Source organism: Ruminococcus sp. RTP21484sp1_RTP21281st1_A8_RTP21281_210402, assembly GCF_040914025.1.
GTDB classification, from domain to species: Bacteria; Bacillota; Clostridia; order Lachnospirales; family Lachnospiraceae; genus Blautia_A; species Blautia_A faecis.
Genome location: NZ_JBCPGE010000013.1, coordinates 57,672 through 98,285, shown reverse-complemented (window position 1 = coordinate 98,285; position 40,614 = coordinate 57,672). Strand labels below are relative to the sequence as shown.

Genomic DNA, 40,614 nt, shown 5'->3' with positions numbered 1-40,614 from the left:
CGTTGCGCCGGCGAGTGAGCAATCACCATTGTCCGAATGCGTCCGCCTTGAACAACTTTCAACACACTAAATAGCAAAACGGTGTTTCAATACCTATGCATTGAAACACCGTATTTTCTATAGTGATTTATGAATTATGAGAGAACCTCGTTCTTCAGCTCATCTCCATTGATATAAGCCTGCGCATTCTCCATAGTTGTCTCTGCAATGTTAGTGAGCGCTTCTTCTGTAAAGAATCCCTGATGGGAGGTCATGGTTACGTTCGGGAAGGAGAGAAGCCTCTGGATCAAGGAAGTCTGCATGATGCTCTCAGACAGATCCTCGAATACGTAATCAGATTCCTCCTCATAAACATCCAGACCAACTGCGAAGAACTTGTGGTCACGGATACCGGAAATCAGATCCTCCGTCTTGATAAGACCGCCACGGGAAGTGTTTACAAGGATAACTCCGTCCTTCATCTGGGCAATTGTCTTTTCGTTGATAATATGTTTGGTTTCGTCAGTAAGCGGGCAGTGCAGGCTGATCAGATCACTGGTAGCCAGCAACTCATCAAGAGAAACGTATTCCAGGAAGTCAAGATTCTTGTTTGGGAAAAGATCATATGCAATGACCCGCATTCCAAATCCCTTGCAGATTCTTGCCATAGCCTGACCAATTTTACCAGTACCGATAATACCAGCTGTTTTCTTGTAAAGGTTCACGCCCATAAGACCGCTTAAAGTAAAGTTGTTCTCACGGCATTTGATGTAAGCCTTGTGAGTGTGACGGTTAGCTGTAAGCGCCAGCGCCATTGCGTGCTCTGCAACAGCCTCGGGAGAGTAACCTGGTACACGCAGAACTTTCATGCCATATTTGTGGGCTGTCTTAAGATCCACGTTATTGTAACCAGCGCAGCGCATAAGGATCAGTTTTACACCCTGCTGATGTAATTCTTCAATAACAGGAGCGCCAAGGTCTGCATTTACAAAAGCACAGATGGCTTCATAACCTTTTGCAAGAGAAGCGGTCTCCTCATGGATATTTGCTTCAATAAATTTAATCTTAATATCTGGAAATTCAGGTAAAAGTTTTTCAAAAAACTGCTCGTCATAATTTTTGGTTCCGTAAAATAAAATTTTCATTATTTCTGGCTCCTTTCTTGTGGCAGCCGCTCTTTTGTCTGGGCTGTTCACCTTCGCTTTGTTTGTTTTAGTGTTCCTCAACTTACAGTGGGATTATACGTTATTTTTTTGAAGAAAAAAAGAGGAAAACGGAAAGTTTTTTAACTTCGTCGAAATCGTTAAAAGAATATCAATATAGAAATGAGATTAAAACGAATTTTAAAATTGCACAGAAATTAATACATGGTAAAATGTGCAATATGTATATTTAAAAAGAAAATACAAGCATATAATCTGGCAAAGTATGACAGTTGCACTAAACTAACATTGACTATTATTTAACATAAAATAATAGGAATGTACATCTAAACAGGCAAAAAAACAGGAACCTAAATGGAAAAATGGTTACTGCTCACTCCGTTCACAGTAACGAAAAATGTTCTCATTTAAGTTCCTGAGGTTTAGATTATTCCCCTAACCTATACAGATCCTCATAAAATTCCGGATAAGAAATCTTCACACAGTCCCACCCCTTAATAGAGAGTGGTCCATCACAGAGCAGTCCGGCAACAGCGAAGGACATAGCCACTCTGTGATCCAGGTAAGAGTCAATCTCTGCCCCATGCAGTGGTTTTCCCCCATGAATGATCATGCCGTCATCTGTAGGTGTAATGTCCGCACCCATGCGGGAAAGATTCTCTGCCATAACCAGAATACGGTCTGATTCTTTTACTTTAAGTTCTTTTGCATCCTTGATCACAGTAGTTCCCTCTGCGAAAGCCGCCATAACTGCAATCATCGGAATCTCGTCAATAAGAGTCGGAATGATTTCCCCGCCCACTGTTGTACCATGAAGAGAACTGGCGCGGACAAGAAGGTCAGCAGTAGGTTCTCCATCCATATTAACATTTAGCAGGGTAATGTCTGCGCCCATGTCCTTACACACACGGAGCAGTCCGTCTCTTGTGGGATTGATTCCCACATTCTTCAGAAGAATCTCACTGCCTGGCACCAGAAGTCCGGCAGCGATGAAATAAGCAGCAGAAGAAATATCCCCAGGTACTGTAATTTCTCTGGCAAAAAGAGATGGTTCCGGAGCAATGGAAGCGGTAGTTCCCTCAGAAGTTACACGAGCTCCAAAATAGTTTAACATGATTTCTGTATGGTTCCTGGAAAGAACCGGTTCGGTGACGCTGGTAATTCCGTCAGAATACATTCCTGCCAGAAGTACACAGGATTTTACCTGAGCAGAAGCAACTGGGGAATCATAGTGAATGGCCTTCAGAGGATGACCTGTGATCCGAAGGGGAACACAGTTATTTCCCTTTATGCTTGCAATATCAGCGCCCATGGAAAGGAGAGGCGTCATGATCCGTTTCATGGGACGGCTCTGGATAGAGTCATCGCCGGTAAGCTCCGATACAAAATTTTGTCCTGCAAGAATACCGGAAATCAGGCGGGTAGTTGTGCCACTGTTTCCAACATCCAGAATATCAACAGGGGCAGATAATCCGTGGAGTCCTTTTCCATGAACCAGGATTTCTCCGCTGTTATTCTCAATATCAATGCCCATTTTGCGGAAACAGGAGATGGTGGAAAGGCAGTCAGCTCCTTCCAGAAAATGGGTGATCTTTGTGGTTCCTTTGGCAAGGGAACCGAACATGACGGCACGGTGGGAGATGGATTTGTCGCCTGGGACTGTAAGTTCTCCGTGGAGATTTGTAAGTTTTTTTATTTCCATAATAATCGTTCCTTAAATATAAAGTTTCATACAGCAAAAACGAGTATCGGCTATATTACTTATAAAGAATTAGACGAGTCAATATGGCGGTTACTTCATATTTGCTGTATTGATACAGAGTTTGTATGAAAAATTAATTGTGATGTATCCAATAAACAACTGCCGGTGCGCAGGTTATCGCTCATAAACAATATAATTGCGCTTTTTCAAAAGTGCAATGGCCCGTTCCATAGCGTCTTCTTCATAAAATTCGATTTTCAGAACGCCCTGCTCGAATTCGCGGTTGTGGATGATGCCGATGTTTTTAATGCTGATCTTATCCATGGCAAGGATGGTGGCAATGGTAGCGATTCCGCCGGCCTCATCTGCAATATCCAGATAAAGCACATAAGCCTTGCGGATAGGACCATTATCCACAACATCAATGGAATCACGGTAATCCCTGGAGCTTGCAAACATCTGATAAATAGCATCTGCCTCCTTCCCATCTGTAGCACAGTTGTCTACAGAACAGCGGATCTGGATCAGCATGCGGATGTAGTCGTCCAGAACATTGGAAATGTTCTCATGGTTTTCCATGCAGATCTGCTGCCACATAACGGGAGAGGAGGAGGCAATCCTTGTAATATCGCGGAAACCGCCTGCTGCGATGGTCTTCATATATTCGGCATCGTTGTCCAGAGTTTTTACCAGATTTACAAGGGCGGAAGCAATAATATGGGGCAGATGGCTTACACCTGCTGTAATAAAATCATGCTCTTCAGCTGTAAGCACCATAGGGATAGCACCAAGAGAACTGATCAGCTCTGTAAAATCTGAAATATATTCCAGTCCCACTTCCCCACCCGGGGTAAGAATATAGTATGCATTTTCCAGAATGCGCTCGTTGGAATGGTCGAAACCGGTTTTCTCAGAACCGGCCATAGGGTGACCGCCGATAAAGCAGTCTGTCATTCCCAGCTCCTCCACCTTCTGATGGATGATTCCCTTTACACTTCCCACATCTGTGATAATGCAGCCTGGCTGGCGGATCTCTTTCAGATATGCAAGGCACTCCAGGTTGATCTCTACCGGAGCACATAAAAATACATAATCACAGGATCCAAAGCGTGGATCCTTCATTTCCTCACAGACACCATCTATAATGCCGGTGCTGATGGCAGAGGCAAGTGCTTCCTTACTGCGGTTATAGGCCAGAATGTGGAAATCCGGATGGTACTTCCGGATGGCCTTGGCGATAGAGCCGCCGATCAGACCGAGACCGATAAAACCGATTGTCTTCATAATATAATGTCGTTTCCTTTCCTTCGTTAAAGTGAAAAATTATCTTATGATATTGTACGAGATTCCTCGCAAATTGTCAATTCCTACAGAAATGACAAAATAATCTAAACTTTTTTGAAAAAAGACCGTCAAAATCCCAGAAAATACTTGAAATTCTTCTGAATATTTAGTAAAATATGAACATATTAGACAAACAGGGAGGTATTACATATGGACGTTTTTAGAACTGACCGAATCAGAAATGTAGTGCTGTTAGGACACGGCGGTGCTGGAAAGACAACTCTGGCAGAAGCAATGGCATATCTTGCCGGCTTGACCAACCGTTTAGGCCGTGTAGAAGATGGCAATACAGTCAGTGATTATGATAAAGAAGAAATCAAACGACATTTCTCTATCACTACATCTCTGATTCCGGTCCCGTGGCAGAAGAACAAGGTAAACATTCTGGACACTCCCGGATATTTTGACTTCGTAGGAGAAGTTGAGGAAGCTGTCAGCGCTGCAGACGCAGCAATCATCGTAGTATCAGGTAAGGCAGGGGTACAGGTTGGTACCCAGAAGGCATGGAATCTCTGCGAGAAGTATAAACTTCCGCGAATGATTTTCGTTACCGATATGGACGTGGACGATGTAAGCTACCGTAAGGTAGTAGATCAGCTTACCGAGCTTTATGGCAAGAAGATTGCCCCGCTGCATTTCCCGATCCGTGAGGATGGCAAGTTCGTGGGATATGTTAACGTTGTGAAGCAGGCCGGAAGAAAATATATCGACAAGGGACAGAAGGAAGAGTGCGAGATTCCTTCTTATCTGGATGAGTATCTTGAGAAGTATCATGATATCCTGATGGAATCTGTAGCAGAGACCAGCGAGGAATTCATGGATCGTTATTTTGAGGGAGACGAGTTCTCCGTTACAGAAGTTTCCGCAGCACTTGCCGCCAATGTACAGGATGCAAGCATTGTTCCGGTATGCATGGGATCCCCGATCAATCTTCGCGGCGTATCCAACCTTCTGGACGACATCTGCGGATATTTCCCAAGCCCGGACAAACGTTCCTGCAACGGTATTTCCCAGAAGACCAACGAGATTTTTGAAGCAAATTACGATTTCGCCAAAGCAAAATCAGCATATGTATGGAAATCCATCGTGGATCCATTCCTTGGCAAGTATTCCCTGATCAAGGTTTGCTCCGGTGTTATTAAATCTGATGATACTCTTCTCAATGTTGAGAAAGGCACAGAAGAGCGTCTTAACAAATTATATGTTCTTCAGGGTTCCAAGCCTATCGAAGTTCCAGAGCTCCATGCAGGTGATATCGGTGCAATTGCCAAATTAGTCAGTGTTCAGACTGGTGACAGCCTTGCCACCAAGGCGAATCCGGTTCTTTATCCGAAAGCAATTCTTTCCACACCTTATACCTATAAGAGATTTAAGGCTGTGAACAAGGGCGATGAGGATAAGATTTCCCAGGCTCTTGCCAAGATCATGAGCGAAGACAGGACTGTTCGTGTTGAGAACGATGGTGCTAACCGTCAGAGTCTGATCTATGGTATGGGCGATCAGCATCTTGATGTTATTGTCAGCATGCTGAAAGAGCGTTATAAAGTTGATGTAGAGCTTTCCAAACCGAAGGTTCCATTCCGTGAGACCATCCGCAAGAATTCTGACGTAGAAGGCAAACATAAGAAACAGTCCGGCGGACATGGACAGTATGGACATGTTAAGATGCGTTTTGAGCCGTCTGGCGATATGGAGACTCCATACGTATTTGAGCAGGTTGTTGTTGGTGGTGCAGTTCCGAAGAACTACTTCCCGGCAGTTGAGAAGGGCCTTCAGGAATGCGTTCAGAAAGGACCTCTTGCAGCATATCCGGTAGTTGGTGTAAAGGCTACTCTTTATGATGGATCTTATCATCCGGTAGATTCCTCAGAGATGGCATTTAAGATGGCTACCATCCTTGCATTCAAGAAAGGCTTCATGGATGCTTCTCCGGTACTGTTAGAGCCAATCGTTTCCATGAAGGTTACAGTTCCAGATAAATATACAGGTGACGTTATGGGCGATCTGAATAAGCGCCGCGGCCGTGTTCTTGGAATGAATCCGGATCATAACGGAAATACCATTATTGAAGCTGACGTTCCTCTTCTTGAGATTTATGGATATTCCACAGATCTTCGTTCCATGACTGGTGGAAGTGGTGACTTCTCCTACGAGTTTGCCCGCTATGAGCAGGCTCCTGGTGATATCCAGCAGAAAGAGATCGAAGCAAGGGCAAGTAAGGTTGACGCTGCTGATGAATAAGTAGTATAATGAGACGGAGAATTTCTTGAAGAAGTTCTCCGTCTTTTATGATGGAAGTTCATATGAGGAAAGAAGGAGGAATATTATGAACAGAAAAACAATCAAAAAGATTATGCTGTTTTTACTTGCTTTTATGCTTGTATTTCCGGTTTATTCATTTGGAAAAGCAGAGGCAGTTCAGGCAGCAGCATTAAAAGCACCGAAGCTTTCCAAGGTGGTACGTGTAAACAAAAGTGTTAAAATTACCTGGAAAAAGAGTAAAGGCGCTTCCGGCTACTATGTTATGCGTAAGACAGAAAATAGTTCCTGGAAAAAAATCAAAACTGTGAAAGGCGGTTCCAAAACATCTTACACAGATAAAAAAGTGAAGAGTGGAACTACATACTACTACACAGTAAAAGCCTACAAAGGAAAGAAAGTAAGTTCCTATAACAAAAAAGGACTGAAAATTGTTTATGAGGTGCCAACCACAACGAAACCGGATACTGCCGGCGGAAATACCACGGCAACAGGTTCCACTGTTGCAAATACAGCTTCCGAATATACCATTGAAACGGATATGGTACTTTCTGGTTCCGGTTCCGGTTACCATGCGAAGCTGGTTGCCTGCACGGCGACCTCTGCAGTAAGCTTTGGTATCCAGTATGACAAGCATGCAAGAGCTCCCTATACAGGTAAGGCATGGTTCATGATCGAGAATGTAGCCCACAATGGTGCAGGCGGTCAGAATTATATCTGGGTTCAGAAAGCGGCCAGAGATAAGACTTACCATGTAATGCTGACTGTGAAAAAAGACGGAACCTGCAGCTGCTACATCAACGGCAAACTTGCCAAAACAGTTAAAAACAGCAGTCTTGCAAACACAACTGTCTATCTTCGCGTAGAGGGTTCTGCAAGATTAAACGGAGATTCTGTAAATGCCACATTCAGCAATATTGAATTGAAGGCTGACGGCAAATATTATGCAGATAAGATCTGGGGTACGCATGACTTCACAACCAATAAGGGAATCAAGGCAGATGCTTCCGGATATGCAGCTTCCAAGAGAGTGACGATCAAAGGAAAAGTAAAAGGACTGGCAAGTGGTCAGGACTGGGATAGTGCATACGAGCAGGTATCCGGAATCATTCAGTTTGTGAACTGATAGAATGAGATATAGTAGAATGACAAATTATTCTAAATGGACATGCTGCTGCAAGTGACATCACTATATATGAAATAAAAACAGCATTCAGACAGAATTATGAAGAAGTATATTCTGTCTGGATGCTGTTTTATTTATAAAATAATAATCTTAATATAGCATTTACAGGATCTTAGTTGTCCATTTACTGCAGTCCCACACCTGTGAAACCACATCCTGATAAAATTCCGGCTCATGGCAGATGAGAAGCACACTTCCGCGGTATTCCTTTAGTGCCTCCTTCAGAGCCTCTTTTGCATCCACATCCAGGTGGTTGGTAGGCTCGTCAAGAAGAAGGACATTTGTCTCTTTGTTTACCAGCTTGCAAAGGCGGACCTTGGCCTGCTCACCGCCGGAAAGCACACGGACCTGACTCTCAATATGTTTGGTGGTGAGACCGCATTTTGCAAGTGCGGAGCGGACTTCATACTGGGTATAAGATGGGAATTCTGCCCAGATCTCATCAATACAGGTAGTTTTGTTGTCACCTTTTACTTCCTGCTCAAAATATCCGATCTGCAGATTGTCCCCTAATTCCCTGGTTCCCTTTAATGATGGGATCAGACCAAGAATACTTTTCAGAAGTGTGGTTTTTCCAATTCCGTTGGCACCTACAAGCGCGATTTTCTGGCCTCTTTCCATGGAAAGGGTGAGAGGGCGGGAAAGGGGCTCGTTATATCCGATCACAAGATCCTTTGTCTCGAAGATGTATTTGCCTGGGGTGCGTCCCTGTTTGAAATGAAACTCCGGTTTTGGTTTCTCGGCAGCCAGTTCGATCACGTCCATTTTGTCCAGCTTTTTCTGGCGGGACATTGCCATATTTCTGGTGGAAACCCGGGCCTTGTTTCTGGCAACGAAATCCTTCAGTTCGCTGATTTCCTGCTGCTGGCGGCGGTAAGCTGCCTCTAATTGAGCCTTTTTCACTTCATAGACTTCCTGGAAGTGGTCATAATCGCCTACATAACGGTTTAGCTCCTGATTTTCCATATGATAAACGATATTGATCACATCATTGAGAAACGGAATATCGTGGGAAATAAGGATAAAAGCATTCTCATATTCCTGAAGATAGCGTTTCAGCCATGCAATGTGTTCTTCATCCAGATAGTTGGTGGGCTCATCCAGAAGAAGAATATCTGGTTTCTCCAGAAGCAGCTTGGCAAGGAGCACCTTGGTACGCTGTCCGCCGCTGAGATCTGTGACATCACGGTCAAGCCCAAGATCCAGAAGACCAAGTGCCCGGGCAACCTCTTCTACCTTGGAATCAATTACGTAGAAGTCGTGCATGGTCAGGGTATCCTGGATAGTTCCCAGTTCCTCCATAAGAACTTCCATTTCTTCCGGGGAGGCTTCACCAAGGGAATCACAGATGGTATTCATTCGTTCTTCCAGTTCAAAAAGCCAGGAAAAAGCAGATTTCAGCACGTCGCGGATAGTCATGCCAGGAGCGAGGACAGAATGCTGGTCCAGATAACCTACACGGACATTTTTTGCCCACTGGATCTTGCCCTCATCTGGCATCAGTTTATCAGTTACAATATTGAAGAAGGTGGATTTTCCCTCTCCGTTGGCGCCTACCAGGCCAATATGTTCTCCTTTTAAAAGGCGGAAGGAAACATCATGGAAAATGGCTCTGTCACCAAAGCCGTGGGTAAGGTGTTCAACATTTAAAATACTCATAGATAACTCCTGTTCTTAAATCAGAGCGTGTTTGAAACAGGCTCCGGTGTATATAGATAGCAGCTTGCGGTTTGCAGAGCAGCCGTTTTGCAAATTCAGAGCTGTATGCAAAATGCAAAGAGGGAAAAACTGTTACAATCAGGATAACTGCTGGATTCCTGCAATATCTGGTGAAGCCATCAGAGAATAGTTTGTATAATAAACTACAAATCCCGGTTTGGCTCCAGCTGGCTTTTTCACATTCTTTTTCTGGAGATAATCAATCTCTACCTTTGGTGCAGTGCGTCCCTTGGAATAAAAGGCTGCAAGATTTCCTGCTTCTTCAAAGGTGCGGTCCGGAAGTGTGCCGTCTTTTGTCTTTACCACAACATGGGAGCCCGGCATCTTTTTGGCATGGAACCACCAGTCATTTCCTGTGGCAAATTTAAAGGTCAGCTCATCATTCTGGTAGTTGTTTTTTCCTACATAAATATCGTAGCCATCACTGGAAACATAATGGAAGGGTTTGGATTTCACCTGCATTTTGGCACCTTTTTTGTTTCCGTAGTGGCGCTTCACATAGCCGTATTCCATAAGCTCTTCCTTGATCTGGGAAAGGTCGCTCTCCTCAGCGGCAATGTCCAGGGCATTGGAGATGGATTCCAGATGTTCGATCTCGCTGGTGGTATCTGCAATCTGAACCTCCAGAGCTTCCTGGGTACGCTTCAGCTTGCCGTAACGATCGAAATACTTCTTGGAATTCTCCTGGGGGGTCAGGGTAGGATCAAGAGGAATGGTGATTTCTTCTCCATTATAATAGTTCACAGCCTTAAAGGATTTACAGCCTTCTTCCAGACCGTAGCCGTAGGTGTTGATCAATTCGCCGTAAACCTTGTATTTGTCCTTTTTTTCAGTGTCTTTCATCTGCTTCTGCTGAAGGCTTAATTTTTTTCGGTTTCGGTCAAGGGCAGTCTGGACGATCTTTCGGAGGTCCGCAGATTTCTGACGGATACGGGTGATCACGTCGCGGGAGGCATAATAGGTTTCCAGCATCTCTGACACAGATTCAAAGGTCCGGGTGGTGAAGCCTTCTCCATATTGGGAAAAAGGAAGAACACCGTACTCAACCGGCTCGTCCCCTTTGAAAACAATAACCGGGGTAAATTCTTCCCTCCGGATCTGTTCCATTAAACGGGTGAATTCTGTATAAAGCTGCTCTCTGGTATTCCCATCTAATGTCTGGACATCATCATTTCCATCAATGGAAGCGCGATAGCAAAGCTCCTGAGCCATTACCGGGCTGAAACCGGTAAGCGTCTGATAGAGAGCTTTGGAGACAGCATTGGATCTGCCACATACTTTTTCCATGAAATCCTCTCTGGAAATGGTAAGAGGATCCAGCTTGTCCTGAGTGTGGGGGATGAAATAAGGACGTCCTGGCAGAACTTCACGTACAGAACTTACGTTGCAGGATACGTGCTTGATACTATCCAGGATCATATTATTATCATCACAGAAGATAATGTTGCTGTGCTTTCCCATCAGTTCCATAATGAGAACCTTATGGCATACATCACCAAGTTCGTTCAGGTGCTCCAGCTCAAATTCTACAACACGCTCCAGACCAGGCTGGCGTATCGCAGTGATCCTGGCGCTTCCGATGTGCTTGCGGAGAAGCATGCAAAAATTAGGAGCAGTCAAAGGGCTGATCCGGTTTTTGCCTGTAAAATAGATCAGAGGCAGGGAGGCGCTGGCGGAGAGAAGCAGACGCTTCTGACCATTTGCACCTTTTCCGGTGATCAGCAGTTCGTCACTTTCCGGCTGGGCAATTTTGTTAATGCGTCCCCCGGAGAGATTTTTATTTAATTCAGAAACCATTGCAGCAATGGTAATTCCGTCAAAAGCCATAAAAAACTCCTTTCTGTTGACAGGTTACCGGTCGCTCCGTGACCAGTAACCGTGACATGCAGACTTTATTATAACAGCAAAAAAAGGATTTGACTAGGGTTTTAGAATGAACTATAATAAATCTGTATGCGTAGGCAACTGTGAACGGTAACCTGCGTAGAGTTATTGCCTGAATATCAGAGACGATTCTGTTATGCGGAATGGTACTCTTTTCAGACAGTATTCGGAATAAAAATAAAGAAAGAGATTACTATGATAAAAAGTATGACCGGCTTTGGAAGGGCCGAGGTGATTACAAAAGAGCGGAAAATCACCGTTGAGTTAAAATCCGTCAATCACAGATATCTGGATCTGAGTATCAAAATGCCAAGGAAGCTGGTTTTCCTTGAGGGCGCGATCCGGAATCTTATGAAGACCTATATGCAGCGTGGTAAAGTGGATGTGTTTATCACATATGAGGACTACACCTTAAGCTGTGGCGCACTGAAGTATAATAAGGAGCTTGCAGGAGAATATCTTGCATATATCCGTCAGATGGCAGAGGAATTTGGCCTTGAGAACGATGTGAAGGCAGGAGCTCTTTCCCGTTATCCGGACGTGCTGACTATGGAGGAGCAGTCTGTAGATGAGGACGCATTATGGGCAGTTCTGGAAGCACCGCTTCGTGAGGCCTGCGAGAAATTTGCCCAGTCCCGTGCAAGAGAGGGAGAGAATCTGAAGAACGACCTGATCGCCAAGCTGGATGCTCTTGATGAGAAGGTAAGTCAGGTAGAAGCCCGCTCTCCGGAGGTTGTGGATTCTTACAGAGAGAAGCTGGAAGCCAAGGTTCATGAGCTTCTGGAGGATTCTCAGATCGAAGATTCCCGTATTGCAGCAGAAGTTGTCCTGTTCTCCGACAAGATCTGCAACGATGAGGAGACTGTTCGTCTCCACAGCCATATCCAGGGAATGAAGAAGATGCTGGAGGAGAAGGAAGGCATCGGACGCAAGCTTGATTTTATGGCACAGGAGATGAACCGTGAGGCAAATACCATTTTGTCGAAATCAAGTGATCTGATTATCTCCAATATAGCAATTGATCTGAAGACAGAGATTGAGAAGATCAGAGAACAGGTTCAGAATGTGGAGTAACCTAGTACATCGTTTTCGAAATAACTATACCACTCACTTGTCTGTGAATCCGATTGCACAGGTATAAAAGCCTCGGCGTAGCCCGCTACACCTGCGTTTTTATACCTGCACACTCGAATCCACATCCTACGTGATTGGTATAGTTATTTACGAAGCGATGTACTAGAGAATCAAAGACGTAAGCTTTCCTTATTGACAGAAGGGTGAAAACATGGCAAAATTAATCAATATCGGATTCGGCAATGTGGTGAATTCCCAGAAAATCGTAGCTGTGGTAAACCCGGATGCCGCTCCGGTGAAACGAATGGTTCAGAGTGTGAAGGGTTCCAATTCCCTTGTGGATGCCACTCAGGGAAGAAAGACCAAGTCCGTGATCGTTACTTCAGACCACATTCTGATATTATCTGCGATCCAGCCGGACACGATCGCTCGCAGATTTGCAGAAGTTATAGAAAATAAGGGAGAGGGCCATGAGTAGAGGAGTTTTGGCAGTTGTTTCCGGATTTTCCGGAGCAGGAAAAGGCACCATTATGAAAAGCCTGATGGCGAAGTACGACAATTACGCATTGTCTGTATCTGCCACCACCAGAAACCCCAGACCAGGGGAAGAAGACGGAAGAGAATACTTTTTCCGCACAAAAGAAGAATTTGAGGAAATGATCCGTCAGGATCAGCTGATCGAATATGCCCGGTACGTGGAGAATTACTACGGCACACCTAAGGCTTATGTGGAGGAGCAGTTGTCAGCAGGCCGGGATGTGATCCTGGAGATCGAGATTCAGGGAGCCCGCAAGATCAAGAAGAAATTCCCGGAAGCTGTGCTGGTATTTGTAACAGCGCCCTCCATGGAGGAACTGAAAGAGCGTCTTGTTGGAAGAGGCACTGAGACTGCGGAAGTGATCCACCAGCGTCTTGCAAGAGCTGCACAGGAGGCAGAAGGAGTTGACGAGTACGACTATCTGCTGGTGAATGACCAGCTGGAGGATGCTGTAGACAGGCTTCATAATATTATTCAGAGCGAACATTTCGCCATGAGGCGAAACCTTGGTTTTATCCATGAGATCCAGGCACAGGCAGCAAAGTTTGTGGAAGAATAATCCAAATAAAGAGCAGATGAAACTGCCATAAAATGAAATATTGATTTGCAACTTTATTCGCGAAAATACAGTTTGAAGCTGCGAATCTTTATAAAAATTATAACAATAATCACAATTTTTGAAAGGAGTATATATATGATCCATCCATCTTATTCTGAGTTAATCGAAGCAATCAATACCAACAATGAGGACGACGATGAGAGCATGGTGCTCAACAGCCGTTATTCCCTGATTCTTGCTACAAGCAAGCGTGCGCGTCAGCTGATCGGCGGTGCAAAGCCGTTGGCAGATAATGTTAAAGGCAAGAAACCTCTTTCTATCGCAATTGACGAGTTATATCACGGAAAGGTTAAGATCCTTCCAGGTAAACATGAGGAAGAGGATTTAGCAGAGATCGCAGGACATTCTGCAGAGGAGATTGCTGCTGAAGAACCTGCAGCTGCAGTTGATCCTGCTGAGTCTGAGGAGAGTGCAGAATAATATGAAATTACTGTTCATTTCCCTTGGATGTGATAAGAATCTGGTAGATTCTGAGGAAATGCTTGGAATGCTTGCTGCAGACGGACATGAGATCGTTGATGATGAGGACGAAGCAGAGGTCATTATTGTCAATACCTGCTGTTTTATCGGTGATGCCAAAGAAGAAAGTGTAAATACCATTCTTGAAATGGCAGAGAAGAAAAAGGCAGGTACCTGCAAGGTGCTGATCGTTACCGGCTGCATGGCACAGCGTTACAAGAAAGAAATTTCAGAGGAAATACCTGAAGTGGATGCTATTCTTGGTACAACCTCTTACGGCGATATCAGCAAGGCTGTAAAGGAAGCCCGGGCAGGCAGACACTTTGAAGAGTACAAGAGCATTGATTTTCTTCCGGATATTTCCGGTAAGCGTATGTTGACCACAGGTGGACATTTTGCATATCTGAAAATTGCAGAAGGCTGTGACAAGCATTGTACCTACTGTATTATCCCAAGACTCCGGGGCGGCTACAGAAGCGTGCCTATGGAGCTGCTCGTAAAAGAAGCCCGGTCTCTTGCTGAAAAAGGGGTGAAAGAGCTGATTCTGGTTGCCCAGGAGACTACTGTATATGGTAAGGACATCTATGGAAAGAAATCTCTTCATGTCCTTTTAAAGGAGCTTTGCAAAATAAAGGGAATCCGCTGGATCCGTATTTTGTACTGTTACCCGGAAGAGATTTATGATGAGCTGATTCAGACTATGAAGGAAGAGAAGAAGATCTGTCATTATCTGGATCTTCCGATCCAGCATGCAAGTGACCGTGTGCTGAAACGCATGGGCCGCCGTACCACCAAGCAGGAGCTGGTGGATATTATTGGCAGGCTGCGCCGGGAGATCCCGGATATTTTCCTTCGTACAACCTTGATCAGTGGTTTTCCTGGAGAGACACAGGAAGACCACGAAGAACTGATGGAGTTTGTGGATGAGATCGAGTTTGACCGCCTTGGTGTTTTCCCATACTCTGCTGAGGAGGATACCCCGGCAGCCACTATGGAAGATCAGATTCCGGAGGAGGTCAAGGAAGCCAGACGCGATGAGATCATGGAACTTCAGCAGGAAATTTCTCTTGAAAAGGGTGAGAGCCGCGTTGGTCAGGTGCTGACTGTTATGATCGAGGGCAAAGTATCTGGAGAGAGTGCGTACATTGGACGTACTTACGGAGATGCGCCGAAGGTCGATGGATATATTTTTGTACAGACCGGCGAACTTCTCATGACAGGAGATTTTGCGAGAGTCCGGGTTACCGGAGCTCTGGAGTACGATTTGATAGGAGAGCTGGAAGATGAATACACCGAATAAACTGACTATTGCCAGAATGATCCTGGTACCGTTTTTTGTATTATTTATTCTGACTGGCTGGGGCGGAGATGCCAACCGCTATATCTGCCTTGCTATTTTTGTAGTGGCAAGTATTACGGACTGGTTTGATGGTCATCTTGCCCGCAAGAATAATCTGGTTACCAATTTTGGTAAATTCATGGATCCTCTTGCTGACAAGCTTCTTGTTTGTTCTGCACTGATCTGCATGATCGAGCTTGACCGCCTGCCGGCATGGTTCGTGATCATTATCATTGCAAGAGAATTTATTATCAGTGGCTTCAGACTGATCGCTGCCGAGAACGGCGTTGTCATCGCTGCAAACTACTGGGGCAAATTTAAAACTGTATCCCAGATGGTCATGATCATTCTTCTGATCCTGAACTTTGGGGGAGTTTTTGAAATACTGACACAGATTTTTGTATGGGTATCACTTGCTCTGACGGTGATTTCTCTGATCACGTATATTGTGCAGAATAAGAATGTAATTTCCATGCAGGAATAAAATAGTCACTGCCCGCGGAATGCTTTTGCGTGCAGAGAGTGAGAATATCTGAATGTAAATCAGCCAGCATCTTTGTGAGCAGAGATGTTGGCTGATTTCAAACATGCTCTGGAAAAGAGGTATATATATGATTGCAGAACTTGTAGCTGTAGGAACTGAAATTTTGCTGGGAAATATTGTAAACACCAACAGCGCATATCTTTCTGAGAAATGTGCCCAGCTGGGACTTTCTGTTTACTATGAGTCTGTTGTGGGAGATAATCACGACCGAATGAAAGCTGTGATTGCCTCTGCCCTCGACAGATCTGACGTGGTAATTCTTTCGGGAGGTCTCGGACCAACTGAGGATGATCTGACTAAGGAAGTATGTGCTGAGGTAATGGGACTTCCTCTTTCTGAAGATCCTCATTCCCGTAAGCGTATTGAGCGCTATATGAAGGAATATAAGAAGAATCATCCGGACAGACGTGTGACCTCCAATAATTATAAGCAGGCGCAGGTTCCGGAAGGCGCTATTGTGCTTGATAACCACAACGGTACAGCACCTGGTCTGATCCTTGAGAAAAACGGTAAGACTGCCATTCTTCTTCCGGGACCGCCTAATGAGCTGATCCCTATGTTTGAGGAGTCTGTTTTCCCATACCTTCGCAAGAAACAGCCGGAGATCATCTGCTCCCAGGTTGTGAAGATCTGTGGAATCGGTGAGAGCCAGGTGGCTGCCGATATCCAGGATATGATCGAGGCCCAGACAAATCCAACTCTTGCCCCATATGCAAAGACAGGAGAGGTTCATCTCCGTATTACAGCCAAGGGTGAGGATGAGAAATCCTGCAAGAAGCTGATCAAACCTGTAGTAAAGGAACTTCAAAAGCGATTCGGCAAAAATGTATTTGCCCTGGATGCGGACAAAACGCTGGAAGAATCTGTTGTGGATCTGCTGAAGGAGAAAGAATTAACTCTGTCTCTTGCAGAATCCTGTACAGGTGGTGCCATTGCTGCCCGCATTGTAAATGTTCCAGGTGCTTCCCAGGTGTTTACCCATGGATTTGTTACTTACAGCAACCGTGCCAAGAGAGAATGTCTTGGAGTGAAGAAATCCACATTGAAAACAGTGGGAGCTGTTTCTGCAAAATGTGCCAAACAGATGGCAAAGGGGGGCTGCGCAGCTTCAGGAGCTGATATCTGTCTTTCTGTTACCGGCCTTGCAGGCCCGGATGGCGGAACCAGTGAGACTCCTGTTGGAACCGTGTTTATGGGTTGCTGCTGCAATGGACATACGATTACCCGGGAATATCATTTTACCGGAAACAGAACCAAGATCCGTCAGCAGGCTGTTGCCAGTGCGCTAGTACTGCTTCGCGAGTGCATGATGGGAGAAGTTGAGGAGTAAGTTTTCTTAATCGCAGAAAATGCTTTACTTCATCATCTTCATCAGGTTTACCACTTTATCAAGCTTTGCACGTTCCCGTGGGCTTTTTCCCATTTTCAAAACCTCAATGATGGTATTGATTTCATTACTGTTAAAGTTCAGACCGGCATTTCTCCCCTGGGAAGCTGCATTCATAATAAATGGCAGCAGATCAGAGGGAGATTTTCCGGCTCCTTGCCGGGCCATCTGCTGGAGCATGTCAAGCTTGTTTTTGTCGATACCTGCAAGCTTTGGATTATCCTGCCAGTTGTCATCCATATGGAATCATTCCTTTCTTATATAGTAATGCTGCCAATTGGCGACATGTCCGTTTTGAATGAAATTTTTCTGTTTTTACTGTCGTTCTTCTTCGCAATTATCTTCTGGAGATGGTTCATTCATCATCCTCAGCATTTCTGCCATGGTCATCATATTGGTGATCTGATCCAGAGTCTTTCGTATATCTCCAAAACAGTAGCGGCGCAGGTCGTTTATGACTTCAAGAGGCTGGGCAGGGGCTGCTGCAGCCTGTATCTGCATGGCTTCTGACGGCTTTGTAAAAAGAGCGACTGTATTGGAAAGTTCCCTGGCTTTTGCAAAAACGGACAGAAACTGTTGCTGCCTGGGTGGAAAATAGGGGATGAGAGCTTTTAACAGCTGTCCCTGGTCAGTTCCCACCATCTGATCCAGAGCTGTCTGGGCAATATATTCCTGATCCATAAAAATCCCTTTTCTATATCTATGTTGTTGTTATTAAAATATGACGACGTTTTGAAAACGGTGAAATCTTCTGCAAATTGTGACGCACATTCTGCAGAAAGCATTTTTCAAACACGCGCTGACATCTGTAACATATTCTATAGCAGGGGGATGTATGAATTTCCCGCAAAGTCAGGAGGGAAAGTTATGAGAAGAGAAAATGAAAAGCTTATTATAGATGGAAATGCCATATACGAGCTGGATCTGGAATGTGTGCGAAAGAAGCAAGGAAAACAGGAAGGAAATGGCAGGTGTGTGGAGCAGTCAGAAGAAAGAAGGCAGTCCGCAAACCATACCGGGGATTAAAGACAATTTGCAGGAGAGAGTTTCTACCCAGAGCGTGGTTGAAAAAGAAACAAGGAAACGTAAGAATGCTTTTAGAATATGCCTGAAAAAGGGGACAGGGGAAAATTCCCGCTGTCCCGATTTTTTTGAAAAGGACTGAGAAGACAGCCCTTTTTCATATGTGGGAAACTCAGATCAGCAGCCGCAGCCATTTCCCCATCCACCGCAGAGAAGCAGAAGGATGATAATGATCCAGCAGCAGTCACCATTTCCGTTGCCACAGCTGTTGTTGCAGCCAATACCGTTGCCGCCGCATGCGCAAAGAAGAATGATGATCCAGAGAATATTGCATCCACAGGAGCCGTTCCCAAAGGAAAGCCCACATCCATTGTCACATCCGCAGCCATTATTACAACCGCAGTTACCACATCCGCAACCGGATCTTTCCTCGCTGCAGCCACAGTTTGTAGCAGCTAAATCACTCATGCTGTTACCTCCAGAAAATGTTTACAGTTCATCATATGGAGGGGACAGGGGGTGTGTGACAAAGCAGTTGACAGAAAAGAGAAATTTGGCTATAATAAACTAAAACGTAATATTTCTGTAATCTTTGAAAAGAATTCGACATAAAATATATAAAACAAGGATTGATTTGTTAAGAATTAAGTCTGCGAAGCAAACGCTGTTTTTTGCGAACAAAGTTCACAGAAAACCCGAGAATTTCAGCGCGAAATCATGCGAATGCATGATTTCTGTGCATCGCGAAGCGTGTTACTGGTCACGGAGTAAACAGTAACTGTTTGTGAAAAGCAGAGGTGGGAAAGCTTCGGAATTAGTCAGGTCAAAGAGAGGAAAATGCTATGATAAAAGAAGAGAGAAACAGAAAGCAAAGTCTGGCTCTGGTGCTGCTTGTGATTGCCACATTATGTACGGTTTTTCTGATGACAAGGGATGTTCAGGCTGCGAAAGCCGGATTTAAGACTATAAACGGCAAGACCTACTACATAACAGCCAGCGGAGCCAAGCAGAAAGGCTGGCTGACTCTGAAAGGCAAGAAATACTATTTTAATAAAAAAACAGGCGTACAGTTAAAAGGCTGGCAAAAAGACAGTAAGGGCAGAAACATCCGGTATTTTACCAAGGGAAAAGGTGTGATGGCCACCGGTTTTCTGAAGAGCGGAACCGTAACCCGTTATTTCAGACCTTCCAATGGTAAGCTTGTCCGCGGCTGGCTGACCTTAAAGGGTAAGAAATATTATTTTACCAGCGGAACCGGCGCTATGGTAAAGGGCTGGCAGACCACAGCTAAGAAAGAGAAACGTTATTTCAAGAGCAATGGTCAGATGCTTACCGGCTGGTTTACAGATTCTAAGGGATATACCCGCTATTTTAATACCAGCACAGGTATTATGTATACCGGACTTAAGACTGTAGATGGAGATATCTATTATTTTTCCAAGACCAGCGGAGTCCGTTATCAGAAAGGCTTTGGCAAGGTCGGAAGCAAGCGGTACTATTTCAGTACCACAGATGGCAAAGCGCAGACCGGCTGGCTGAGTCTGGATGGAAACAGCTATTATTTTGGAACAACAGGCGTGATGTACGTAAACACTACAGCTTCCATTGGAGGAAAGACATACGCGTTTGATTCCAATGGTGTTGCTTCCGAGAAACAGGATACAGGAAAGGATGACAATGACAGCAGTATTACCTTTACCTGGTATGATGAGAAACGTGGCCGCAATTTTACTATTATGAAGGAGCTTAAGAGTCATCCGGGAGTTGCAGATGGAACCAAGTCTGATCTTGATATTCTGGCAGCTGTCTGCGAGGCTGAGGCAGGAGACCAGGGAATTGCAGGTATGAAGGCAGTTGCTCTCTGCCTTTTGAACAGAACTCTGGACAAGGAGTTTCCGTCCAGTGTCCGTTATGTGCTTTACCAGGGAACTACCTTCCCCCAGTATTCAGTCGTGACAAACAACCAGCTGCTGAAACGTCTGAATGGTCAGTTTATTGACCGTGCAAGCGCTTATGAAGCTGCCCAGCAGGCACTTGACAGTTTTAATGCTTATGTGCTGAATGGTACACCGCGTACAGTAAGCGGAATCAAGGCCAAAGATTTTAATTATAAGTATTTTATGATGACTTCTGCATTCTGGAAACAGCCATTGAATTTTAAAAAGGTTGTATATGAGACATACAAGGATCATACATTTTTTGTGGACTGGGTATAAAGGTAGCTATACAGATGTAGAAACAGTATAAATGATAATAGCAAACTTTACCGCGGTGAGTTGCTAAAATACAAAGCTAAAATCCTTGACAAAAACAGACAGCCTTTGTATACTTGCAAGTATTAAATGAGAAAGGCTTTGAAGGGAACAAGTAGCTTTGGAAAGAGCACACAGAGAGCTGCCGGATGGTGAGAGGCGCGTGCAGAGATCCATTGTGAATACATCCCGGAGCTTTGCACTGAACGGTTTTGAAGCGGCAGAGACAGCAGCGGACAGGCGCTTGTGATCGCTTGCAGAAATCCAGTAGGCTGTGACGGGGTGGCATACGTTATCATGCCGGGGTGATAATTCTGAAGAGTATTCGAAGATATTTATTTTTGGACAGTATTGTCTGTGTGGATAATCGTCTGGAAGAAATTTTCAGTATGGTCACTTATCGAGGCAGAAAGTGCGAGCTTTCTGTAAATTTAGGTGGTAACGCGGGACCCGGTTCTCGTCCTAAAGGGGCATGAGAACCGGGCTTTTTATATTTGCAGCGGCTTTTTTCGTGAAGAGAGAATAAGCAGCTCATATATCTATTTTACAGGAGGAAAATAAAATGACAGTTTGGGAAGAACTGAAAGCCAGAGGCCTGATCGCCCAGGTAACAGACGAAGATGAGATTAAAGAAATGGTAAATAACGGAAAGGCAACTTTCTATATTGGATTTGACCCAACCGCAGACAGCCTTCATGTAGGACATTTCATGGCACTTTGCCTGATGAAACGTCTGCAGATGGCAGGGAACAGACCAATCGCCCTTCTTGGCGGCGGAACCGGTATGATCGGTGACCCATCCGGAAGAACCGACATGCGCCAGATGCTGACGAAAGAGACCATCCAGCATAACATTGACTGTTTCAAGAAACAGATGGAGCGTTTCATCGACTTTTCTGATGGAAAGGCACTTATGGTAAACAATGCAGAATGGCTGATGAACCTGAATTATGTGGAGCTTTTACGTGAGGTTGGAGCTCACTTTTCTGTTAACCGTATGCTTACAGCAGAGTGCTACAAACAGCGTATGGAAAGAGGCTTAAGCTTCCTGGAATTTAACTACATGATCATGCAGAGCTATGACTTCTATATGCTGTACCAGAAATACGGCTGCAATATGCAGTTCGGTGGCGATGACCAGTGGAGCAACATGCTTGGCGGTACTGAGCTGATTCGCCGTAAGCTTGGAAAAGACGCATATGCTATGACAATCACCCTTCTTCTTAACTCAGAAGGTAAGAAAATGGGTAAAACACAGTCTGGTGCTGTCTGGCTGGATCCAAATAAGACATCTCCATTCGATTTCTACCAGTACTGGAGAAATGTGGACGACGCAGATGTTATCAAATGCATGAAGCTTCTTACCTTCCTTCCGCTGGAAGAAATCCAGGAGATGGAGAAATGGGAAGGCAGCCAGCTGAACAAGGCAAAAGAGATCCTTGCATTCCAGCTTACCGAGCTTGTTCATGGAACAGAGGAAGCGAAGAAGGCAGAGGCTGGTGCCAAGGCACTTTTTGCAGGCGGAGCTGATACAGAGCATATGCCGACCACTGAGCTTGCAGCAGAGGATTTTGACGAAGAAGGCAATATCGACCTGATCAGCCTTCTTGTAAAATCCGCTCTTGTAACAACCCGTTCCGAGGGAAGAAGAGCCATCGAGCAGGGCGGCGTTTCCGTTAACGGTGAGAAAGTGACGGACATCAGACATGTACTTTCCAAAGACGCTCTCACAGGTGACGGTATTGTCCTTAAGAGAGGAAAGAAGAAATTTAATAAAGTATTTGTAAAATAAGATCATAAAAGGGGACCAGATATGCTCTAAATCTGATCGTTGATGCGAAAACAGATTTTTGTACTGGTCCCCGACTTATGCAAAAAATATTTTGACCGTGATAAAGATATATGCTATCATATAAACCATGCAAGCATTCCAATAAGAGGAATGCACGTTATTGTTCACAGTAACGAAAGTACTTCTTTATTGCGTAGGAGGAGAATTGAAATGAAGAAATACGGAGTAAACGAACTTCGAAAAATGTTTCTGGATTTCATGGAGAGCAAGGGACATCTTGTTCTGAAAAGCTTTCCATTGGTTCCACAGGGCGATAAAAGTGTCCTGCTGATCAATGCAGGAATGACACCACTGAAACCATATTTCACAGGAGCAGAGAAACCACCCCGTACAAGGGTCAGCACATGCCAGAAATGTATCCGTACAGGTGATATTGAGAATGTAGGTAAGACTGCACGTCACGGTACATTCTTTGAAATGCTTGGTAATTTCTCTTTTGGAGATTACTTTAAAAGAGAGGCTATTCACTGGTCATGGGAGTTCCTGACTGAGGTGGTAGGTCTGGATGCCAGCCGTCTTTATCCGTCTGTTTATCTGGAGGATGATGAGGCTTTCGATATCTGGAATAAAGAGATTGGAATTCCGGCAGAGCGTATTTTCAAATTTGGCAAAGAGGATAACTTCTGGGAGCACGGCGCAGGTCCCTGCGGTCCATGTTCCGAGATCTACTATGACCGTGGAGAAAAATATGGCTGCGGCAAGCCGGGATGTACAGTAGGCTGTGACTGCGACCGCTACATGGAAGTATGGAACAACGTATTTACCCAGTTTGAGAATGACGGAAACGGCAATTATACAACTCTGAAACAGAAGAATATTGATACCGGTATGGGTCTCGAGCGTCTGGCGGTTATTGTCCAGGACGTAGATTCCATTTTCGATGTAGATACCATCTGTTCCCTTCGTAACCTGGTAAGCAGGATTTCCGGCAAACCGTATGGGGTACATCATGAGGACGATGTTTCCATCCGTCTGATCACAGACCATATCCGTTCTGCGACATTCATGATCTCCGATGGTATTATGCCTACCAATGAAGGACGTGGATATGTACTTCGCCGTCTGATCCGCCGTGCTGCAAGACACGGAAGACTTCTGGGAATTGAGGGCAACTTCCTTGCTACTTTAAGTGCAGAAGTAATTGACGGTTCCAAGGATGGATATCCGGAACTGGAAGAAAAGAAAGAATTTATCTTCAACGTTCTCACCAACGAGGAGAACCAGTTCGGTAAGACCATCGACCAGGGACTTCGTATCCTGGCTGATATGGAAGAGGCTATGAATGCAGCTGGAGAGAAGACTCTTTCCGGTGAAAACGCATTTAAATTATATGATACTTACGGATTCCCTCTTGATCTGACCAAGGAGATCCTTGAGGAGAAGGGCTACGAGATCGACGAGGAAGGCTTCAAGACTGCTATGGATGAGCAGAGAGAGAAAGCACGTTCCTCCCGTGAGGTAACCAACTATATGGGAGCTGACGCTACTGTATATGACCAGATTGATACTTCTGTTACCACAGAGTTTGTTGGATACGATCACCTTTCCTTTGAATCTCCGGTTACTGTTCTTACCACAGAAGCTGAGATCGTAGATTCCCTGATGGAAGGACAGAAGGGTACTGTTTTCGTAGAGAAAACACCTTTCTATGCAACTATGGGTGGTCAGGTTGGAGATACCGGTGTGATCGAGACTGCAAATGGCAAATTCATCGTAGAAGATACCATCAAGCTTCGCGGCGGCAAATTCGGTCATGTAGGATATATGGAATCTGGCATGATTTCCAAGGGAGAGACCGTTTCTCTGAAAGTAAATGTTGCTGCAAGAAAAGATATTGAGAAGAACCACAGTGCGACACATCTTCTTCAGAAAGCTCTGAAAGAAGTTCTTGGTTCTCATGTAGAGCAGAAGGGTTCTCTTGTAACTGCTGACAGACTTCGTTTCGACTTTGCCCACTTCACAGCTATGACTGCTGAGGAAATCGGTAAAGTTGAAAAAATTGTAAATGAGCAGATTCAGGCAGCACTTGATGTTCACACCGATATCATGGATGTAGAGGAAGCTAAGAAATCTGGTGCTATGGCACTGTTCGGTGAGAAATATTCCCAGAAGGTACGTGTGGTATCTATGGGTGATTTTTCCAGAGAGCTCTGTGGTGGTACCCATGTTGCAAATACAAGCTCCATCATGCTGTTTAAGATTGTTTCTGAGTCTGGTATTGCAGCAGGTGTCCGCCGTATTGAGGCACTGACCGGAAACGGGGTTCTGGAATACTATAAGAAGCAGGAAGCACTTCTTCACGAGGCTGCCAAGGCTCTGAAAACAACCCCTTCCGAGATGATTGATAAGATCACACATCTTCAGGGTGAGGTGAAGGCTCTTGCAAGTGAGAATGAATCTCTGAAGAGCAAACTGGCTCAGGGTGCTCTGGGAGATGTTATGAATCAGGTTGTAGAAGTAAAAGGGGTGAAACTCCTTGCTGCCAAGGTAGAGGGCGTTGACATGAACGGACTTCGTGATCTTGGTGACCAGCTGAAAGAGAAGCTTGGCGAGGGCGTCGTTGTCCTTGCTGCAGTAAATGAGGGCAAGGTGAACCTTCTTGCAATGGCTACTGATTCTGCGCAGAAAGCAGGAGCACATGCAGGAAACCTGATCAAAGCTGTTGCTGCAATCGTTGGCGGCGGCGGTGGCGGACGTCCGAATATGGCTCAGGCTGGTGGAAAGAATCCGGAGAAGGCAGGCGAGGCAATCGAAGCAGCAGCCGGAATCCTGGAAGGACAGATTCACTAAAAAACATTCAAAATTTTGTCAAAAATTTTTGTAAAATTAAACCAAAAGTTGTTGACGAACCCCGAGTGCATGATATATAATAATGTTCGTGCAAGAAAAATACCCAGACAGTTGTATTTTAGCACAATCTACAACTGGAGGGAGGTTAGGTGTGAGTCTATGTCAAACGTTATCGTAAAAGAAAACGAGACTTTAGATAGCGCTCTTCGCAGATTCAAGAGAAGCTGTGCAAAAGCAGGTATCCAGCAGGAAATCCGCAAAAGAGAGCATTACGAGAAACCAAGCGTTCGTCGTAAGAAAAAATCTGAAGCCGCAAGAAAACGTAAATATAATTAATTGTGCGCAAAAATCCCTGGCTGCATTCAGTCAGGGATTTTTAAATCCAGCAATATCTTCAAATTTGGCTCATTGTTTTCAGGGAAGAAATGACTTTTATATATGGTGATATTGCTGGCTGACCACATGTCCGTTTTGTTGCTGACCGGTGCATGAAGGAGAAAATATAAACTTATGATGATTTTGAAAAAAATAGCCAAGCTTCTGTTTAACCGGGTATTTTATGTAATATTTGCCATGGCGGTGCAGCTTGGCTGGCTGTTGACTATATTTCTGCGTCTTGCAGGATATTCCAGATATATGTCTTTTATTCTGGATGTTATCAGTATTCTGGTTGTTCTGAAAATTGTGAATCGAAAGATAAATCCCTCGTATAAACTGGCATGGACGATGTTGATCCTGTGCCTGCCAATTTTTGGCCTTGTTTTGTATCTTGTATTTGGACGTTCCAGAATTGCTGCTTATATGCAGGATCGATTTAATGAGATGCTGATGAAGTCCGGTAATCTTTTACAGACAGATCCTGAAATACATGATCTTCTGGAGGCAGAAGATATATCTGCATGCAATCAGTCGGATTATATATATCATAATGCAGGTTATCCTATTCACGGAAATACTACTGCAGAATATTTCCAGGTTGGAGATGACATGTTCCCGGTTCTTGTAAGGGAACTGGAGCAGGCACAGCATTATATTTTTATTGAGTATTTTATAATCCATGATGGAGTAATGTGGAGAACCATACTGGATATACTGGAGAGGAAGGTTCAGGAAGGTGTGGATGTCCGTCTGATTTATGATGACATGGGATGTCTTACCACGCTCCCTCATAAATATTACGAAACCATGAGATCCAAAGGAATCAAGTGTCAGGTGTTCAATCCTTTCCGTCCGATCCTGAATATTATCCAGAATAACCGTGACCATCGGAAATTCTGTATTATTGATGGATATGTGGGATTTACCGGTGGTGTAAATCTGGCAGATGAGTATATCAACCAGAAGGAGCGCTTTGGACACTGGAAGGACACTGCGGTTATGCTGAAGGGGGAAGCTGTCTGGAACATGACTGCCATGTTCCTCCATATGTGGAATGTGATTACCAATAACCGTGAGGATCATTCACTTGAGAAATATCTGCCTCATGTATGGCATCCGGAGGCATTTGAAGGGGATGGATATATTCAGCCGTTTTGTGATTCTCCGCTGGATAACGAGACTGTTGGAGAGAATGTTTATCTGAATATTATCAATCGTGCAAAAAGGTATGTGTATATCTGTACACCCTATCTTGTTATTGACAATGAGATGATGACTGCTCTTTGCCTTGCAGCAAAAAGTGGTGTGGATATCCGCCTGATGACACCTGGGATTCCTGACAAAAAACTGGTATTTCTTCTTACCCAGTCTTACTACGAGCAGCTTCTGGAAGCTGGAGTGAAAATCTATGAATATCAGCCGGGATTTTTACATGCCAAGTCCTTTGTATGTGATGACGAGATCGCTGTTGTGGGAACCATCAATCTGGATTACCGAAGCTTGTATCTTCACTTTGAGGATGGTGTATGGATTTATCGGAATCAGGTGATTTATGATATTAAAAAGGATTTCACAGATACCCTGGAATATTGTAATCCGGTATCTTTGGAATTCTGTCGTGGAAGAAATATTGCAGTGCGGGCGATGCAGAGTATTCTAAGGTTATTTGCACCGATGCTGTAGAGTGTGTTCAAAAAGGGGTTTCTGCAAGATGTGCGTCACAATTTGTGGGAGATTTTGTTCGGATGAGGGCATCGCAGTGGGCTGCGGCAACCGAATTCGGGCAAAATCTCCCGCAAATTGGGGCGTATAGATTGCGGGAATGTTTTTTTTAGCTCTAAACCTTATGCAGAATGAGTATATAGATGATGCCCCTTACATGCGGCATTGCCATATATAAATCAGGAGGTCAGATATGAGAAAAGAGATAAAGAAACAGCTTCAGACGATTATGGATCAGGCAGTAAAGGATAATCAGATTGCCGGTATGAATATGATGGTAATAAAGGACGGCCAGGAGGAAGCCTATCTTCAGTGTGGCTATGCGGATAAAGCAAATGGGAGAATGATTGAACGGGATACCATATTCCGTCTTTTTTCCATGACGAAACCGATTACAGCGGCAGCGGCCATGATTTTATTTGAAAGAGGAGTAATTGATCTGGCAGATCCGGTTTCCAGATATATTCCGGGATTTGCAGACCAGATGGTGTCTGTACCTGGCGGACTGGCACCAGTATGGCATAATGTAACGGTTTATCATTTGTTGTCTATGACCAGTGGTTTGACTTATGGCGGAAACAGCAGTGCCGCAGAGTTTGCTGTTGGAAATGTGATGGAAGAAATACATGCACGTCTGAATACAGAGCATCCCATGACAACACTGGAATTTGCAGATAAGATCGGCAGATGTCCTTTGGAGTTTCAGCCCGGAGAGCGCTGGAAGTATGGGGTATCCGCAGATATTCTGGCAGCAGTGGTGGAGAAGGCTTCCGGCATGAAATACGGTGAATTTCTTAAGAAAGAGCTTTTTGTGCCTTTGGGAATGAAAGATACAGATTTCTATGTTCCAGGTGAGAAGCTGGACAGACTGGCCATGACTTATGAGCAGACTGCCGGTGAAATGAAAGAATTCCGTGACAACAGTCTGGGAATCCGTCTTTCCATGGACGTACCGCCTGCTTATGAAGCCGGAGGGGCAGGGCTTGTTTCCACCATTGAGGATTATTCCAGATTTGCGGCTATGCTGATAAATAAAGGCAGCTTCCAGGGCAGACAGATCCTTAAGCCTGCTTCTGTGGAATATATGACCACCCACAAGCTTATAGCATGTCAGCAGGAGTGGTTTGAAAAATGGTGGGAGATGAATGGATATTCTTATGGAAATCTGATGCGTGTGATGACGGATCCGTGGAAGGCACCCTTTGCATGCTGTGAGGGCGAATATGGCTGGGATGGCTGGCTTGGCTGCTATTTCGCCAATTTTCCCAAGGAGAATATGACGATTCTTATGATGATGCAGAAGAAAGATGCAGGGACATTTGATCTTACAAGGAAGCTGAGAAATGTGCTGCTTCTTGGAATGTAATATAAAGAGGAATTTGAGTTATGCCTAGAATTTATGCGGACAATGCAGCAACCACAAAAATAAGTCAGACAGCAATGAAGGCTATGATTTCTGCAATGGAGAATAGTTATGGAAATCCGTCCAGTATTCATCAGATTGGGATGGGAGCAAATGATGCCTTACAGACGGCGAGAGAGCAGATCGCACGTTGCCTTGGCTGTATGCCGAAAGAGATTTTTTTTACATCAGGTGGGACAGAATCAGATAATCAGGCAATTGTGTCAGCGGCTATGCTTGGGGCGAAACAGAATAAGAGGCATATTATTTCTACTGCGTTTGAGCATCATGCGGTGCTTCATACTCTGAGAAGGCTGAAGGAGCAGGGATTTGAGATTCAGCTTCTGGATGTGGGAGCAGAGGGGAATATTACAGCTGCTCAGGTGGAAGAAGCAATTCGGCCGGATACCTGTCTGGTTACGGTTATGTTTGCCAATAATGAAATTGGCTCTGTTCTTCCTATAGCGGAAATTGGAGAAGCCTGCCGTGCTCACGGGGTGCTTTTTCATACAGATGCAGTGCAGGCAGCAGGACATATCCCGGTAAATGTGAAGAAACAGAATATTGATATGTTATCTCTTTCCGCACATAAATTTCATGGCCCAAGAGGAATCGGTGCATTGTATGTGAAACGGGGGATTGAACTGACTTCTCTTATGGAGGGCGGCGGCCAGGAGCGTGGAAAACGGCCAGGCACAGAGAATTTACCGGCAATTATGGGAATGGCAGCTGCTCTGAAAGAAGAGTGCACTTTGATGGAACAAAATGAAGCCAAGGTTATCGCCATGCGAGATCGTTTGATTCAGGGGCTTTCGCAGATTCCTTATAGTATACTGAATGGTTCCAGGGAGAAACGCTTGCCTGGTAATGTGAATTTCTGCTTTGAAGGTGTATCCGGTGAAAGCCTGCTGCTTCTTCTGGATAGCAGGGGAATCTGTGCTTCTTCCGGTTCTGCCTGCGCATCAGGTGCCCTGGATCCAAGCCATGTACTTCTTTCTCTTGGTCTCGCTCCTGAAATCGCCCAGGGTTCACTCAGAATCAGCCTTGACATTTCCAATACTGAGGAAGAAATCGATTATATGCTGGAAGTGATTCCCCAGGTGGTGGAACAACTCCGCGGAATGTCAGATGATTGGCGGAAAAAGCATTGCGAGGATTAAAAGAATCGTGTATGATACAAGATATGATTATTAGAATAGATTGCTATTTAGTTGATTAAAAGTTCGTCAGGAGGGACGCATTTGGACAATGTGTATTACTCACTCGCCGGCGCAACGCTCCAGCGAACTAATCGCTAACTGCGACTAATGCGTTCGGGAGAGCCCTCACGCATAAGTCTCCGTAAGCGCTGGATTTCGCTTACGCTAAGAGCGCGCCTGAAATGGCTCGCTGGAGTAATACACATTGCCCAAATGCTGTGTGTCGGCTGGGACTTAAACACATTAAATAGTAATAGTTTTCAGTTTTTATGAGGTATAAATATGGAATCAGACAATATGAAAAAAGCATTGATCGCCATGAGTGGCGGCGTAGATTCTTCAGTGGCCGCTTACCTGATGAAGGAGCATGGATATGACTGCATCGGTGTCACCATGAAGCTTTTCCAGAATGAAGATGCCGGTGTGAGCCGCAAAAAAAGCTGCTGTTCTCTGGATGATGTGGAGGATGCAAGGAGCGTAGCGCATAATCTTGGAATCCCGTATTACGTGTTTAATTTCACCGCAGATTTTAAAAAACAAGTTATGGACCGCTTCGTAGCAGCCTATGAAAACGGTGCAACTCCCAACCCCTGCATTGACTGCAACCGCTACCTGAAATTCAACAGCCTTTACCATCGTGCAGAAGAATTAGGCTGTCACTATGTAGTAACCGGACACTATGCCAGAATTGAAAAGCGGGAAGATGGCAGATATCTTCTGAAAAAAGCAGCTGACCCTGCAAAAGACCAGAGTTATGTTCTTTACTCTCTTACTCAGGAGCAGCTGGCACACACCATGTTTCCACTTGGAGACATGAATAAACATCAGACCCGCATGATCGCAGATCAGCAGAATTTCTATAACGCAGATAAGCCGGATAGCCAGGATATCTGTTTTGTCCCAGATGGGGATTATGCTGGATTTATCCGCCGGTTTAAAGGAAAAGACTATCCGGCAGGCGATTTTACAGATAAAGACGGAAATGTGCTTGGGCATCATAAAGGGATTATTGGTTACACGGTAGGTCAGCGAAAGGGGCTTGGTATTGCAGCCGGGAAGCCGGTTTACGTTACCAAAATCTGTCCGGCAGAGAACCGCGTGATTCTGGGAGATAATGAGGATTTGTTCCATCGCGAACTGGATGTGGAAGACTTTAATTTCATCTCCTTTGATACCCCGCCGGCAGAATTTCGCGCCAAAGCCAAGGTTCGTTACCGCCAGAAGGAGCAGTGGGCAACTGTAAAAGTTACTGGAGAACATAGTGTACACATCATTTTTGATGAGCCCCAGAGAGCTATCACCAAAGGGCAGGCAGCTGTGCTTTATGATGGAGACGTAGTCATTGGCGGCGGTGTGATCACGGGCTGATAAAATCCGAAATTGCATGATATCTGTTGAAAATACATTGATGTAAAACAACCGGAAGAAATATAGCTAAGTCTATATTAAATTCTGGTTGTTTTTTGTTTATGCAGTCAGTTTACAGTTACTGTTCAATGGTAACATTCCGTGAGGCGTTTTTGTGAACAAAGTTCACAGAAAAACCGAGAATTAAGTTTGCGCAGCAAACGCTACTTCTTGTGCCTGTCACAAGAAGGTTCGTCTTTCTGTGCATCGCGGAGCGGTTACTGGTCACGAAGTGAACAGTAACAGTTTACAAAAAATTAAGAATATATATTGGGTTTATAGATGACGAACCCAATGGGAAAATGTTACAATAATCCATATCAGGCATCGAAGTGGGGCGTATAGATGATAGAATGCCTTTTCAAACACGCTCCAGGCAACTACAGTGAAATATTCAGAAATGGAGGTATATGTGGAAAAAAGAAAATTAATCAGAGAACTTCAGTCCCATCAGTCCGTCTTAAAGGAAAAAGCCAGGGAGAAAGCCAGAGAATCCATCAGCGCAGTGATTTCCATTGTACTGATCGTTTTTATACTTGGTTTTACCGTGGCTGCGTTATCTCCAGGCATCCTGGTGGAATTCCTGGTAGGATCTGTGCTTGTGATCCTGGGAATGATCTTTTTTTCCATGGGAGCAGAATTATCCATGACGCCCATGGGAGAACATGTGGGAGGCAGTATGCTTCGCACGAAAAAGTTAGGCTTTATTATAATTATCGGTTTTATTCTGGGCTTTATTATCACAATATCTGAACCAGATCTGCAGGTTCTTGCAGAACAGGTTTCTTCTGTGCCCAATCTGGTGCTGATCTTATCTGTGGCACTTGGTGTTGGTGCGTTTCTTGTTGTGGCCTTATTGCGTATCCTTTTTGGAATTGCGCTGCCGCCATTGTTATTCAGTTTCTATATTTTAGTATTTGTATTAGCCATGTTTGTTCCTGAGAATTTTCTGGCAGTGGCATTTGATTCCGGTGGAGTGACCACTGGACCTATGACGGTACCCTTTATTATGGCATTGGGTGTTGGTATTGCATCCATCCGTAATGATAAACATGCTGGAGATGATAGTTTCGGACTTGTGGCTCTGTGCTCCATTGGACCTATTTTGGCAGTCCTGATTCTGGGACTTTTGTACCACACGGAAGGCAATGCTGCGCTGGAAGTGGTTTCTGAAGTGGAAAACTCGATAGAACTGGGAAAATTATTTGCAGTCGCACTGCCAAAATATTTTAAAGAGATCGCTGTATCCCTTTTCCCAATTATTGCTTTCTTCGGAATTTTCCAGATTGTTTCGCTGAAATTGAATAAAACTGTGCTGATCAAAATCTGTATCGGCTTATTTTATACATATATAGGACTTGTTCTGTTTCTTACCGGGGCAAATGTAGGCTTTATCCCAGCTGGAAATTACCTGGGGATGGTATTGGGAAATCTGCATTATAACTGGATTCTTGTGCCTCTTGGAATGGTGATCGGTTATTTTATTGTAAAAGCCGAGCCTGCGGTATATGTGCTGATGAAGCAGGTAGAGGAACTGACTGACGGTGCGATTTCCGGGAAATCCATACAGATTGGTCTGTCTGTGGGTGTGGCAGTCTCTGTTGGGATTTCCATGCTCCGGGTGCTGACTGGAATCTCCATTTTCTGTTTTCTGGTGCCAGGTTATGCCATTGCCTTAATCCTCAGCCTGTTTGTTCCCAAAATTTTTACGGCTATTGCATTTGACTCTGGTGGTGTTGCCTCTGGACCTATGACAGCCACCTTTCTCCTTCCGCTGGCGCAGGGAGCCTGTGAAGCTGTGGGTGGAAATATTGTGACAGATGCTTTTGGCGTAGTGGCAATGGTTGCTATGACGCCGCTTATTACTTTGCAGGTGCTAGGCTTGGTTTATCGGGTAAAAGGCGGCGAGCTTGGAGGCAAGGGGAAGAATTTGCCTGCGGACAAAATACCAGTGGAAGCTATACCAGTGGCGGAACTGTTTGAAGAACTGGAAGACACAGAAATTATAGAGTTATAGAAAATTAAGAAAATAGGGATTGAGTGTTGACTCAAACACATTATAAATGAACAATTATAGTTAGGAAGACCTAATAGATGCCATTTTTGTGTGGCACAAAGTGGAAGTACAGATTATAGGAATGATGATTGGGTACACTCAGGGAAGATTATGAACAGCAACGAACTTTATAAAGAAAGGAATCATCTATGAGCGAATTATACATGATGGTTACCATCACCAACCGAAAATACATGTCAAGATTTGCGGCACTTTACCGGGAAAATCAGATAGAAGTAGGAACGGTTTCCCTTGGTATGGGAACGGCCTCAAGTTCCATCCTTGACTATATGGGATTAGAAGATGATGAGAAAAGCATCTGTTTTCACTTTGTGACAGCAGCTACCTGGAAAAAGGTGAAAAAGGGCTTGCAGAACCAACTGCGGATCGACGTGCCCGGAACTGGGATTGCATTTACCATTCCCATGAGCAGCATTGGCGGCAAGCGGGAACTGGGATTTCTCATTCAGGGTCAGGAGTTTGTAAGAGAGGAGGAAGGTACATTGAAAGAGACAAAGCATGAACTGATCGTGGCAATTGCCAATTACGGATATAACACCCAGGTGATGAAAGCAGCAGAGGAGGGTGGCGCAACCGGCGGTACCGTTCTGCATGGAAAAGGGGTAGGAATGAAGCGTGCCGAACAGTTTCTTGGCGTTTCCCTGGTTTCCGAAAAAGAGGTGATCTTCATTGTGGCAAAATCAGAGCAGAAAAATGCCATTATGAGTGCTATCATGGAAAAAGCCGGTCTCACCTCCAAAGCAGGAACCATCGTATTTTCCCTCCCCGTAACCAGCACAGCCGGGCTGCGGATCCTGGAAGATGAGGAAGAAAATTCGTAAACTCCACTTTTTTACGTGGAGAAGTCATGGAAATATTTGCAGATTGGTGATGCTTTTGCATTCTGAGATTATAGTAATAAAATTATGGTGACCGCTTTACAATAGAATAGAACTTATTTTTGAGGAGACATCCTATGCTTGGAAAGGCAATAAGAAAGGCGGTTTTACCTATTTTGCTGGCCAGTCTCATGGTGGGAACTGGCTGTCGGATTGTATATGGGAAAGCAGATATATCGTTGAATGAAAGGGCAGAAAATCATACAAGTGATAATACCGCTGCATCCCCGGAAGAACAAGAAAAAACCACGGAGCCAGCAGCACCTGATGATGCGCTTGTGCAGGCACCTTCTGCTCTTTTAATGGAGGCCAGTACAGGCACTGTAATTTACGAAAAAGATTCGGATACCAGGCGAAGTCCAGCGAGTATTACAAAGATTATGACGTTAATCCTGATTTTCGATGCGTTGGAGAATGGTACACTGAAAATGGATGATCTGGTAACCACCAGTGCCTATGCGAAATCTATGGGTGGCTCCCAGGTATTTCTGGAGGAAGGAGAAACCCAGGATGTGGAGATTATGATCAAGTGCATTGTGATCGCCTCTGGAAATGACGCCAGTGTAGCAATGGCAGAGCATATTGGAGGCAGCGAGCAGGAATTTGTGCGGCAGATGAATGAGCGGGCAGCAGGGCTTGGAATGGAGAATACCCATTTTGTAGACTGCTGTGGATTGACAGAATCCACAGATCACTACACAACTGTCCGGGACATTGCCATTATGAGCCGGGAGCTGATCACCAAATATCCGAAGATCCTGGAGTACTCTTCTATATGGATGGAAAATATTACTCATGTGACCAGACAAGGCTCCAAAGAGTTTTGCTTAACGAATACTAACAAGCTCCTTCGCAGCTACGACGGATGCATCGGTCTGAAAACCGGAAGTACCAGTCTGGCAAAGTATTGCGTATCTGCTGTGGCGTCCCGAAATAACATTACCTTGATTTCTGTAGTTATGGCAGCACCCGATTACAAAGTTCGTTTCAAGGACGCCGCTGCCATGCTGAACTACGGTTTTTCCAAATGCAGCTTTTACACGGATGAAAATCCCGAAAAGCTTCCCCAGATAGAGGTCCGAAAAGGAACCAAACCTACCACAGAAGTAAAATATGAAAAAAACTTCCAGTATCTGAGCACCGACGGCAAAACCATAGGCGAAGTGGAACGAAAACTGAATCTGGAAACTCAGGTCCAGGCGCCTGTAAAAGAAGGCGATGTTGCCGGTACCCTGGAGTATTACCAGAATGGACAAAAGCTTGGAGAGGTGAACATTCTTTTTTCTGAAACTATAGAAAAAGCAACCTATAAAAACTGTCTGGAAAAGCTATTAAAGCTATTGTAAAGAACGTAGTATGGCAGGAGAACCTGATTTTCACCTTTGCCCCTAAAAAGTTACTGTTCACTGGTAACGTTCCGCGAGGCGTTTTTTGTGAACAAAGTTCACAGAAAACCCGAGAATTGCGGCGCGAAATCATGCGAATGCATGATTTCTGTGCATCGCGAAGCGCGTTACTGTGAACGGAGTGAACAGTAACCCTAAAAATAGTTATACAAATTACAGAAGCATTTTGACAAAACAGTCCTCGTCGGTTTATAATAAACTCTGTATGAAAATTTTTGCTGATGTCTTACAAAAATATAGCAGCAAAAGCGGAGGAGAATCATATGAAACAAGAGAAAAAACAGCCTGGCAGATTAAAGATGCTTGCAGGCTATTATAAACCATATAAGGGACTGTTTTTTGCAGATCTTTTTTTTGCATTCCTTGGGGCTGCAGTGACACTTGTCATTCCACTGATGGTTCGTTATATTATGAATTCCATAAGTGAAATGCCAGCGGCTGAAGCGAAGACCATGATTTTGAAAATCGGGGTGGGAATGCTGGTACTGATCCTGGTGCAGCTTGGAAGCCGTTATTTTATCACCTATTATGGACATATGATGGGGGCTTACATTGAGCATGATATGCGAAACGAGATATTCAGCCATTACCAGAAGCTCTCTTTTGCATTTTATGATAATCAGAAGGTCGGTCAGCTTCTTTCCAGGATCACAAGTGATCTTTTTGATATTACAGAGCTTCTCCACCATGGACCGGAGGATATTCTGATCTCAGTGATCAAGCTGTTCGGAGCACTGATCATTCTTATGAATGTGAAGCCGCAGATGGCACTGCTGTGCTTCGCAGTTGTAATTATTATGCTGATCTATGCACTGATTTATAATAAAAAGATGAAAAGTGCATTTAAGGAAAACCGTGTGCGCATGGGCGAGATCAACAGCCAGATCGAGGACAGTCTTTCCGGAATCCGTGTGGTAAAATCTTTTGGAAATGAGAAGCGTGAGATTGAGAAATTCCGTAAAGGAAATGAGCGTTTTGTGGATTCCAAGCGTGTGACTTACCGCTATATGGCAGGTTATCATGCAGGCATGGATGCGTTTACCACACTGATCACAGTTACTGCACTGGTTTCCGGAGCCATGTTCCTGGCAGCAGGAGATTTAAGCGCCACAGATCTTGTGACTTTTCTTTTGTATATTAACAATTTTACAGAGCCGGTTACCAAGCTGGTAAACTTTACCGAGCAGTTCCAGAACGGCTACAGTGGTTATGACCGCTTCCTGGAAATGATGTCCATTGCGCCGGATATTGAGGATGCGCCGGATGCCGTTTCTATGGATCATGTAAAAGGAGATATCCGTTTCGAAAATGTTTCTTTCCACTATGAAGACCACAATGAGAAAGTGCTTTCTAACGTAAATCTGGAAGTGAAGCCCGGTGACTATGTTGCCCTTGTAGGCACCTCTGGAGCTGGAAAGACTACCCTTTGCAGCCTGATCCCCAGATTTTATGATGTTTCATCTGGTGCCATTTATCTGGATGGAAAAGATATCCGAAAGATCAAACTGAAGGATCTTCGTAATCAGATTGGAATTGTGCAGCAGGATGTATACCTGTTTGCAGGAAACATTATGGAAAATATCAGATATGGCCGTCCGGACGCTACCGACGAGGAAGTCATCCGCGCAGCCAAGCTTGCCAATGCTCATGATTTTATTATGGAAATGCCGGATAACTATGGCACAGACATTGGACAGCGTGGCGTGAAGCTTTCCGGAGGACAGAAACAGCGTCTTTCCATTGCGAGAGCGTTTCTGAAGAATCCGCCGATCCTGATCTTTGATGAGGCAACATCCGCCCTGGATAACGAAAGTGAGAAGGTAGTGCAGCAATCTCTGGAACGTCTTGCCAAAGACCGAACCACCTTCGTGATCGCCCATCGTCTTTCCACAATCCGCAATGCCAGAAGGATCCTGGTGCTGACCGAAGATGGAATTGCAGAAGAAGGTACACATCAGGAGCTGATGGAGAAGGACGGCGTATATGCGAAACTTTGCAAAGCCGGATTGTGATCGTAAACAGCAATTATATGCGAAAGGATGAATTGCAGAATGAAAGAAATAAGAACCGAAGACGCAGCAGGCCAGATCCTCTGCCATGATATTACACAGATTATAAAGGATGAGAAGAAAGGCGTTCTGTTTTCCAAAGGACATATTGTGAAAGAAGAGGACATTCCGCTGCTCCTTTCTGTTGGAAAAGAACATCTTTTTGTGTGGGAAAAGAAAGAGGGAATTCTTCATGAAAATGAGGGCGCTGATATTTTGTATAAAATCTGTGCAGGAGATTCCATGCATGGAACTGATGTGAAAGAAGGCAAGATCGAACTGGTAGCAGACGAGGACGGAGTTCTGAAAATCCGCAGAGATGCCCTTCTGGCAGTGAATTCTCTGGGGGAGATGATGATTGCTTCCCGCCATGGGGACTTCCCGGTAAAAAAAGGAGATAAACTGGCTGGCACCAGGATCATCCCTCTTGTAATCGAAAAAGAAAAAATGGACAGAGCTGTGGAAGCCGCTGGCCCGGAACCGATTTTTTCCATTCTTCCCTATCATTTTAAAAAGGTTGGAATCGTTACAACTGGAAGCGAGGTAAAAAAAGGTCTGATTCAGGATACTTTTACCCCTGTATTAAAAGAAAAGCTTTCTGAGTACCCCACTGAGGTGATCGGTCAGACGACTCCAGGAGATGACAAGGCACAGATCACAGACGACATTATGGAATTTATTAACCAGGGTGCAGACATGGTAGTCTGCAGCGGCGGTATGAGTGTGGATCCAGATGACCGTACACCTGGAGGAATCCGTGATACAGGAGCCAGAGTTGTTACTTACGGTGCACCGGTACTGCCAGGAGCCATGCTTCTCATCGCTTACTATGAGAAAGAGGGCAAATGCATCCCAATCCTTGGGCTTCCTGGATGTGTCATGTATGCGAAGCGTACTGTATTTGACCTGGTTCTGCCAAGAATCATGGCAGACGATGAAATTTTCCCGGAAGAAGTTGCTGCATACGGAGAAGGCGGTCTCTGCCTGAGCTGCAAAGTCTGTACCTTCCCCAATTGTGGATTTGGAAAGTAAGCAGGGCCTGGGGCGTGCAGATTGCAGAAGGCCTTTTTCAAACACGCTCTGGAAATTACAAAGTATTTAAGGAGATTTATGGAAAAATTTCGAACTGTAACCTATGAAGTCCATAACCCGAAAATAAAAAAAAGCGTGCGCTTTGCTGTTCTTGCAGACCTTCACGGAAGCATTTTCGGCGAAGAGAACAGTGCTTTGCTGAAAAAAATCCAGGAAAATGACCCCGATGCCATTCTTCTTGCCGGAGACATGGTGGTCCGGATGGATCCTTCCACCCTGGAAACTGCCAGAAAACTGCTTTGTACACTGGCGAAGAACTTCCCCATCTTTTACGCCATGGGAAACCACGAAACCAAAATGAAAGCCAAAGGGCACCTTTATCGGAATGAGTACCTGAAATATCAGGCAGAGTTGAAACAAAAAGGAATCTGTTTTCTGGCAAATGAGAAGAGCAAAGTTGTTCTGGCTGGCAATTCCTTTGTGGTAAATGGACTGGAACTTCCACTGGAATACTATCACAAGCCTTTTTCCCCGAAGCTAACTTCTGAAAAAATGGAAGAGCTTATGGGAAAGCCAGATCCGGAAGCCATAAATATTCTTCTTGCCCATAACCCAAAATATGGCAGAACCTATTTCCACTGGGGGGCAGACCTGATTCTGTCTGGACATTACCATGGCGGTGTGCTCCGTTTTTCCAGACATGTGGGAGCCATCAGTTCCCAGTTTATACCTTTTCCAAAATACTGTTGCGGCGATTTTTACAAAAATGGCAAATGTATGATCGTAAGTGCAGGCCTTGGGGAACACACAGTGCCTCTTCGGATCCATAATCCAAGAGAGCTGATTTTTATAGAAATGAAACCGTAAGGGAGAGAGGAAAGCGCATGGCAATTCCCGTAAAACTGAATGTTTTTGAAGGACCGCTTGATCTGCTCCTTCACCTTATTGATAAAAATAAAATTGATATTTATGATATACCGATTGTGGAGATTACGGATCAGTATATGGAATACATTCACGCTATGGAAAAAGAAGATCTTGGAGTTATGAGTGAGTTTATGGTCATGGCAGCCACACTTCTGGATATCAAGTGCCGGATGCTTCTTCCAAAAGAAATCAATGAAGAAGGAGAAGAGGAGGACCCCAGAGCGGAACTGGTTCAGAAACTTCTGGAATATAAGATGTATAAATATATGTCTTATGAGCTGAAGGACAAAATGGACGATGCCAGCGGCGTTTATTTCCGTGAGCCGGATGTGCCAAGGGAGGTGCTTCAGTATCGGGAGCCAGTGGATCCCTCAGAACTTCTGGCTGGTCTTACTCTTGAGAAATTAAACGCCATTTACCAGTCGATCATCAGGCGGCAGGACGACAGACGAGATCCTATCCGAAGTCAGTTTGGAAAAATTGAGAAGGAAGAAGTCAGTCTTTCTGATAAAATGCTGGAGATGAAAGAATTTGCAAAGACTCACAGGAAATTCAGTTTTCGGGACCTGCTGAAAAAGCAGTGCTCCAAAGTACAGGTAATCGTTACCTTCCTTTCCGTGCTGGAACTGATAAAAATGGGACACATTCATGTGGTTCAGGAAGAGATTTTTGATGACATTCAGATCAATGTTGTGACAGAGCCGGAAACCTGGAAGAATCTGACAGAATTTGCAGAGGAAGAAGGATAGTGTATGGAAATTAAACGATTAGAAGGTGCCGTTGAGGCAGTCCTGTTTGCGATGGGTGAATCTGTGGAACTAGGTCAGATTGCGAAAGCAATCCAGCAGGATAAGCCAACTACAGAAAAACTACTCCATAATCTGATGGATAAATATAAGGATGAGGGAAGGGGAATCCAGATCATTGAGCTGGAGGGCTCTTATCAGCTGTGCACCAAACGGGATTACTATGGCTGTCTGATCCGGATTGCCATGCAGCCTAAGAAACCTGCCCTTACAGATGTT

The 40,614-nt window shown here is 44.6% G+C and carries 35 protein-coding genes and 3 pseudogenes (1 of these 38 cut by a window edge); 29 read left to right on the top strand and 9 right to left on the bottom strand.

Annotated elements, in window-relative coordinates; genetic code table 11:
• Positions 1-134: 134 nt before the first annotated feature.
• From AB5170_RS08430 to AB5170_RS08420, 3 genes are all read right to left on the bottom strand, one after another.
• The gene (locus AB5170_RS08430; protein WP_118578845.1) at positions 135-1,124 is read right to left on the bottom strand and encodes a 2-hydroxyacid dehydrogenase; all 990 of its coding nucleotides are present in this window, start codon (positions 1,122-1,124) and stop codon (positions 135-137) included.
• Positions 1,125-1,569: 445 nt separating this feature from the next.
• Positions 1,570-2,844 (bottom strand): 3-phosphoshikimate 1-carboxyvinyltransferase, encoded by a 1,275-nt coding sequence (aroA, locus tag AB5170_RS08425; RefSeq protein WP_173772484.1) that lies wholly within the window; start codon positions 2,842-2,844, stop codon positions 1,570-1,572.
• Between the two features lie 174 nt (positions 2,845-3,018).
• On the bottom strand, positions 3,019-4,128 hold the full coding sequence (locus AB5170_RS08420) for a prephenate dehydrogenase (protein ID WP_173772482.1): 1,110 nt from the start codon (positions 4,126-4,128) through the stop codon (positions 3,019-3,021).
• A gap of 210 nt (positions 4,129-4,338) precedes the next feature.
• Between AB5170_RS08420 and AB5170_RS08415 the strand changes: the two genes are divergently transcribed.
• Complete coding sequence (locus AB5170_RS08415) at positions 4,339-6,429, top strand: translation factor GTPase family protein (protein ID WP_118578841.1); 2,091 nt, start codon at positions 4,339-4,341, stop codon at positions 6,427-6,429.
• A gap of 85 nt (positions 6,430-6,514) precedes the next feature.
• Positions 6,515-7,573: a hypothetical protein gene (locus AB5170_RS08410; RefSeq protein WP_173772480.1), complete on the top strand. Its 1,059-nt coding sequence runs from the start codon at positions 6,515-6,517 to the stop codon at positions 7,571-7,573.
• A 162-nt stretch (positions 7,574-7,735) separates the two neighbouring features.
• Here the strand turns inward: AB5170_RS08410 and AB5170_RS08405 are convergent, their stop codons facing one another.
• Positions 7,736-9,292 carry an ABC-F family ATP-binding cassette domain-containing protein gene (locus AB5170_RS08405; protein WP_173772478.1) on the bottom strand — a complete coding sequence of 519 codons (1,557 nt, stop codon included), beginning with the start codon at positions 9,290-9,292 and terminating at the stop codon, positions 7,736-7,738.
• Positions 9,293-9,430: 138 nt separating this feature from the next.
• Entirely contained in the window at positions 9,431-11,179 is a 1,749-nt protein-coding gene (locus tag AB5170_RS08400; protein WP_173772476.1) for an NFACT family protein, read from the bottom strand.
• 252 nt (positions 11,180-11,431) lie between these two features.
• Between AB5170_RS08400 and AB5170_RS08395 the strand changes: the two genes are divergently transcribed.
• The 7 genes from AB5170_RS08395 to AB5170_RS08365 all read left to right on the top strand — a co-directional run bounded on the left by AB5170_RS08395 (position 11,432) and on the right by AB5170_RS08365 (position 17,139).
• A complete protein-coding gene (locus AB5170_RS08395; RefSeq protein ID WP_148461967.1) occupies positions 11,432-12,310 on the top strand; it encodes a YicC/YloC family endoribonuclease in 879 nt (292 codons plus the stop codon).
• Positions 12,311-12,521: 211 nt separating this feature from the next.
• On the top strand, positions 12,522-12,788 hold the full coding sequence (locus AB5170_RS08390) for an extracellular matrix/biofilm biosynthesis regulator RemA family protein (protein WP_118578014.1): 267 nt from the start codon (positions 12,522-12,524) through the stop codon (positions 12,786-12,788).
• Positions 12,781-13,407, top strand: coding sequence for a guanylate kinase (gene gmk / locus AB5170_RS08385; protein ID WP_173772474.1), 627 nt, complete (start codon positions 12,781-12,783; stop codon positions 13,405-13,407). The genes AB5170_RS08390 and gmk overlap by 8 nt, the downstream gene beginning before the upstream one ends.
• Before the next feature lie 135 nt (positions 13,408-13,542).
• A complete protein-coding gene (gene rpoZ / locus AB5170_RS08380; protein WP_118578015.1) occupies positions 13,543-13,887 on the top strand; it encodes a DNA-directed RNA polymerase subunit omega in 345 nt (114 codons plus the stop codon).
• A 1-nt stretch (position 13,888) separates the two neighbouring features.
• On the top strand, positions 13,889-15,226 hold the full coding sequence (gene rimO / locus AB5170_RS08375; RefSeq protein WP_173772472.1) for a 30S ribosomal protein S12 methylthiotransferase RimO: 1,338 nt from the start codon (positions 13,889-13,891) through the stop codon (positions 15,224-15,226).
• Positions 15,210-15,749, top strand: coding sequence for a CDP-diacylglycerol--glycerol-3-phosphate 3-phosphatidyltransferase (gene pgsA / locus AB5170_RS08370; protein ID WP_148461972.1), 540 nt, complete (start codon positions 15,210-15,212; stop codon positions 15,747-15,749). The genes rimO and pgsA overlap by 17 nt, the downstream gene beginning before the upstream one ends.
• A 127-nt stretch (positions 15,750-15,876) precedes the next feature.
• Positions 15,877-17,139: a competence/damage-inducible protein A gene (locus AB5170_RS08365; RefSeq protein ID WP_148461973.1), complete on the top strand. Its 1,263-nt coding sequence runs from the start codon at positions 15,877-15,879 to the stop codon at positions 17,137-17,139.
• A gap of 24 nt (positions 17,140-17,163) precedes the next feature.
• Here AB5170_RS08365 and AB5170_RS08360 read toward each other — a convergent pair whose 3' ends face one another.
• Positions 17,164-17,436 (bottom strand): hypothetical protein, encoded by a 273-nt coding sequence (locus AB5170_RS08360; protein WP_118578019.1) that lies wholly within the window; start codon positions 17,434-17,436, stop codon positions 17,164-17,166.
• Between the two features lie 75 nt (positions 17,437-17,511).
• Positions 17,512-17,877 carry a hypothetical protein gene (locus AB5170_RS08355; protein ID WP_118578020.1) on the bottom strand — a complete coding sequence of 122 codons (366 nt, stop codon included), beginning with the start codon at positions 17,875-17,877 and terminating at the stop codon, positions 17,512-17,514.
• A 21-nt stretch (positions 17,878-17,898) separates the two neighbouring features.
• Here AB5170_RS08355 and AB5170_RS08350 point away from each other — a divergent pair.
• Together AB5170_RS08350 and AB5170_RS08345 are read left to right on the top strand one after the other, a co-directional pair.
• Positions 17,899-18,003: pseudogene (locus AB5170_RS08350) on the top strand (DUF6783 domain-containing protein); the annotation flags it as partial.
• A gap of 60 nt (positions 18,004-18,063) precedes the next feature.
• Positions 18,064-18,222, top strand: coding sequence for a hypothetical protein (locus tag AB5170_RS08345; protein ID WP_173717738.1), 159 nt, complete (start codon positions 18,064-18,066; stop codon positions 18,220-18,222).
• Positions 18,223-18,396: 174 nt separating this feature from the next.
• Here the strand turns inward: AB5170_RS08345 and AB5170_RS08340 are convergent, their stop codons facing one another.
• A complete protein-coding gene (locus AB5170_RS08340; protein ID WP_368361811.1) occupies positions 18,397-18,687 on the bottom strand; it encodes a hypothetical protein in 291 nt (96 codons plus the stop codon).
• A gap of 374 nt (positions 18,688-19,061) precedes the next feature.
• Here AB5170_RS08340 and AB5170_RS08335 point away from each other — a divergent pair, with 374 nt between their 5' ends.
• The 6 genes and pseudogenes from AB5170_RS08335 to AB5170_RS08310 form a co-directional block, all read left to right on the top strand.
• A complete protein-coding gene (locus AB5170_RS08335) occupies positions 19,062-20,435 on the top strand; it encodes a cell wall hydrolase (protein WP_173772462.1) in 1,374 nt (457 codons plus the stop codon).
• 598 nt (positions 20,436-21,033) lie between these two features.
• Positions 21,034-22,263 carry a tyrosine--tRNA ligase gene (tyrS, locus tag AB5170_RS08330; protein ID WP_173772460.1) on the top strand — a complete coding sequence of 410 codons (1,230 nt, stop codon included), beginning with the start codon at positions 21,034-21,036 and terminating at the stop codon, positions 22,261-22,263.
• Positions 22,264-22,473: 210 nt separating this feature from the next.
• A complete protein-coding gene (gene alaS / locus AB5170_RS08325) occupies positions 22,474-25,113 on the top strand; it encodes an alanine--tRNA ligase (RefSeq protein ID WP_173772458.1) in 2,640 nt (879 codons plus the stop codon).
• Between the two features lie 159 nt (positions 25,114-25,272).
• Positions 25,273-25,449 carry a 30S ribosomal protein S21 gene (gene rpsU, locus AB5170_RS08320; protein ID WP_004222305.1) on the top strand — a complete coding sequence of 59 codons (177 nt, stop codon included), beginning with the start codon at positions 25,273-25,275 and terminating at the stop codon, positions 25,447-25,449.
• A gap of 174 nt (positions 25,450-25,623) precedes the next feature.
• The gene (gene cls / locus AB5170_RS08315) at positions 25,624-27,174 is read left to right on the top strand and encodes a cardiolipin synthase (protein ID WP_233456123.1); all 1,551 of its coding nucleotides are present in this window, start codon (positions 25,624-25,626) and stop codon (positions 27,172-27,174) included.
• A 28-nt stretch (positions 27,175-27,202) separates the two neighbouring features.
• A pseudogene (locus tag AB5170_RS08310) lies at positions 27,203-27,247 on the top strand (hypothetical protein); the annotation flags it as partial.
• Here AB5170_RS08310 and AB5170_RS08305 read toward each other — a convergent pair.
• Positions 27,245-27,292 (bottom strand): annotated as a pseudogene (locus AB5170_RS08305) (hypothetical protein); the annotation flags it as partial. The pseudogenes AB5170_RS08310 and AB5170_RS08305 sit on opposite strands and share 3 nt — an antisense overlap.
• 114 nt (positions 27,293-27,406) lie before the next feature.
• Here AB5170_RS08305 and AB5170_RS08300 point away from each other — a divergent pair.
• The 12 genes from AB5170_RS08300 to scpB all read left to right on the top strand — a co-directional run.
• Positions 27,407-28,579 (top strand): serine hydrolase, encoded by a 1,173-nt coding sequence (locus AB5170_RS08300; protein ID WP_173772456.1) that lies wholly within the window; start codon positions 27,407-27,409, stop codon positions 28,577-28,579.
• A gap of 20 nt (positions 28,580-28,599) precedes the next feature.
• Positions 28,600-29,775: a cysteine desulfurase family protein gene (locus tag AB5170_RS08295; protein ID WP_173772453.1), complete on the top strand. Its 1,176-nt coding sequence runs from the start codon at positions 28,600-28,602 to the stop codon at positions 29,773-29,775.
• A 321-nt stretch (positions 29,776-30,096) separates the two neighbouring features.
• Entirely contained in the window at positions 30,097-31,182 is a 1,086-nt protein-coding gene (gene mnmA / locus AB5170_RS08290) for a tRNA 2-thiouridine(34) synthase MnmA (RefSeq protein WP_368361810.1), read from the top strand.
• Positions 31,183-31,633: 451 nt separating this feature from the next.
• Entirely contained in the window at positions 31,634-33,238 is a 1,605-nt protein-coding gene (locus AB5170_RS08285) for a DUF1538 domain-containing protein (protein ID WP_330602718.1), read from the top strand.
• 188 nt (positions 33,239-33,426) lie between these two features.
• On the top strand, positions 33,427-34,119 hold the full coding sequence (locus AB5170_RS08280) for a P-II family nitrogen regulator (RefSeq protein WP_173772452.1): 693 nt from the start codon (positions 33,427-33,429) through the stop codon (positions 34,117-34,119).
• A gap of 134 nt (positions 34,120-34,253) precedes the next feature.
• Positions 34,254-35,522, top strand: a complete 1,269-nt coding sequence (locus AB5170_RS08275; RefSeq protein ID WP_233456122.1) for a D-alanyl-D-alanine carboxypeptidase family protein — start codon at positions 34,254-34,256, stop codon at positions 35,520-35,522.
• Between the two features lie 323 nt (positions 35,523-35,845).
• On the top strand, positions 35,846-37,594 hold the full coding sequence (locus AB5170_RS08270; protein ID WP_148461980.1) for an ABC transporter ATP-binding protein: 1,749 nt from the start codon (positions 35,846-35,848) through the stop codon (positions 37,592-37,594).
• Between the two features lie 39 nt (positions 37,595-37,633).
• Positions 37,634-38,662, top strand: a complete 1,029-nt coding sequence (locus tag AB5170_RS08265; RefSeq protein WP_173717744.1) for a molybdopterin-binding protein — start codon at positions 37,634-37,636, stop codon at positions 38,660-38,662.
• Positions 38,644-38,769, top strand: coding sequence for a DUF6783 domain-containing protein (locus AB5170_RS08260; protein WP_368356998.1), 126 nt, complete (start codon positions 38,644-38,646; stop codon positions 38,767-38,769). Before AB5170_RS08265 ends, AB5170_RS08260 begins: the two co-directional genes overlap by 19 nt.
• Positions 38,741-39,529 (top strand): metallophosphoesterase, encoded by a 789-nt coding sequence (locus AB5170_RS08255; RefSeq protein WP_118578029.1) that lies wholly within the window; start codon positions 38,741-38,743, stop codon positions 39,527-39,529. The genes AB5170_RS08260 and AB5170_RS08255 overlap by 29 nt, the downstream gene beginning before the upstream one ends.
• Before the next feature lie 17 nt (positions 39,530-39,546).
• Positions 39,547-40,338: a ScpA family protein gene (locus tag AB5170_RS08250; protein WP_118578030.1), complete on the top strand. Its 792-nt coding sequence runs from the start codon at positions 39,547-39,549 to the stop codon at positions 40,336-40,338.
• Between the two features lie 3 nt (positions 40,339-40,341).
• Positions 40,342-40,614: the 5' end (the start) of an SMC-Scp complex subunit ScpB gene (scpB, locus tag AB5170_RS08245; protein WP_173772335.1), read on the top strand. Its footprint extends 297 nt past the window's final position; the window shows 273 of its 570 coding nt (coding positions 1-273); its start codon is at positions 40,342-40,344; its stop codon lies off the right edge, out of view.

Coding starts and splice junctions, on each gene's coding strand:
- AB5170_RS08365 (WP_148461973.1), top strand. CDS start 15,877: ATGATTGCAGAACTTGTAGCTGTAGGAACTGAAATTTTGCTGGGAAAT.
- AB5170_RS08430 (WP_118578845.1), bottom strand. CDS start 1,124: ATGAAAATTTTATTTTACGGAACCAAAAATTATGACGAGCAGTTTTTT.
- AB5170_RS08345 (WP_173717738.1), top strand. CDS start 18,064: ATGAGAAGAGAAAATGAAAAGCTTATTATAGATGGAAATGCCATATAC.
- rpsU (WP_004222305.1), top strand. CDS start 25,273: ATGTCAAACGTTATCGTAAAAGAAAACGAGACTTTAGATAGCGCTCTT.
- alaS (WP_173772458.1), top strand. CDS start 22,474: ATGAAGAAATACGGAGTAAACGAACTTCGAAAAATGTTTCTGGATTTC.
- AB5170_RS08415 (WP_118578841.1), top strand. CDS start 4,339: ATGGACGTTTTTAGAACTGACCGAATCAGAAATGTAGTGCTGTTAGGA.
- AB5170_RS08420 (WP_173772482.1), bottom strand. CDS start 4,128: ATGAAGACAATCGGTTTTATCGGTCTCGGTCTGATCGGCGGCTCTATC.
- AB5170_RS08390 (WP_118578014.1), top strand. CDS start 12,522: ATGGCAAAATTAATCAATATCGGATTCGGCAATGTGGTGAATTCCCAG.
- rimO (WP_173772472.1), top strand. CDS start 13,889: ATGAAATTACTGTTCATTTCCCTTGGATGTGATAAGAATCTGGTAGAT.
- AB5170_RS08340 (WP_368361811.1), bottom strand. CDS start 18,687: ATGAGTGATTTAGCTGCTACAAACTGTGGCTGCAGCGAGGAAAGATCC.
- AB5170_RS08355 (WP_118578020.1), bottom strand. CDS start 17,877: ATGGATCAGGAATATATTGCCCAGACAGCTCTGGATCAGATGGTGGGA.
- tyrS (WP_173772460.1), top strand. CDS start 21,034: ATGACAGTTTGGGAAGAACTGAAAGCCAGAGGCCTGATCGCCCAGGTA.
- AB5170_RS08405 (WP_173772478.1), bottom strand. CDS start 9,292: ATGAGTATTTTAAATGTTGAACACCTTACCCACGGCTTTGGTGACAGA.
- AB5170_RS08265 (WP_173717744.1), top strand. CDS start 37,634: ATGAAAGAAATAAGAACCGAAGACGCAGCAGGCCAGATCCTCTGCCAT.
- AB5170_RS08255 (WP_118578029.1), top strand. CDS start 38,741: ATGGAAAAATTTCGAACTGTAACCTATGAAGTCCATAACCCGAAAATA.
- AB5170_RS08250 (WP_118578030.1), top strand. CDS start 39,547: ATGGCAATTCCCGTAAAACTGAATGTTTTTGAAGGACCGCTTGATCTG.
- rpoZ (WP_118578015.1), top strand. CDS start 13,543: ATGATCCATCCATCTTATTCTGAGTTAATCGAAGCAATCAATACCAAC.
- AB5170_RS08360 (WP_118578019.1), bottom strand. CDS start 17,436: ATGGATGACAACTGGCAGGATAATCCAAAGCTTGCAGGTATCGACAAA.
- cls (WP_233456123.1), top strand. CDS start 25,624: ATGATGATTTTGAAAAAAATAGCCAAGCTTCTGTTTAACCGGGTATTT.
- gmk (WP_173772474.1), top strand. CDS start 12,781: ATGAGTAGAGGAGTTTTGGCAGTTGTTTCCGGATTTTCCGGAGCAGGA.
- AB5170_RS08270 (WP_148461980.1), top strand. CDS start 35,846: ATGAAACAAGAGAAAAAACAGCCTGGCAGATTAAAGATGCTTGCAGGC.
- AB5170_RS08280 (WP_173772452.1), top strand. CDS start 33,427: ATGAGCGAATTATACATGATGGTTACCATCACCAACCGAAAATACATG.
- AB5170_RS08335 (WP_173772462.1), top strand. CDS start 19,062: ATGATAAAAGAAGAGAGAAACAGAAAGCAAAGTCTGGCTCTGGTGCTG.
- AB5170_RS08395 (WP_148461967.1), top strand. CDS start 11,432: ATGATAAAAAGTATGACCGGCTTTGGAAGGGCCGAGGTGATTACAAAA.
- aroA (WP_173772484.1), bottom strand. CDS start 2,844: ATGGAAATAAAAAAACTTACAAATCTCCACGGAGAACTTACAGTCCCA.
- AB5170_RS08300 (WP_173772456.1), top strand. CDS start 27,407: ATGAGAAAAGAGATAAAGAAACAGCTTCAGACGATTATGGATCAGGCA.
- AB5170_RS08295 (WP_173772453.1), top strand. CDS start 28,600: ATGCCTAGAATTTATGCGGACAATGCAGCAACCACAAAAATAAGTCAG.
- pgsA (WP_148461972.1), top strand. CDS start 15,210: ATGAATACACCGAATAAACTGACTATTGCCAGAATGATCCTGGTACCG.
- mnmA (WP_368361810.1), top strand. CDS start 30,097: ATGGAATCAGACAATATGAAAAAAGCATTGATCGCCATGAGTGGCGGC.
- AB5170_RS08410 (WP_173772480.1), top strand. CDS start 6,515: ATGAACAGAAAAACAATCAAAAAGATTATGCTGTTTTTACTTGCTTTT.
- AB5170_RS08400 (WP_173772476.1), bottom strand. CDS start 11,179: ATGGCTTTTGACGGAATTACCATTGCTGCAATGGTTTCTGAATTAAAT.
- AB5170_RS08275 (WP_233456122.1), top strand. CDS start 34,254: ATGCTTGGAAAGGCAATAAGAAAGGCGGTTTTACCTATTTTGCTGGCC.